This window comes from Streptomyces sp. NPDC048516, from assembly GCF_043199875.1.
GTDB lineage: Bacteria > Actinomycetota > Actinomycetes > Streptomycetales > Streptomycetaceae > Streptomyces.
Genome location: NZ_JBICWS010000014.1, coordinates 198037 through 244696, shown reverse-complemented (window position 1 = coordinate 244696; position 46660 = coordinate 198037). Strand labels below are relative to the sequence as shown.

Annotated in this window: 48 protein-coding genes and 1 rRNA gene (1 of these 49 cut by a window edge); 22 read left to right on the top strand and 27 right to left on the bottom strand. The window is 70.9% G+C overall.

Annotation, left to right across the window (positions count from 1 at the left end):
* The 4 genes from rrf to ACGFR7_RS26670 form a co-directional block, all read left to right on the top strand.
* A 5S ribosomal RNA gene (gene rrf / locus ACGFR7_RS26685) occupies positions 1-113 on the top strand; the annotation flags it as partial.
* A 108-nt stretch (positions 114-221) separates the two neighbouring features.
* Positions 222-752, top strand: coding sequence for a GNAT family N-acetyltransferase (locus ACGFR7_RS26680; protein WP_393324096.1), 531 nt, complete (start codon positions 222-224; stop codon positions 750-752).
* Between the two features lie 118 nt (positions 753-870).
* Positions 871-1932, top strand: a complete 1062-nt coding sequence (locus ACGFR7_RS26675; protein WP_393324094.1) for a saccharopine dehydrogenase — start codon at positions 871-873, stop codon at positions 1930-1932.
* A gap of 56 nt (positions 1933-1988) precedes the next feature.
* Positions 1989-2594, top strand: coding sequence for a TetR/AcrR family transcriptional regulator (locus ACGFR7_RS26670; protein ID WP_393324092.1), 606 nt, complete (start codon positions 1989-1991; stop codon positions 2592-2594).
* A 252-nt stretch (positions 2595-2846) separates the two neighbouring features.
* Here the strand turns inward: ACGFR7_RS26670 and ACGFR7_RS26665 are convergent, their stop codons facing one another.
* From ACGFR7_RS26665 to ACGFR7_RS26640, 6 genes are all read right to left on the bottom strand, one after another.
* A complete protein-coding gene (locus tag ACGFR7_RS26665; RefSeq protein ID WP_393324090.1) occupies positions 2847-4604 on the bottom strand; it encodes a TraM recognition domain-containing protein in 1758 nt (585 codons plus the stop codon).
* Positions 4601-6043: an ATP-binding protein gene (locus ACGFR7_RS26660; RefSeq protein WP_088802245.1), complete on the bottom strand. Its 1443-nt coding sequence runs from the start codon at positions 6041-6043 to the stop codon at positions 4601-4603. The genes ACGFR7_RS26665 and ACGFR7_RS26660 overlap by 4 nt, the downstream gene beginning before the upstream one ends.
* Before the next feature lie 29 nt (positions 6044-6072).
* Positions 6073-7635: an SCO6880 family protein gene (locus ACGFR7_RS26655; protein WP_393324087.1), complete on the bottom strand. Its 1563-nt coding sequence runs from the start codon at positions 7633-7635 to the stop codon at positions 6073-6075.
* Positions 7632-8954, bottom strand: coding sequence for a hypothetical protein (locus ACGFR7_RS26650; protein WP_393324084.1), 1323 nt, complete (start codon positions 8952-8954; stop codon positions 7632-7634). The genes ACGFR7_RS26655 and ACGFR7_RS26650 overlap by 4 nt, the downstream gene beginning before the upstream one ends.
* The gene (locus ACGFR7_RS26645) at positions 8944-9798 is read right to left on the bottom strand and encodes a hypothetical protein (protein WP_393324082.1); all 855 of its coding nucleotides are present in this window, start codon (positions 9796-9798) and stop codon (positions 8944-8946) included. The genes ACGFR7_RS26650 and ACGFR7_RS26645 overlap by 11 nt, the downstream gene beginning before the upstream one ends.
* A gap of 493 nt (positions 9799-10291) precedes the next feature.
* Positions 10292-10600 (bottom strand): hypothetical protein, encoded by a 309-nt coding sequence (locus tag ACGFR7_RS26640; protein WP_006603970.1) that lies wholly within the window; start codon positions 10598-10600, stop codon positions 10292-10294.
* Between the two features lie 497 nt (positions 10601-11097).
* Here ACGFR7_RS26640 and ACGFR7_RS26635 point away from each other — a divergent pair, with 497 nt between their 5' ends.
* Together ACGFR7_RS26635 and ACGFR7_RS26630 are read left to right on the top strand one after the other, a co-directional pair.
* A complete protein-coding gene (locus tag ACGFR7_RS26635; RefSeq protein ID WP_393324080.1) occupies positions 11098-12102 on the top strand; it encodes an NlpC/P60 family protein in 1005 nt (334 codons plus the stop codon).
* 205 nt (positions 12103-12307) lie between these two features.
* The gene (locus tag ACGFR7_RS26630) at positions 12308-13027 is read left to right on the top strand and encodes a phosphatase PAP2 family protein (protein WP_393324077.1); all 720 of its coding nucleotides are present in this window, start codon (positions 12308-12310) and stop codon (positions 13025-13027) included.
* A gap of 129 nt (positions 13028-13156) precedes the next feature.
* Here the strand turns inward: ACGFR7_RS26630 and ACGFR7_RS26625 are convergent, their stop codons facing one another.
* The gene (locus ACGFR7_RS26625) at positions 13157-14776 is read right to left on the bottom strand and encodes an FAD-binding oxidoreductase (protein WP_393324074.1); all 1620 of its coding nucleotides are present in this window, start codon (positions 14774-14776) and stop codon (positions 13157-13159) included.
* Between the two features lie 622 nt (positions 14777-15398).
* Here ACGFR7_RS26625 and ACGFR7_RS26620 point away from each other — a divergent pair.
* Complete coding sequence (locus ACGFR7_RS26620) at positions 15399-16259, top strand: hypothetical protein (RefSeq protein ID WP_393324071.1); 861 nt, start codon at positions 15399-15401, stop codon at positions 16257-16259.
* 138 nt (positions 16260-16397) lie between these two features.
* Positions 16398-16619: a hypothetical protein gene (locus tag ACGFR7_RS26615; protein ID WP_393324120.1), complete on the top strand. Its 222-nt coding sequence runs from the start codon at positions 16398-16400 to the stop codon at positions 16617-16619.
* 17 nt (positions 16620-16636) lie between these two features.
* Here the strand turns inward: ACGFR7_RS26615 and ACGFR7_RS26610 are convergent, their stop codons facing one another.
* Positions 16637-17053, bottom strand: coding sequence for a metal-sensitive transcriptional regulator (locus ACGFR7_RS26610; RefSeq protein ID WP_393324068.1), 417 nt, complete (start codon positions 17051-17053; stop codon positions 16637-16639).
* A 194-nt stretch (positions 17054-17247) separates the two neighbouring features.
* On the opposite strand from ACGFR7_RS26610, the gene ACGFR7_RS26605 reads away from it, so the two are divergent.
* Together ACGFR7_RS26605 and ACGFR7_RS26600 are read left to right on the top strand one after the other, a co-directional pair.
* Positions 17248-17868: a DUF47 family protein gene (locus ACGFR7_RS26605; RefSeq protein ID WP_350252810.1), complete on the top strand. Its 621-nt coding sequence runs from the start codon at positions 17248-17250 to the stop codon at positions 17866-17868.
* Positions 17869-17877: 9 nt separating this feature from the next.
* Complete coding sequence (locus ACGFR7_RS26600) at positions 17878-18876, top strand: inorganic phosphate transporter (protein ID WP_366421419.1); 999 nt, start codon at positions 17878-17880, stop codon at positions 18874-18876.
* Positions 18877-19112: 236 nt separating this feature from the next.
* Here ACGFR7_RS26600 and pstB read toward each other — a convergent pair whose 3' ends face one another.
* The 4 genes from pstB to pstS form a co-directional block, all read right to left on the bottom strand.
* Complete coding sequence (pstB, locus tag ACGFR7_RS26595) at positions 19113-19889, bottom strand: phosphate ABC transporter ATP-binding protein PstB (protein WP_393324066.1); 777 nt, start codon at positions 19887-19889, stop codon at positions 19113-19115.
* A 34-nt stretch (positions 19890-19923) separates the two neighbouring features.
* The gene (gene pstA, locus ACGFR7_RS26590) at positions 19924-21003 is read right to left on the bottom strand and encodes a phosphate ABC transporter permease PstA (protein WP_393324063.1); all 1080 of its coding nucleotides are present in this window, start codon (positions 21001-21003) and stop codon (positions 19924-19926) included.
* Positions 21000-21998 carry a phosphate ABC transporter permease subunit PstC gene (gene pstC / locus ACGFR7_RS26585; RefSeq protein WP_393324060.1) on the bottom strand — a complete coding sequence of 333 codons (999 nt, stop codon included), beginning with the start codon at positions 21996-21998 and terminating at the stop codon, positions 21000-21002. The genes pstA and pstC overlap by 4 nt, the downstream gene beginning before the upstream one ends.
* A gap of 129 nt (positions 21999-22127) precedes the next feature.
* Positions 22128-23240 (bottom strand): phosphate ABC transporter substrate-binding protein PstS, encoded by a 1113-nt coding sequence (pstS, locus tag ACGFR7_RS26580; protein ID WP_393324058.1) that lies wholly within the window; start codon positions 23238-23240, stop codon positions 22128-22130.
* A gap of 445 nt (positions 23241-23685) precedes the next feature.
* On the opposite strand from pstS, the gene ACGFR7_RS26575 reads away from it, so the two are divergent.
* On the top strand, positions 23686-24771 hold the full coding sequence (locus ACGFR7_RS26575) for an NlpC/P60 family protein (protein ID WP_393324055.1): 1086 nt from the start codon (positions 23686-23688) through the stop codon (positions 24769-24771).
* 328 nt (positions 24772-25099) lie between these two features.
* A complete protein-coding gene (locus ACGFR7_RS26570; protein ID WP_393324052.1) occupies positions 25100-26539 on the top strand; it encodes a PP2C family protein-serine/threonine phosphatase in 1440 nt (479 codons plus the stop codon).
* Positions 26540-26634: 95 nt separating this feature from the next.
* Here ACGFR7_RS26570 and ACGFR7_RS26565 read toward each other — a convergent pair whose 3' ends face one another.
* The 3 genes from ACGFR7_RS26565 to ACGFR7_RS26555 all read right to left on the bottom strand — a co-directional run bounded on the left by ACGFR7_RS26565 (position 26635) and on the right by ACGFR7_RS26555 (position 28322).
* On the bottom strand, positions 26635-26979 hold the full coding sequence (locus tag ACGFR7_RS26565; RefSeq protein ID WP_393324049.1) for a DUF2516 family protein: 345 nt from the start codon (positions 26977-26979) through the stop codon (positions 26635-26637).
* 188 nt (positions 26980-27167) lie between these two features.
* Positions 27168-27842 carry a hypothetical protein gene (locus ACGFR7_RS26560; RefSeq protein WP_393324046.1) on the bottom strand — a complete coding sequence of 225 codons (675 nt, stop codon included), beginning with the start codon at positions 27840-27842 and terminating at the stop codon, positions 27168-27170.
* A 33-nt stretch (positions 27843-27875) separates the two neighbouring features.
* Positions 27876-28322 (bottom strand): helix-turn-helix domain-containing protein, encoded by a 447-nt coding sequence (locus tag ACGFR7_RS26555; protein WP_393324043.1) that lies wholly within the window; start codon positions 28320-28322, stop codon positions 27876-27878.
* 164 nt (positions 28323-28486) lie between these two features.
* On the opposite strand from ACGFR7_RS26555, the gene ACGFR7_RS26550 reads away from it, so the two are divergent.
* Positions 28487-29227 (top strand): VOC family protein, encoded by a 741-nt coding sequence (locus ACGFR7_RS26550; RefSeq protein ID WP_393324040.1) that lies wholly within the window; start codon positions 28487-28489, stop codon positions 29225-29227.
* Between the two features lie 172 nt (positions 29228-29399).
* On the opposite strand, the gene ACGFR7_RS26545 is transcribed toward ACGFR7_RS26550, so the two are convergent.
* Together ACGFR7_RS26545 and ACGFR7_RS26540 are read right to left on the bottom strand one after the other, a co-directional pair.
* Positions 29400-30353: a phosphotransferase family protein gene (locus ACGFR7_RS26545; RefSeq protein WP_393324038.1), complete on the bottom strand. Its 954-nt coding sequence runs from the start codon at positions 30351-30353 to the stop codon at positions 29400-29402.
* Positions 30354-30439: 86 nt separating this feature from the next.
* A complete protein-coding gene (locus ACGFR7_RS26540) occupies positions 30440-31486 on the bottom strand; it encodes an ArsR/SmtB family transcription factor (protein WP_393324035.1) in 1047 nt (348 codons plus the stop codon).
* Between the two features lie 68 nt (positions 31487-31554).
* On the opposite strand from ACGFR7_RS26540, the gene ACGFR7_RS26535 reads away from it, so the two are divergent.
* On the top strand, positions 31555-32775 hold the full coding sequence (locus ACGFR7_RS26535; protein WP_393324032.1) for an MFS transporter: 1221 nt from the start codon (positions 31555-31557) through the stop codon (positions 32773-32775).
* Here the strand turns inward: ACGFR7_RS26535 and ACGFR7_RS26530 are convergent.
* Complete coding sequence (locus ACGFR7_RS26530) at positions 32772-33467, bottom strand: TetR/AcrR family transcriptional regulator (protein WP_393324029.1); 696 nt, start codon at positions 33465-33467, stop codon at positions 32772-32774. The two genes, ACGFR7_RS26535 and ACGFR7_RS26530, sit on opposite strands and share 4 nt — an antisense overlap.
* Before the next feature lie 292 nt (positions 33468-33759).
* Between ACGFR7_RS26530 and ACGFR7_RS26525 the strand changes: the two genes are divergently transcribed.
* The gene (locus tag ACGFR7_RS26525) at positions 33760-34713 is read left to right on the top strand and encodes an NAD(P)-dependent alcohol dehydrogenase (RefSeq protein ID WP_393324027.1); all 954 of its coding nucleotides are present in this window, start codon (positions 33760-33762) and stop codon (positions 34711-34713) included.
* Positions 34714-34724: 11 nt separating this feature from the next.
* Here ACGFR7_RS26525 and ACGFR7_RS26520 read toward each other — a convergent pair whose 3' ends face one another.
* Positions 34725-35633 (bottom strand): putative protein N(5)-glutamine methyltransferase, encoded by a 909-nt coding sequence (locus tag ACGFR7_RS26520; RefSeq protein ID WP_393324024.1) that lies wholly within the window; start codon positions 35631-35633, stop codon positions 34725-34727.
* A gap of 381 nt (positions 35634-36014) precedes the next feature.
* Between ACGFR7_RS26520 and ACGFR7_RS26515 the strand changes: the two genes are divergently transcribed.
* The 3 genes from ACGFR7_RS26515 (at position 36015) to ACGFR7_RS26505 (ending at position 38047) form a co-directional block, all read left to right on the top strand.
* Positions 36015-36434, top strand: a complete 420-nt coding sequence (locus ACGFR7_RS26515; protein WP_393324021.1) for a hypothetical protein — start codon at positions 36015-36017, stop codon at positions 36432-36434.
* Positions 36431-36748: a winged helix-turn-helix domain-containing protein gene (locus ACGFR7_RS26510; RefSeq protein ID WP_393324018.1), complete on the top strand. Its 318-nt coding sequence runs from the start codon at positions 36431-36433 to the stop codon at positions 36746-36748. Before ACGFR7_RS26515 ends, ACGFR7_RS26510 begins: the two co-directional genes overlap by 4 nt.
* A 306-nt stretch (positions 36749-37054) precedes the next feature.
* Positions 37055-38047 carry an aldo/keto reductase gene (locus ACGFR7_RS26505; RefSeq protein ID WP_393324015.1) on the top strand — a complete coding sequence of 331 codons (993 nt, stop codon included), beginning with the start codon at positions 37055-37057 and terminating at the stop codon, positions 38045-38047.
* A gap of 240 nt (positions 38048-38287) precedes the next feature.
* Here the strand turns inward: ACGFR7_RS26505 and ACGFR7_RS26500 are convergent, their stop codons facing one another.
* Positions 38288-38905 carry a LysE family translocator gene (locus ACGFR7_RS26500; protein ID WP_393324012.1) on the bottom strand — a complete coding sequence of 206 codons (618 nt, stop codon included), beginning with the start codon at positions 38903-38905 and terminating at the stop codon, positions 38288-38290.
* Positions 38906-39025: 120 nt separating this feature from the next.
* Between ACGFR7_RS26500 and ACGFR7_RS26495 the strand changes: the two genes are divergently transcribed.
* The 3 genes from ACGFR7_RS26495 (at position 39026) to ACGFR7_RS26485 (ending at position 40968) form a co-directional block, all read left to right on the top strand.
* Positions 39026-39478, top strand: coding sequence for an Lrp/AsnC family transcriptional regulator (locus tag ACGFR7_RS26495; protein ID WP_393324009.1), 453 nt, complete (start codon positions 39026-39028; stop codon positions 39476-39478).
* 111 nt (positions 39479-39589) lie between these two features.
* Positions 39590-40000: a VOC family protein gene (locus tag ACGFR7_RS26490; protein WP_393324006.1), complete on the top strand. Its 411-nt coding sequence runs from the start codon at positions 39590-39592 to the stop codon at positions 39998-40000.
* A 143-nt stretch (positions 40001-40143) separates the two neighbouring features.
* Positions 40144-40968 carry a class I SAM-dependent methyltransferase gene (locus ACGFR7_RS26485; protein WP_393324003.1) on the top strand — a complete coding sequence of 275 codons (825 nt, stop codon included), beginning with the start codon at positions 40144-40146 and terminating at the stop codon, positions 40966-40968.
* Positions 40969-40996: 28 nt separating this feature from the next.
* Here the strand turns inward: ACGFR7_RS26485 and ACGFR7_RS26480 are convergent, their stop codons facing one another.
* From ACGFR7_RS26480 to ACGFR7_RS26465, 4 genes are all read right to left on the bottom strand, one after another.
* Complete coding sequence (locus ACGFR7_RS26480) at positions 40997-41563, bottom strand: NADPH-dependent FMN reductase (protein WP_393324000.1); 567 nt, start codon at positions 41561-41563, stop codon at positions 40997-40999.
* 132 nt (positions 41564-41695) lie between these two features.
* Positions 41696-42127 carry an ankyrin repeat domain-containing protein gene (locus ACGFR7_RS26475; protein WP_393323997.1) on the bottom strand — a complete coding sequence of 144 codons (432 nt, stop codon included), beginning with the start codon at positions 42125-42127 and terminating at the stop codon, positions 41696-41698.
* Between the two features lie 284 nt (positions 42128-42411).
* Positions 42412-43419, bottom strand: a complete 1008-nt coding sequence (locus ACGFR7_RS26470) for an asparaginase (protein WP_393323994.1) — start codon at positions 43417-43419, stop codon at positions 42412-42414.
* 51 nt (positions 43420-43470) lie between these two features.
* Positions 43471-44208 (bottom strand): ABC transporter substrate-binding protein, encoded by a 738-nt coding sequence (locus ACGFR7_RS26465; protein ID WP_393323992.1) that lies wholly within the window; start codon positions 44206-44208, stop codon positions 43471-43473.
* 175 nt (positions 44209-44383) lie between these two features.
* On the opposite strand from ACGFR7_RS26465, the gene dtd reads away from it, so the two are divergent.
* On the top strand, positions 44384-44809 hold the full coding sequence (gene dtd / locus ACGFR7_RS26460; RefSeq protein ID WP_128509918.1) for a D-aminoacyl-tRNA deacylase: 426 nt from the start codon (positions 44384-44386) through the stop codon (positions 44807-44809).
* Between the two features lie 188 nt (positions 44810-44997).
* On the opposite strand, the gene ACGFR7_RS26455 is transcribed toward dtd, so the two are convergent.
* The 3 genes from ACGFR7_RS26455 to ACGFR7_RS26445 form a co-directional block, all read right to left on the bottom strand.
* A complete protein-coding gene (locus ACGFR7_RS26455; RefSeq protein WP_393323989.1) occupies positions 44998-45978 on the bottom strand; it encodes a YgfZ/GcvT domain-containing protein in 981 nt (326 codons plus the stop codon).
* A gap of 44 nt (positions 45979-46022) precedes the next feature.
* Entirely contained in the window at positions 46023-46460 is a 438-nt protein-coding gene (locus ACGFR7_RS26450; RefSeq protein WP_392377211.1) for a Fur family transcriptional regulator, read from the bottom strand.
* Between the two features lie 97 nt (positions 46461-46557).
* Positions 46558-46660, bottom strand: partial view of an ABC transporter substrate-binding protein gene (locus tag ACGFR7_RS26445; RefSeq protein WP_393323986.1) — the 3' end only. It continues 935 nt past the right edge of the window; only the last 103 of its 1038 coding nucleotides appear in the window; its start codon lies off the right edge, out of view; the stop codon is at positions 46558-46560.

Genomic DNA, 46660 nt, shown 5'->3' with positions numbered 1-46660 from the left:
GTGGTCATTGCGTTAGGGAAACGCCCGGTTACATTCCGAACCCGGAAGCTAAGCCTTTCAGCGCCGATGGTACTGCAGGGGGGACCCTGTGGGAGAGTAGGACGCCGCCGAACAATCATTGTGGGAAAGCCCCGCACCTTATGGTGCGGGGCTTTTCTGCGTTCCGGGGCCGGAAACGGAAATCTGGCCCGGCGGAACCGCGCGCTGGGATGCTGGGTCGCATGGGGTACGTGATCAGGCCGGTGACGGCGGATGAGTGGAAGAGGCTCAAGGAGCTGCGGCTGGCGGCGTTGGCCGATCCGGTGGCTCGGGTGGCGTTCCACGAGACTCTGGAGGCCGCGGCAGGCCGGCCGGATGCGTTCTGGCAGCGGCGGGCGTCGTCCCCCGACGAAGGCGGTGCGGCGCTGACGTTCGTCGGGGAAGCGGCGGACGGTACGTGGGGCGGCATGGTGGCGGTCCTGGTCGAGGAGGATGAGGAGGTGCCGCAGACGCATGTGGTGGGGGCGTATGTGCGGCCCGAACACCGAGGGACGGGGCTGGCGCGGGAGTTGTTCCAGGCGGCGATCGAGTGGTCGTGGGGGCTCGGCGAGCCGGTGGTGGAGCGCGTACGGCTGTGGGTGCACGAGGAGAACCTGCGAGCCGAGGCGTTCTATCGGGCGGTGGGGTTTGTGGCGACCGGGCGGACTCTTGCCGATCCGAAGGATCCCGGTGCCCTGGAGCGGGAGATGGCGCTGACCAGGGGCAGGGCGTAGGGCCGTCCCGTAGCGCTGCCCCGTAGCGAGCGGTGGGCCGGCTTCGGTGGCGGCGTGGGGGCTTGGGTGTCATCGAGTGTCATTGAGTTTCTAGGTCACGTGACCTAATCTCGGCGTCGTGGACGATGACATCCAGTTAGAGATGACGGGCCCGGTGCTTGTGGTGGGCGGATACGGCACCGTGGGGGGAGAGTTGGCCCGGCTTGCGGCGCCTTACTGGCCGCTGGTGTTGGCCGGGCGTAACCCGGAGCGCGGTCGGGCGCTCGCCGGGAAGGCCGGGGCCCGGGTGCGACGGTGGGACCTGAGCGACCCGGAGCCCTTCTCGATGAAGGCGCGGGCCGTGATCAGCACGGTGAACGACCCAGAGGACCGGGTGTTGTTGGCGGCGGTCCGGGGTGGTGTGCCGTATGTGGACCTCACGCGGTGGACGACGCGGCTCCAGCGGGCCGTCGCGGTGGCGGCCGTGGAGGTGCCCCGGGCGCCGGTGCTGCTGTCGTCCGGCTGGATGGGCGGGGTGAGCGGGCTGGTCTCCGCGGCGCTGGCGGTGGAGCTCGGCGGGGCCTCGGCGGTCGAGATCGCGATTCGCTACGACCTCAAGGACCGGGCGGGCGCCGACTCGGTGGAGTTCATGGACCGGCTCGGTCTCGATTACGAGGTGACCGAGGGCGGGCGGCGACGGATGATCATGCCGCTCAGTGGTGCGGGGCACGTCATGGTGGGCGGGCACCGGACCAAGGTGGCGCGGATCGATACGCCGGAGCAGTTCACGCTGCCCCTGGTGCTCGGCGTGGACACGGCCGTCACCCGGATCGGCTTCAGCGCCAGCTCCTCGACATCCGCGCTGCTGGCGCTCAAGCGGACCGGGTTCTTTCGGTGGGGGCGCGGCGACCGGTTCGCGAAGGTGCGGCGCTCGATGCTGTATGCGCCGGGTGAGGGCGGGAGCGCGCTGTTGCGGATCGATGTGCGCGGGCGGAGTGGTGAGCGGCGCACGGCGACGGTCGCCGATCCGGCCGGGCAGGCCCATCTGACGGCGCTGGGCGGGCTGTTGGGGCTGCGCCGGGTGATGGGAGAGGATGACGCTCCGGCGCCTCGTGGGGTGGCCTTTCCCGAAATGACGCCGGAGCCGCAGGACGTCATCCCCGCCCTGGAGAAGGCGGGCGTGCAGGTCGAGGTGTCGTGACAGAGGAGAGGAGAGGGATGGCGGGGCAGGGGCCGGGTGAGGGGAAGGCTTCGGGGTTGACGCGGCAGGGGAGCGTGCGGCGTACGCATCTTCTCGATGCGGCCGAGGCCGTACTGATGGCCAAGGGAGCGGATGCCTCGTTGCGGGCCATTGCCGGGGTGGCGGGGGTGCGGGTCGGGCATCTGCAGCACTACTTCCCGGCCCGGGCCGATTTGATCAAGGCGGTGCTGGAGCGGGCGCTGGACCGGTCCCTGGAGCGGCTGGCCGAGACGACGGGGCTGCGGACGGTGCGCGACGATCCGTCGGCCCTGGAGAGCACGGAGGGGCCGGCTGAGCCCGGCGAGGTGGTGGCGGTGCTCCTCGCCGAGCAGGAGGAACCGCAGCTGGTGCGGCTCTATGTCGAGGTCTGGGCGCTGGCGGCGCGGGACGAGGACATCGCCGCGGTGGTCCGGGAGTTCTACCGGAAGTACGTCGCACATGTGGAGGCGTTCGTCCGGCAGGGGCGGCCGGACTGGCCGGGTGAGTCCTGCCGGGCCCGGGCGGAGACCTTTGTCGCGCTGGTGGAAGGAGCGGCCTTGCTGCGGTCGGGTATCGCAGGCAGCCGGTCGGCCGCGATGGATGAGCAACTGATCCGGTGTGCGGTGCAGTTGCTGCGGGAGTGAGGTCTGGGCGGGGCTGAGGTCCGGGAGGGGAAGGGAGCCGGGCAGGGCTGGGGCCGGGCAGGGCTGGGGGCGGTGCGGGCACTTCCGCCTCGTCAGACACTTTCGCCCCCTCAGCGTTGACGTGCTACCGGGCACTTTCGCGGCACCGGGCGCTTCCGCACCGGCGTGTACTGGCCGGATCGTGCGCTGGCCGGATCCGGCGCAAGGCCTGGGGTGTCGGGCCGGGCCGGGGGTAAGGCCTCCGGGCGGGCGTCAGGCCGGCAGGGAGTGGTGGGGCCAGCGGGCGCGGGCCTGTTCGCGGGAGCGCATGGTGGCCAGGGTGAGCAGTCCGCGGCTGCGGCCCGTTTCGAGGAGGGCGGGGAGCGCGGGCAGCGGGGCGAGGGCCGCGATGTCGTCCAGGACGAGGGTGAGTGGTGGGTCGAGCCGACCGTCAGATGACCGTTCGGCCATGCGGCGGCCGTGCTCGACCACGTGCGAGAGGAGTGCGGTGAGCAAGGGCATCGCACCCGGGTCGGTACGCGGATCCTCGATGGGGTCGCCTACCACGTAAAGCGTTCCCCCCTCATCGATAAATGATTCGAGGATGGCCGAATCCGTTCGAAGTGGATTGCAGGCGTCCCGGATATGGATGGAGGAGAGGGAGGTCAGCGCCCTTCCCACCAACTGCTGGGCCGCTTCGCGGCGTTCGGGGTGGGCGGTGAGTACCGACTCCAGCTCGCCGGCCTGGCCTCCGGAGGCCTTGGCGCTGGTGCGCAGGATGCGTACGGGTTCCTGGGCGGCGCCGGCGGCGTGTGCCCAGCGGTGCAGCTGGCGGAACGGGCGGCCGTCCACCGCGGCGGCGTGCAGCCAGCAGCGCAGCAGGGTCTGGGCGGCGTCCGCGACGGCCGAGTCCAGCGCCCCGGCGGGCCGTACGGGGGCCAGCAGGGCCGTGGCGCGGGCGGTGGCGGTGGCGAGGTCCGTACAGCCGGAGGTCGGTGACCAGCGCAGCCGGGCCGGGGTGTCGAGGCGGTGCGTGGGGTCGTAGGTCAGCAGCGGGCCGAGCTTGGCGCGGGTGTCCTTGGTCTCGGACCAGAGGGCGGGGTCGGTCGTGGCGACGATCAGGGGGCCCGGGGCGGCGGCCGCGGTGGTGAGGGACGCCGCGAGGGCGACGGCGCGGTCGGTGGCGAACTGGAGCCGGGGGAGTGCGGGTTCGGTGCCCGGCTCGGTGCGCGGTTCGGGCGTATCGGTGCCCGGGAGGGACGGGGCGGGCGGGGGAGCGGTGCGTTGCTCGGGGACGGGGCCGGTGGCTGTGGCCGGGGCGTCGAGGGGAGGCGGGGACGACGGTGTGACGGGGATGGACGGGCCGGTCGAACCGTTCGGACCGGTCGGCGCGTGCTCGCTGTGCGACGGGGGCTGCGTGGTGGTGCGGGCCGTCTCGCGGACCTCCGCGCTCGCGCTGCGGGGGTCCGGTGCCTCCCCGGCCTGCCGCGTTCCCGTGGCCTGCCGCGGTTCACCGGCCCGCCGCGGGTTCCGTCCCGCCTCGCCGGCGCCGTCTGCCGTCTCCCGGGCATACCGGGCCTCCTGGACCTCCCGGGCCTTCGCCCGCCGTGCGGCCCGTACGGCGCGATAGCGGGTGATGGTCCCCAGCGTGAAGATCGTCAGGACCAGCAGCACCATCAGCTCGCCGATGAGGATGCCCCAGAACAGGCCGTAGCCGGAGAGCTGGCCCTTGGGGGTGTCGGGCCAGGCGGCGGCCATGTCGTGCGGCGCCGAGACCAGATGACGCAGCGCCATCGGCGTACCGGGGTAGGTGACGCCGTCGGGCCAGGCGCCGTGGGTGAACAGGCCGGCCAGGCCGGTCGCGGTCCACACCAGCAGGGTCAGGCCCAGCAGGAAGGCGAGCAGTCCGACCAGCAGGGAGTCGGGGATGCCGCGTCCCCGGCCACGGGGGGCATCGCGGTGGTAGCCCCGGTCGGCACCTCGTCCGGCACCTCGTCCGGCACCTCGTTCGTCGTCGTATCCGCGCGTCACGCCACCGTCTCGCTCGACTCGTCTCTCCACTGCCGCTCCATCGCCATGGCTTCGGCGCGCGCCTCGGCCTCGGCGTCCGCGGCCGCCTGGAGGGCGCGCGCCTCATCCGTCGGCATGGCGGACGCCTCGGACATCGCGGAGGCCTCGGTCATCGCCCGGTCGGTGTAGACGAGGGGGCGTTCGGCCTCGGTGATGAGGTGTTTGACGACCTGGACATTGCCGTTGACGTCCCAGACGGCGATGCCGGGGGTGAGGGTCGGGATGATCTCGACGGCCCAGCGTGGCAGGCCGAGCACGCGCCCGGTGGCCCGTGCCTCGTCGGCCTTCTGGGCGTAAATGGTGCGGGTCGAGGCCATCTTGAGGATCGCCGCGGCCTCCCGGGCGGCGGCGCCGTCGACCACATCGCTGAGGTGGTGGACGACGGCCACGAACGACAGGCCGAGCCGCCGGCCGAACTTCAGCAGCCGCTGGAAGAGCTGGGCGACGAAGGGGGAGTTGATGATGTGCCAGGCCTCCTCCACCAGGAAGATGCGCTTCTTGCGGTCGGGGCGGATCCAGGTGTGTTCCAGCCAGACGCCGACGATCGCCATCAGGATCGGCATCGCGATGGAGTTGCGGTCGATGTGCGAGAGGTCGAAGACGATCAGCGGTGCGTCGAGGTCGATGCCTGCCGAGGTCGGTCCGTCGAACATCCCGCGCAGGTCACCGTCGACGAGCCGGTCGAGGACCAGCGCCACGTCCAGGCCCCAGGCCCGGACGTCGTCTATGTCGACATTCATTGCCTCGGCCGACTCGGCCTCCGGGTGCCGCAGCTGCTCGACGATGTCGGTCAGGACGGGCTGCCGGTTGGTGATGGTGTCGTTCACGTAGGCGTGCGCGACCTTGAGGGCGAAGCCGGAGCGTTCGTCCAGGCCGTGGCCCATCGCGACCTCGATGATCGTGCGCAGCAGGGCCAGCTGGCCGGTGGTGGTGATCGACGGGTCGAGGGGGTTGAGGCGGATGCCGCCGTTGAGGGCGGCGGTCGGGTCCAGACGGATGGGGGTTATCCCCAGCTCCTGGGCGATGAGGTTCCACTCGCCGACACCGTCCTCGCCCTGGGCGTCGAGCACCACGACCTGACGGTCACGGAACCTCAGCTGCCGCAGGACGTAGGTCTTCTCCAGCGCGGATTTGCCGTTGCCGGACTCGCCGAGGACCAGCCAGTGCGGGGCCGGCAGCTGCTGGCCGTACAGCTGGAAGGGGTCGTAGATGTATCCCTTGCCGCTGTAGACCTCACGGCCGATGATCACGCCGGAGTCGCCGAGGCCGGGGGCCGCGGTGGGCAGATAGACCGCCTGTGCCTGGCCGGTGGAGGTGCGTACGGGCAGCCGGGTCGTCTCCACCTTCCCGAACAGGAAGCTGGTGAACGCGTCGGTGAGCGCTCCGAGCGGATCGAGCATGGCCATGACGTACGCGCCTCCCAGCGGCTTTAGCGGCGGATTCCGGTCGCGAACGGCAGGGTGTTGACGAACGCCCGGTGGTGCTCGCGGTCGCACCACTCCAGCTTGAGGTAGGACTTGCCGGCCGAGGCGCGGATGGTGCGCTTGTCGCGGGCGAGCGCCTCGGGCGAGCGGGAGGAGACCGTGAGGTAGCCGACGAGGTTGACGCCGGCGGCGCCGGAGGCCAGGTCCTCGCCCCGCTGGTCGACGCGGCCGTGGTGGGCGACATCCCGCGGGTCCACCACCCGGTTCATCTTCGCGGCGCGGCTGGCCTCGGCGTCGTCGTTCGTCTTCTCCGTGAGCATCCGCTCGATGGCGATCTCGGTGGGCTCCAGGTCCATGCAGACCGCGACCGTGCGGATCACGTCCGGGGTGTGCACGAGGAGGGGCGCGAGGAAGTTGACGCCCACCGGGGTCAGCGGCCACTCCTTGACCCAGGCGGTGGCGTGGCACCACGGCGCGCGGGTGGTCGACTCCCGCGTCTTGGCCTGCAGATACGTCGGCTCCATCGCGTCCAGCTCGGCCGGCCAGGCGTTGCGCTTGCTCATCGCCTGGATGTGGTCGATGGGGTGGTCCGGGTCGTACATGGAGTGCACGAGGGAGGCGAGACGGCCCTGCCCGAGGGGCTGGCGGACACGGATGTCGGCCTCGGCGAGCCGGGCGCAGATATCGGTCAGCTCACGGGCCATGACGACGGCGAGGCCGGCGTCGCGGTCCAGCTTCTTGCGCAGCAGCCCGCCCCGGTGCATGTGGGCGGCGCGCGCCATGGTGTGCGCCTCGGCGGCCAGCTCGCGGGTGTAGTGCATACAGGCGACGAGGTAGGCGCGGTGCTGCTCGGAGGAGGTGGAGACCATCGACTGGAGCTGGTCGTAGGACTCCTGCAGCCAGTCCGGGGAGGAACGGTCGCCGCGCTGGGCGACGTCCTTGGCGTGGGCGTCCGGATCGGCCGGCAGCGTCCGGGCCAGCATCTGCAGCCGGGTCACGAAGCCGTCGCCGTTGGCCACATGCTTGAGCAGCGTTCCGAAGCGGTCGACCAGCGCCTCCTGGTCCTCGCTGTCGCGCAGGCCGACGCCCGGGCCCTCGATCTCGATGGCCGCCGTCACCGTCTTGCGGTCGGCGTGCAGCAGCACCGCGATCTCGTCCGGGCCGAAGGGTGCGGAGAGCCAGTTGATCCGGCCGATGCCGGGCGGCGGGCCGACCTCGATCTCCCGGCCGTCCAGCCGGATGCCCGCCTCGGCGGCGCCGGAGCGGTAGGTGGCGCCGCGGCGGACCGTACGGCGGAAGCTGCGCCGGATCTCGAACCACTTGTAGAACGTCCGGCCCTTGTACGGCACGTAAACGAGGGCGAGCGCCAGCACCGGGAAGCCGGTGAGGGACACGATCCGCAGCGGCAGCATGGGCACCAGCAGCCCGCACATCATGCCGAGGAACGCCCCCGCGATGATCAGCGCGATCTCACCGGTCTCGCGGTTCTTGCCGACGATCGCGTTGGGCCGGGCGCGGCCGATCAGGTACGTGCGGCGTGGCGCGATCGGGTGGGACTGCGTGCTCAACGCCCCTCACCTCCTGCTGATTTGCCGGTGCGGGAGCTGCTGCCCGGGCCGGGGTTCGTACGGGGGGCGGGGGTGGCGGGGGCCGAGGAGCGGCCGCCGCCGGTGCGGGAGCTGTGCGCGGCGACACCGCCGGCCACCGCGTCGGCAGGCCGGGACTGGCCGCCCTGGGCGCCCTGCGGCTGCCCGCCGCCGTCCCCGCCCGACCGGCGGGAGCTGTGGGTCTTGATGCCCTGGGACACCAATGCGGCGGGCGAGGAGATCATCGCGGCGGCCTGGCTGCCATCGGTGGCCCGGCCCTTGTTCGTACGGGCCGAGACCATCTCGTCGCCGAAGCCGGGGACGAAGCGGTAGATCACCGCACTGGCGAAGATGGCGAGGACGATGATCGCGAGTCCGGAGACGACGGCGGAGAAGGCGTTCGGGCCCTTGTCGTGGGAGAGCGCACCGGCGATGCCGAGGACGATCACGATGACCGGCTTCACCATGATCACCGCGATCATGATGCCCGCCCAGCGGCGCACATGCCCCCACATGTTCTTGTCGACGAGTCCGGCGTAGACGACGGTGCCCAGCAGCGCCCCGACGTACAGCAGCGCGGCCCGGATCACCAGCTCCAGCCACAGCACACCGGCGGCGAGCACGGAGACCAGCGACACCACGATCAGCATGATCGGGCCGCCGCCGATGTCCGTGCCCTTGGTGAGCGCCTGCGAGAACGCCCCGAAGAAGGTGTCGGTCTGCGCCCCGGTGCCTTTCGCGATGATCTCGGTGACCCCGTCGGTCGCCGAGACGATCGTGTAGAGGATCAGCGGGGTGAACGCGGAGGCGAGCACGGTCAGCCAGAGGAAGCCGACCGCCTCACTGATCGCCTCCGTGAGCCGCACCCCGCGCACCGCGCGCTTGGCGACCGCCAGGAGCCACAGTACGAGGGTGAGGATGGTGGAGGCGGCGAAGACGACCGCGTACTGCCGCAGGAAGGCGGTGTTGGTGAAGTCCACCTGGGAGGTGGCCTTCACCGCGTCGGAGAGCTTGGTGACGATCCAGGCGGCGGCTTTGGCACAGCCCTTGGCGAGGGAGTCGAGGGGGTCGAGGGGGTTGTTGTCGGTGAGGCCGCCGGGGGACTTGGGGGCGCCGGCGCCGGGTTTGTCGCCGGATTGGCAGTAGTTCTTGGCGGGGCCGACGATCAGGTCGCAGTTGTCCTTGGGAGACGGGCTGGGATTGGGTGCCGCCAGGGCGCGTGTGGCCAGCAGGATCACAGTGGTCTGTACGGACGCCAGCGCAGCGGTGACGGTGAGGGCACGCCTTCGGTTACCGCGCATAGGTGAACCCTCCGTACTGCTCGACTGCCTTGGCGATCTGGTCGGCACCGGACGTCTTGTTGTCCCCGTTGACCGGAGCGGGGCCGTCCTGCTGGGAGAAGCCCTCGACCTTCCAGTCGCCACTTGCCCATGTCAGCTGGAGCCGCATGGTGAACCAGTCACTTGTCACCGGAGTGGTCGACTTTGCGCCGGCCGTACCGAACAGGCCCGTGCACCACACTTCGAGGTTCGCGGTGTCGCCCGTGCGTTTCACGAGCTTGGTGCCGACCGGAACCGTGCGTGAGATGTAGGTCATGCCCTGCGCTGCGTTGCCGTTCGCGTCGAGACCGAGCTTCTTGAGGAAGGCGGTCGAGTATGCGGCGTCGAGTTTGCCCTGCATCTCTTCGACCTTGGCGGGGGCGAAGGCCTGCTTGACGATCGAGTGGCGTTCGTTGGGCTTCAGGATGTTGGCGGAAACCAACGCCACCGCATAATTGGCCGCCGCCGACTGCGCCCCCTGTTCCGTCTTGGCGAAGCCCGACGCGATCGCGCCGTTCTTGCCGGTGACCGGCTTGGTGCCGGTGGGGGCGGTGGGCTGGGCTGCCTGGTCGGTGTCCTTGGCGGAGTCGCCGGTGGGGGTTTCGCTGTTGCCGCTTCCGCCGCGGTTGGCGAAGGCGATGGCCGCGAGCAGCAGGACGATCACCCCGACGATGGTGACGAGGTTGCGGCTGGACATGCCGGCGCGAGGCCGTCGTCCCGAGCCGTAGCTGTCACCGTCGCTGCCGGGAAGTCTGGTCCGTGTCTGGCCCGTCTCGGGACCGCGGTGGCCGTCGCCGCCGTAGCCGCCGTCGTCACTGAGACTCATCGCGCCTGTGCCCCCTCTGCCGCCGTCGCCGTGCGTGCCGTAGTTGTGCCGCCCTCATATGACCGTAGCCGCGCGGGCGCCAGCTCGGGTGCAGCGATACGAGTACATCTCACCGTGACGGGTCCTCAGATGCGGTACGGCAGCGGCGAATGGGGGACTCTGGGTCATTTGTGTTCATCGCCTGCTCCGCGGTCGCCATCGCCTTCTTGCGCCTTCTTGCTTCCGGGTCCACCTGTCCCCGCGCGGCGGCCCGCCCAATCGGTCCGCTGGTGGCGGGGGTGGCCGGGGCGCGGGAGGCGGGGCCGTCGGGCCGGGCGTGAGAGGGCGTCAGCATGGGGCCTCGGCAGGGAGGTGGGGCCGGTGGGAGCGAGTGGGGGCACGGGACGGCGGAGAGGTGGCGGGCGGGGGCGCAGGGGGAGCGGCCCGGGGACGGGTGCGGGGCGGGGTGTGCACCACTCGGCCGGCCCCGGCAGGCCCTGGGGGTGTGGCCGCGCTAGACCGCCATGCCGTAGACGATGGTGAACAGCGTCCCCAGGGAGCCGATGATGAAGACGCCGGTCAGGCCGGCCACGATCAGGCCCTTGCCCTGCTCGGCGCTGAAGGTGTCGCGCAGCGCGGTGGCGCCGATGCGCTGTTTTGCGGCGCCCCAGATCGCGATGCCGAGGCAGAGCAGGATCGCCACCGCCATGACCACCTCGATCATCACGCGGGCCTCGTTGCCCAGGCTCCCGAACGGTCCCCAGTCCGGGGCGATTCCGCCGATGATGGTGGTGATGTCGCCTTTTTCGGCCGCAATGAACATGTGTGAACTCACCGCCCCTTGGTGGGTAGTTGTGTGCCCGTGCCGGCACGGCGCGGGTCGCTCTCTATCTTCGCTGACGAACAGGCCGTCAGCTGTCGTCTTGGCGGCTTTCTTTGACGGATCCCGTGGGAGTGACGTGGACGTGTGGGCGCATGCCGTCCATGGGGCCGGCCGGTCTCACTGTGTGTATCACGGGGCCCTACCCTGAGCAATGATCATCGGAAGAGGTCATGGCCGGTCCGGCGCGCCGCTGCGGCCGGGGCCGTTCGGGTGGTGGCGCGGCCGGGTGCGGCGGATGCCGTCCGGTCCCGGGCTCGTGTGCAGTGTCGCTCATCCGGCGGTGCCCCGGACGTCGCGTCGAGGGGCATCTCACCCCGGGTCAGGAGCGCCCCTGCGCCGTGTCGTGCGCTGTCGTGTCGCACGGGGGGCGGCGCAACGCGCGCGGAGCGACCGGAAAAAGGCAGTGAACCGGGGCTGAATGGGGGAGGGTTGGGGGCGTGCGGAAATTCTGGGTGGCCGGTGGGCTCGGGGCAGGGCTGGTGCTCTGCTTGCTCGGGCTGCTTGTGATCGGTACGTACACGGTGGCGGCCCGGCTGGCCGGGGCCGGCGGGCGGGCGCTCGGGCTGGCGAAGGGCGCGGTGCCGGCCGAGTACCAGCCCCTGGTGCAGAAGTGGGGGACGCTCTGTCCGGCGATAAGCCCCGCGCTGCTGGCGGCGCAGCTCTACCAGGAGAGCGGGTGGAACCCGAGGGCGCAGAGCCCGGCGGCCGCCCAGGGCATGGCGCAGTTCATCCCGGGGACGTGGCAGACGCACGGCGTCGACGGGAACGGCGACGGCAAGAAGGACGTGTGGGACCCGCAGGACGCCATTGCGTCGGCGGCCTCGTACGACTGCGAGCTGGCCGGCTATGTGAAGAGCGCGCCGGGCAACGCCACGCACAACATGCTCGCGGCGTACAACGCGGGGGCGTACCGCGTGATCCAGTTCAACGGGGTGCCGCCGTACCGCGAGACCCGGAACTACGTGAAGACGATCACGACACTCGCGAAGAGCTTCGAGGCGCCGTCGGGTCCGGTGGCACCGTCGAAGCAGGCCGCGGGGGCGATCTACTTCGCACAGGAAAAGCTCGGCACGCGCTATCTGTGGGGTGGTACGGGAACGGCGTCGCAGGGCGGGCGGTTCGACTGTTCGGGGCTGACCCAGGCGGCATACCGTTCCGTGGGCATCGAACTGCCCCGGGTGGCGAACGACCAGTGGAACGCCGGGGCGCATCCGAAGCGGGACGAGCTGCTGCCGGGTGACCTGGTGTTCTTCGCGTACAACCTGAAGGATCCGCGGTCGATCCACCATGTGGGGCTCTATGTGGGTGGTGGGTACATGATCAATGCGCCGTACACCGGGGCCGTGATCCGGTTCGACAAGATCGATACGCCGGACTACATCGGTGCCACCCGCGTCACGTCCGATGGCGCAAAAGCACTGCCCGGTACGAACGCTGCGTGAACATAGGGCCCTGAACTGCAGTGATGAATCAAGCTTCGATAACGTCCTGGTGATCATCCGGTAGAGAGTGGAACGGCTGGGGTGGACATCGCGTTTCCTTGGCACGGGGACGTAGCAGAGCTCGACGCAGCACACGCTCGACGACCACGGGGGCAGGCAGCACACGACGGCGCTCGCGCGCGCGAAAGATAAGGGGCCGCGGCAGATGGCTGGACTCGCACTCGAGGGGCCGAACCCCGATGTCGACGTGCTCGACGGCATCAACGGTCTCGCGAAGGACGCCCCCCACTGGGCCAACAAGGCCATGGAGTACCTCGGCGAGTACGGCATCATCGCCGGCCTCGGGGTGCTGTGTCTGATCGCCTGGTGGTCCGCGCGCCGCCGGCCGGGCGCGCCGTCCGCCGTCGCGGGCCTGGTGTGGGCCCCGCTGGCCGCGGGCCTGGCGCTGCTGGCCAACATTCCGATCCGGAACTTCGTCGAGCGGCCCCGGCCGTTCAAGGACCACGCCGGGCTGGAAGTGCTGATCCCCGGCAAGAGCGACTTCTCGTTCGTGAGCGATCACGCGACGCTCACCATGGCGGTCGGCGTCGGCCTGTTCATCGCCCACCGCAAGTACGGCCTGATCGGGATCGCGCTGGCGCTCGCGGAGGGCTTCTGCCGCGTCTACATGGGCGTGCACTACCCGACCGATGTGATCGGCGGCTTCGCGCTGGGCACCGCCGTCGCGCTGCTGCTCGCGCCGCTCGCGCAGGCGCTGCTGGTGCCGCTGACGACGGCGATCGGCCGGTCGAAGCTGGCCTGGCTGGTGCGGGCACCGGGTGCGGACGACTCCGCGGGGCCGGACGCCGAGGGCGGCCGGGTGGTGGCCACCGGATCGGCGATGCCGCGGGGACACAAGGAGCGGGACAAGGACCTGGCGGCCTGAGGGATCGCCGGACCGGGTGGGGCGCACCGGTCCGGTGGTCCCCGGGAGCGATGACCTGGCGGATGCGGACGGCCCGGACCCCCTCGCGGGGCCGGGCCGTCCGTGTGTCCGCCGGTGTGCCGGGTGGTGTCAGAGCGCCTGCGGGAAGGTGCTGAACAGCCGCTGCGGGTCGTAGGTCCGCTTGACCTGGGCGAGCCGGGTGGCGGCGGCGCCGTAGTAGGCGGACTTCCAGTCGGTCAGGCCGGGGTCGGTGTAGTTCTGATAGGCGGCGCCCGAGGAGTAACGGCGCATCGCGTCATGGAAGGAATTCAGCCACGCTGTGCGGGTCGCGGACGAGCCGCTCGCCGGCCAGGACGTCAAGTACTGGGCCAGGAACCGCGAGCCGCGGTGGACGAAGGCGGTGTCGGTGCGCCCGACGCGGTTGACCGCGCCGCCCAGCGCAGTCAGCGCCACATTCCCGCTGACGCCCTTGCGGCCGCCCGCCTCGATCTGGTCCATCAGCGTGCGGATACCGGCAGTGGACAGCGAGCGGTCGAAGAAGTGCGAGCGGGCGGCGTAGGTCTCGCGGCCCAGCTGCCCGGAGCCGGTGTGGCCGGGCAGCGAACCCGGCATATGGCACTGGGCGGTGGACTTGGAGGAGCAGCCCGCGTAGGACTCCATGGCGTCCAGGTAGCCGGTCGGCGTGAGGTGGACGCTCTTGGCGGGGCCGGGGCCACCGGGCTGGTCGGCGAGCTTGTCGAGGGCGTTCTTCAGGTCGCCGTAGCTGCCAAGGGAGAAGGCCGCGACGGAGACGGACGGGGTGTTGCCGGGGCGGGCGTCGAGATGGCAGGCGGACCAGATCTCGTCGGCCTGCACCGGCCCCCACTTCTGCCAGGACGCCACGACCTTCGCCGCCTTGGACCACGGCCAGGTGAGGTACGCCATCACCGCGCGGGGCGCCGGATGCGTGCGGAAGCGGAGTTCGGTCACCACGCCGAAGTTGCCGTTGCCGGCGCCGCGCAGCGCCCAGAACAGGTCGGAGTGGCGGCTCTTGTCGCAGTCGACGGTCTTGCCGTCGGCCGTGACGAGGGTGGCGCCGACGAGGCTGTCGCAGGTCAGTCCGTACGCACGGGAGGCCACGCCGTGGCCGCCGCCGAGGGTGAGACCGGATATGCCGACGGTGGGGCAGGAGCCCCCGGGTATCGTCACGCCGTGCGCCCCGAGGCCCTCGTAGACGTCGATGAGCTTGGCGCCGGCGCCGATGGCGGTGGTGCCGCCGGACGGCGCGCCGACCTTGGAGAGCGCGGAGACGTCGATGACGAGCTTGCCGTTGCCGCTGGACCAGCCGGCGTAGGAGTGGCCGCCGCTGCGGATGGCGACCGGGGTGTCGTAGCGCCGGGCGAAGGCGAGGCATTCGGCGATGTCCGAGGGGTGCTCGACATAGGCGATGGCCGACGGCTTCAGCGTGTCGTAGCGGGTGTTGTACAGGCGGCGGGCGGTCGCGTAGGCGGCGTCGGAGGCCCGCACCAGCTTGCCGTCCAGGCTCTTGCCCAGTGCGGTCCAGGCGGTCCCGGAGGCCCGGCTGTGGGCCGCGACCCCCGCGGAGGAGGCCGCATTGCTCCGTGCCGCAGCGGTGCCGGTCGCGGCGCCGGTGTCCGAGGCGGCGGACGCCGCACCCGCCTTGCCGGTCTTGTCGTCGCAGCCGGTGGTCAAGGCGACCGAGGCCGCCGCCAGTCCGCCGCTCGCCTGCAGGAGTGTGCGCCGCTTCACTGGGATGAGTCCCCCTCGATGTTGTGGGTACGGTCCTGCCCCGCCTGCCGCCGGCCCGGCCGCAGGTCACGGGGCGCGTGCAGGGAAGGCCGCACCGGGCGGCCGCATCGGCGTGCTGCCCTCAGGTTCCGCTGTGCCCGGTAATGCTCCGCACTGTCCGGTGTCGTCCGTGCCGTCCGTTACCGGTGCGGGGCGCGTACTCCCCTTACTAGGCAGATGCGGTAAGGGCGTTGGGGGTTCCCGGAACGGACTCCCTCATTCCAGAGGGCGCCGGGGGCGGTGCTGCCCGTACCCGGTCCGGCGGCCACGTCGGCCAGATGGCGCTCCGCGTCCGTACGCGCCTGCGAACGGGCCCGGCGGGCCGGACCCCGCCACCCACAGGTGCAGCGGGCCGAGCAGAAGGAACCGCTCTCGGTGGTGGAGGTCGCATGGGGGGCTCGGTGGGGCACCCCGTCACGCTACGCGTCCCAGGTGCCCTTGCGTGACGAGCCCCCTTGACGGTCGTTGAACCGGGCGGTCGACGGAACGTCAGATGCGGCGGTGGCGGACCGTGTGACCCTCCCGAGCGGACCGGCCGGCCCAGGCCGTTCCCGAAGACAGCGGCCGAGGGGGCTCGTACGCGATGGTGGTGCAGGAGTGGCGAGGCGGCGGCGCGGTCGTCGTGGCCGTGGCGTGCGGGACGGGGCTGGCGGTCGGGCTGCTGACGACGGGCTGTTCACCGGACGGGGCCGCGGCCGACGACCAGGAGCCGTCCGGCCGGGCCGCTGCCGCCGCGGAGGTCCGCAACAGCGCCGCCGCCCTGCTGCGGGCCGGCTCCGCCAGGGTCCGTACGTCCATGGAGACGGTCAGTGGCGGCACCCGGGTCGCCATCCGGGGCACCGGCGGCTACGACTTCGCCACGAGCACCGGCCGGCTGCGGGTCGTCCTCCCCGATCCCGCGGGCCGGACCGGCGGCGGGCATCAGCCGGTCACCGAGATCCTTGCGCCCGGTGCGCTGTTCATGAAGAACCGCGGGGCCGGGGTGCCCGCCGACAAGTGGGTGCGGGTGTACACCGCCTCCTTGAGCGACGGGAATCTGGTCACCGGCGGGGCGACCGATCCGCTGGCCGCGGCGGAACTGCTGCGCGGCGCGCGGGAGGTGACGTACCAGGGCGAGGAGCGGCTGGACGGCGTGCGGGTGCGGCACTACCGCGGGACGACGGACATCCAGGCGGCCGCCCGGGAGGCCTCAGCGCGTACGAGGCCCGCGCTGGTCGCCGCGGAGCAGGGGTTCACCACCGATGCGGTGCCGTTCGAGGCATATCTGGACGAGGAGGGGCGGTTGCGCAAGGTGCGCCAGTGGTTCCGCTATGCCAACGGTGCTCCGAAGGGTGCCTCGGTGACGTCCACCACGGAACTTTCGGATTTCGGGACAAAGGTCGCGGTTCGCCTGCCGGACGAACGCGACATCTACGCAGGGAAGATCGCTTCACCCGCGCCGTAGGGCCGGGTGCGGCAGGGCACGTGACGGGGGCGCTTGCCGGATGGCGGAAATGGTCCATCCGTGCCATGCGCGGAGCGTGCGCCCGTCCTTACGCTGACGGTAACCACCCAAGGCGTGGGAAGGCGCTCGAAGGAGGAGGTGTTGTACGTGGCCGGACACCGCCCTACGACGGTCCAGGACCACGTAGCCCTCGTCGAGATCGACCTGACCGGTGAGTTGATGATCGCGGCCGCGGCCGCCAGCGAGGACCGGCTCAGCCCGGACCGCATCGACGAGGTGCTGGAGGTCGACGGGGAGGGCGGCGACGGAACGGACCGGGCGCGCCGTCGGACCGGGCCGGCGGAGTGCTCCCCCGGCTGATGCCGGCCGCGGCCGGCTCAGGTGCGCAGCATCCGCTCGATGGCCTTGGTGGCCTCCTGGACCTTGGCGTCGATGGCCTCGGGGCCCTTGACGGCCGCGTCGGCGACGCAGTGCCGCAGGTGCTCCTCCAGGAGCTGGAGGCCGAAGGACTGCAGGCCCTTCGTGCTCGCCGAGACCTGGGTGAGTATGTCGATGCAGTAGACATCCTCTTCGAGCATCCGCTGCAGTCCGCGGATCTGGCCCTCGATCCGGCGCAGTCGCTTGATGTGTGCGTCTTTCTGCTGTGCGTAGCCGTGGGGGCCGGATGCCGCCGAAGTCTCTGCGTTATCGGTCACGGTTTGAGCTGCGCCCCGGGGGTCGGTGTCCGGCTGCCGGGGGTGGCAGGCCGCGGCGGCTGCGGCGCTGCCGGTGCTGTCGGCGTCCGTGGTCGTCATGGCCGTCTCCCGTGGTATCTAGGCGATCTATATACCCCTGGTGGGTATATGGTACCGAACTTTGCGGGCACCTGTGGTACCCCGTGCAGAGCATGCTGCACGATGGGCGACACTGAAGGAATGCCGGTTAGCTGTGGCTGGATGATGCGCCTAGCATCAACTCGACCGAATCCGATGCACCCCGAGGATTTCACGTGCGCTTTCGTCTGACCCCCAGGGAGACGAGCTTCTACGACATGTTCGCCGCCTCCGCGGACAACATCGTCACGGGCTCCAAGCTCCTGATGGAACTGCTCGGGGCGGACTCCTCCGCTCGTGCAGAGATCGCCGAGCGTATGCGGGCGGCGGAGCACGCGGGTGATGACGCGACCCACGCGATCTTCCACCAGCTGAACTCCTCGTTCATCACGCCGTTCGACCGCGAGGACATCTACAACCTCGCCTCGTCGCTCGACGACATCATGGACTTCATGGAAGAGGCGGTCGACCTGGTCGTCCTCTACAAGGTCGAGGAGCTGCCCAAGGGCGTCGACCAGCAGATCGAGGTGCTGGCACGGGCGGCCGAGCTGACCGCCGAGGCCATGCCGCATCTGCGGACCATGACCAACCTCACCGAGTACTGGATCGAGGTCAACCGCCTGGAGAACCAGGCCGACCAGATCCACCGCAAGCTGCTTGCGCACCTCTTCAACGGCAAGTACGACGCCATCGAGGTCCTCAAGCTCAAGCAGATCGTGGACATCCTGGAAGAGGCGGCGGACGCGTTCGAGCATGTCGCCAACACGGTCGAGACCATCGCGGTCAAGGAGTCCTGAGCGCCGCCCATGGAGACCTTCGCGCTCGTCGTGACCATTGCGGTCGCGCTCGGATTCACCTATACCAACGGCTTCCACGACTCCGCGAACGCCATCGCGACCTCGGTCTCGACGCGGGCACTGACCCCGCGCGCGGCGCTGGCGATGGCCGCCGTGATGAACCTCGCCGGTGCGTTTCTCGGCAGCGGGGTCGCCAAGACGGTCAGCGAAGGGCTGATCGCCACTCCCCAGGGCAACCAGGGGATGGGCATTCTCTTTGCCGCGCTGCTCGGCGCGGTGGTCTGGAACCTCGTCACCTGGTACTTCGGCCTGCCGTCCTCGTCCTCGCACGCCCTGTTCGGCGGCATGGTCGGAGCGGCGCTCGCCGGTGGCACCAAGGTCATCTGGGGCGGCGTGGTCGAGAAGGTCGTCCTGCCGATGTTCATCTCGCCGGTCATCGGCCTGGTGCTCGGCTATCTCGTGATGGTCGTCATCCTCTGGATGTTCCGTAAGTCCAACCCGCACAAGGCCAAGCGCGGCTTCCGCATAGCGCAGACCGTCTCGGCCGCCGGTATGGCGCTCGGACACGGCCTGCAGGACGCCCAGAAGACCATGGGCGTCGTGGTGATGGCCCTGGTCATCGCCGATGTCGAGGACGCGAACGACGCCATCCCGATCTGGGTCAAGCTGGCCTGTGCGCTCACCCTCTCGCTGGGTACGTACGCGGGTGGCTGGCGCATCATGCGCACCCTGGGCCGCCGCATCATCGAGCTGGACCCGCCGCAGGGCTTCGCCGCGGAGACCACCGCGGCCTCGGTCATGTACACCGCGTCGTTCATGTTCCAGGCGCCGATCTCCACGACCCATGTCATCACCTCCGCGATCATGGGTGTCGGCTCGACGAAGGGCCCGCGCGCGGTGCGCTGGGGCGTCGCCAAGAACATCGTGATGGGCTGGTTCATCACCATGCCGGCGGCGGCGCTGGTCGCGGCGCTCGCGTTCTGGCTGATCCGGCTGGCCTTCGGCTGACGGACGCCGGTGCGCGGCCGGCAGGTTGCGGCCCGTGCCCGTGCCCGTGCCCGGGCCATCGGCCTCGGACCAGCGGCCGGATGGATACGCCGCGGAGGACACGGAAACAGAGCACACACAATGGGCCCGCCCCCGGGAAGAGGGGCGGGCCCTTCGCCTTGCGGTGGCACCGCCATGCAGCACCGCAGGACGTGGTGGGGGCGGCCCGGCCGGAGCGGCCGGGCCGCACTCGCCGCTCAGCCGAAGCGGCCGGAGATGTAGTCCTCCGTGGCCTGGACCGACGGGTTGGAGAAGATCCGCTCGGTCTCGTCGATCTCGACCAGCTTGCCGGGCTGCCCGACGGCGGCGAGGTTGAAGAACGCCGTACGGTCCGAGACGCGCGCGGCCTGCTGCATGTTGTGCGTGACGATGACGATCGTGAAGCGCTCCTTGAGCTCGCCGATCAGGTCCTCGATGGCGAGGGTGGAGATCGGGTCGAGCGCCGAGCACGGCTCGTCCATCAGCAGCACCTGCGGCTCGACGGCTATGGCGCGGGCGATGCACAGCCGCTGCTGCTGGCCGCCGGACAGGCCCGAGCCGGGCTTGTTGAGGCGGTCCTTGACCTCGTTCCAGAGGTTGGCGCCCTTGAGGGACTTCTCGACGATGTCCTTGAGCTCGCTCTTCTTGTACGAGCCGTTCAGCCGCAGACCGGCCGCGACATTGTCGAAGATCGACATGGTGGGGAACGGGTTGGGGCGCTGGAAGACCATGCCGACGGTGCGGCGGACGGCGACCGGGTCGACCCCGGAGCCGTAGAGGTTCTCGTCGTCCAGCATCACCTTGCCCTCGACGCGGCCGCCTGGGGTGACCTCGTGCATCCGGTTCAGGGTGCGCAGGAAGGTCGACTTGCCGCAGCCGGACGGGCCGATGAAGGCCGTCACCGAGCGCGGCTCGACGGTCATCGAGATGTCGTCGATGGCCTTGTGGTTGCTGTAGTACGCGGAGAGGCCGCTGACGTCGATTCGCTTGGCCATGGAAATCACTGCTTCTTTCTGTCGCCGGGCTGGGTCAGCGGCCGGTTTTGGGGGCCTTCCAGCGGGCGATGCCGCGGGCCACCAGGTTGAGGATCATGACGAAGGCGATGAGGACCAGTGCCGCGGCCCATGCGCGGTCGTACGAGGCCTCGGAGCCCTGCTGCCACTGCTGGAAAACGTAGAGCGGCAGCGACTGCTGGGCGTCTTCGAAGGGGTTGTTGTTGATCGTCTTCGCGCCCCACACCAGGAGCAGCACGGGTGCCGTCTCACCGGTGATACGGGCGATGGAGAGCATCACACCGGTGGTGATGCCGCCGATCGACGTCGGCAGGACGACCTTGAGGATGGTGCGCCACTTGGGCACGCCGAGGGCCAGCGAGGCCTCGCGCAGCTCGTTCGGGACGAGCTTGAGCATCTCCTCCGTGGAGCGGACCACGACCGGCATCATCAGGATCGCCAGCGCCATCGAGCCGGCGAAGCCGGACGGGCCGAAGCCGAGGATCAGGATCCACACGGAGAGGACGAACAGGCCGGCCACGATCGAGGGGATACCGGTCATGACGTCGACGAAGAAGGTGACGGCGCGGGCGAGCCGGCCGCGGCCGTATTCGACGAGGTAGATCGCGGTGAGCAGACCGATCGGCGCGGCGATCAGGGTGGCCAGGCCGACCTGCTCCAGGGTGCCGACGATCGCGTGGTTGATGCCGCCGCCGGGCAGCGCGTCCGGGGTGGTGCCCATGGAGTGGGACAGGAAGTAGCCGTTGAGGACCTTGGTGCCGCGGGCGACGGTCTCCCACAGGAGGGAGGCCAGCGGTACGACGGCGATCAGGAAGGCCATCCAGACCAGGCAGGTGGCCAGCCGGTCCTTGGCCTGCCGGGTGCCCTCGACGGCCGCGGCCAGCGCGAAGGTGCCGAGGGCGAAGAGCAGGGCGGCGATCAGGCCCCACTGGACGGTGCTGTCCAGGCCGGCGCCCAGCCCGATGCCGCAGCCCGCACCGGCCGCGGCCAGCGCGAGAGCCGGCGGGGTCCAGCGGGGGAGCCGGGCCTGCTTGAGCGAGACGGGCAGCGGGGTGCCGCCGTTGGAGACCGCGGGGCGGTCGGTCGTCATGCTCATGCGGCGGCTCCCGAGTACTCCTTGCGGCGGGCGATGATCAGGCGGGCCGCGCCGTTGACGAGCAGCGTGATCACGAAGAGGACGAGGCCGGACGCGATCAGGGCGTCCTGGCCGAAGGTGTCGGCCTCGCTGAACTTGCTGGCGATGTTCTGGGCGAAGGTGCCGCCGCCCGGGTCCAGCAGGCTGGTGCTGATGAGGAAACTGGGCGAGAGGACCGTGGCGACGGCCATCGTCTCGCCGAGCGCGCGGCCCAGGCCCAGCATGGAGGCGCTGATGATGCCGGAGCGGCCGAAGGGGAGCACCGACATCCGGATGACTTCCCAGCGGGTGGCGCCGAGCGCCAGCGCGGCCTCCTCGTGCATCTTCGGGACCTGCAGGAACACCTCGCGGCTGACGCTGGTCACGATCGGCAGGACCATGATCGCGAGCAGGATGCCGACGGTGAACAGCGAACGGGCCGCCCCGCCGCCGTACGAGAAGATGCCGGTCCAGCCGAGGTAGTCGTCCAGCCAGGTGTAGAGGCCGCTCAGCTGCGGGACGAGGAAGAGTGCGCCCCACAGGCCGTAGATGATGCTGGGCACCGCGGCGAGCAGGTCGATGACGTACCCGAGCGGTGAGGACAGCTTGCGCGGGGCGTAGTGCGAGATGAACAGCGCGATGCCGACCGCGACCGGGACCGCGATGACCATCGCGACCACCGAGCTGACGACGGTGCCGAAGGCGAGGACCGCGATGCCGAACTTCGGGTCCGCCCCGGTGGCGTTCCAGTCCCAGGTGGTGAAGAAGTCGGCCTTGTCGCCGGAGATGGCGAGCACGGAGCGGTAGGTGAGGAAGCCCGCGATGGCGGCCATGATCACCAGGAGGGCGATCCCGGAGCCCCGGGAGAGCCCGAGGAAGATCCGGTCACCGGGGCGGACCGCCTTGCCGGAGACGGCCGAGCGGCCGTCGTCCCCTGGCAGGGGCGGGATATCGGTTGGCGAGGTAGCTGAATTCATGGATTCTCCGGTCTGCGGAGCCCGGCGGGGCTCCTGGCGCGGCGGTGCACCGGACGGGCGGCGGCCCGAAAGGGGCCCTGGTGAAGGGGCCCCTTTGGCCTGGCGGTCTACGGGCCGCCGCCCGGTGGGTCAGGAGAGCGTGGTGACGGTCTTGCGGACCTTGTCGGCGATCTCGGGGGGCAGCGGGGCGTAGCCGAGCTGCTTGAGCGCGCTCTGGCCGTCCTTGCCGGCGATGTAGGTCAGGAAGGACTTGGTGGCGGCCAGCGTCTCGGGCTTGTTGCCCTTGTCGCAGGCGATCTCGTTGGTCACCAGGGTGATCGGGTAGGCGCCCTCCGCCTTGGTGGTGTAGTTGAGCTTCAGGGCCAGGTCGTTGCCCTTGCCGGCCTGCTTGGCCTCGGAGATCGCCTTGGAGGCGTTGTCGACGGTGGCGTCGACCGGGGTCTTGGCGCCGGTGTTCAGCTTGACCGTCGGGATCTTGCCGGCCGTGGCGTACGACAGCTCGAAGTACGAGATCGCGCCGGGGGTCTGCTTGACCTGCGAGGAGACGCCGGCCGAGCCGGAGGCCGCCTGGCCGCCCTCGCCCTCCCACTTCTTCGCCGGCTCGTGCTTCCAGCCACCGGCGGCCTTGAGGTACTTGGTGAAGTTGTCGGTGGTGCCCGAGTCGTCGGAGCGGTGGAACGGCTGGATCTTGAGGTCCGGGAGCTTCGCGCCCGGGTTCAGCTTCTTGATCGCGGGGTCGTTCCACTTCTTGATCTCCGAGTTGAAGATCTTCGACAGGGTCGGGGCGTCCAGCACCAGGTTGTCGGCGCCGGGGACGTTGTAACCGACCGCGATCGGGCCGCCGACCATCGGCAGGTCGATGGCCTGGCCGCCCTTGCAGACCTGCTTCGACTTCTCGACCTCGTCGGGCTTGAGGGGGGAGTCGGAGCCCGCGAAGGCGGTCTGGCCCTGCAGGAAGGTGGTGACGCCGGCGCCGGAGCCCGTCGGCTGGTAGTTGATCTCGGTGCCCTTGCAGGCGCCCGAGTAGGCCTGCACCCAGACGTCCATGGCGTTCTTCTGCGCGGAGGAGCCGGACGCGAGCAGCTTGCCCTTGCCCTCGCACTTGATGTTCGACGGCTTGGCGGCGCCGCCGCCGGCGCCGGAGGTGTCATCGGAGCCGCACGCCGTCAGGGCCAGGGCACCCGAGACGGCGAGAGCGCCAACGGCGAGGGCGCGAACCCGGTTCTTGCGCTGAAGCTTCACTGTCGAAAGTTCCTTCCTGGGGCGCGCCGCTTCGTCGGCGTGCGAGGCGAAGAGTGATCTGAGGGCTGTCGCGGTCTGCGATGCCAGGTGGCCGTGTCGCGCTTGCACATCAGGCGAGACGCGCACTCGGTACGGCTGAAATTAGGCAGATCAGGTGAAGCGGCCGATGGAGGGGAGTGAACGCACGGTGAACCTCGGCCATCGGATGGGTGCGGGGGGAGAACTGTTCGCCGGTGCGTGCGAAACGGCCCGTCGCCCTGTTGAATTACCGGCCGGTATGGCAGCATCCGCGCCTGTAGGAACACGCGAATCGGTGCGGAACGACCGGAGGTGGCTGGTGGGGAGCCAGGGGGCACGGCAGGGCGTTCGGGACGTACGGGGTGGGTGGGCCGGGCGGGGATCTTGGGGTGCGCGGGGGGCGTGGGGTGCACGGGGCAGCCGGCTCGTGGCGTGCACCGCCGTCGTCCTGTGCGCGATGGGGCTGCTCGGCGGTACGGCGACGGCCGCCTACGCGGATGACCCGAAGAACCCGTCCGCGGACGCGGGGCGGGCCGCCGGCGCGGGACCGGCCGCGGCCGCGGACGGCGACGCCCGCCGCCTCGACGAGGTGCGCAAGAAGATCGACGCCCTCTACCGCAAGGCCGAGCAGGCCACCGACGCCTATAACGCCGCCAAGGAACAGGTCGAGCTCCAGCAGAAGGAGATCGTCAAGCTGGCGCGCAGCATCGACAGCACCCAGCGCCGGCTGGCCACCCTCAAGCGGCGGGCGGGCGCGCTGGCCAGCGCCCAGTACCGCGGCGGCGGGATGCCCGCCGAGGCGAAGCTGATGCTCAACGTCGACCCCGGGGGCTTCCTCGACAATGCCACCCTGGCGCGCAAGGGGCAGCTGGCGGCCAAGCGAATGATCAGCCAACTGTCGCACCTGGAAGGCGACTTGGAGGACTATTCCGACTCGGCCACGGGCCGCTGGGAGAAGCTGGAGGCGAACCGCAAGAAGAAGGAAAGCGCCCAGCGGGACATCAAGAAAAAGATCGACGAGGCAAAGAAGCTGGAATCCCGGCTGGCCGCCAAGGAAAAGGACCGGCTGAAGAAGCTGGAGGACGAGCTGGCCTTCAAGCAACAGCAGAAGTGGCTGGACTCGGGCGTACTGAAGGACATCAGCAACAAAGCTTCGGCTCTCGGCAAGAAGGCGATTTCGTACGCCACCGCACAGATCGGCAAGGACTATGTGTGGGGTGCGGAAGGGCCGGACACCTTCGACTGCTCCGGGCTGACCCTGCGGGCGTGGCAGGCCGGTGGCCGTACCATTCCGCGGACCTCGCAGGAGCAGTGGCGCCAACTGCCCCGGGTCGCGCTCAAGGACATGCGGCCGGGCGATCTGATCATTTATTTCTCCGATGCCAGCCATGTCGGGATGTACCTCGGTGACGGCGCGATTGTGCATGCGCCGCGGCCCGGCCGGCAGGTCACGATCACCGGCGCCGGCTCGATGCCGATCCTCGGTGTCGTCCGCCCCGATGGTGACGGCTGACACGATGGCGCGGATCACACACGCGATAAATGACCGGATTGTTTCCTGTCCGAGAGTTGTCGTCGCGTAGCGGAAAGCATCCGAGCGGGGTGATGTTCGTCATTCCGCATTCCGCCCTCCCCAGGTCAAATGGCTTATCGGGTGCGGCATATGACGACGGCCGATTGCCGCCGGGCATTCCATCCCGCTCCGTACTGGCGCTATGGTCGCCTGGCAGTGCCCGGTGTGCCCCCGCTCCATTGACCGACGAGCGGCGGGAAGCCGGGCACGGTGGTGCGCCGGTCGGCGCTCCGCCGCACCCCTCGGGGGGAGGGAAGGAAGCAGACCAATGCCCGTACCCGTACCGCACCAGCGGGCGGTCGTGCTGCCGCACCAGGCAGGACCGGTGGACGGCGCCTGCGCGGATACCGCGCGGGTCGCCGACGCGCCGGGCGCGGGAGACACGACGGCCCAGGGCGCGAGCGCCCCGGCGACCGCCGTGGGCCGGCCGTCGGCCCCTGTGGCATCCCACGGCTTCCAGAAGTCCGAGCAGCCGCAGCCGGCCGCACCGCGAGTTCCGGCCGACCACGCGCCCGCCCACCAGGGTCTGACCCTGCTCCTCATCGGCGAGGACCCCAACAGCCATGTCCCCGATATGTGGGACTGGGCGGGCCGCAAGGTACGTCTGCGCACCGCCCGCAACCTCACCGAGGCCGGGCGGCTGCTCACCGACGATGTGCACTGCATCCTGCTCGACCTTCCCCCGCGGGCGTCCGGCGACCGCACGGACCGCGACCCGGGCCACGGCGGCACCCCCGACGACGAGCTGGGCATGCTGCGCGAGGTGCTGCGGATGGCCACCTCGCACGCCGTCCTCGTCCTCACCTACGAGACGGACGCCGAGCGCGCCGCCGATGCCGTACGCGTCGGCGCCCAGGACTACCTCTTCCGCGACGAGCTGGACGGCGCGGTGCTCAGCCGCGCGGTCCGCTACGCCGTCGAGCGCAAACGCGCCGACCTCGCGCAGCGCCAGCTCACCGAGTCGCGGATGCTCGCCCAGGAGAATGCCCGGCTGGAGCGCGGCCTGCTGCCCACGCCCCTGCTCGACGGCTCCGATCTGCGGTTCGCCGCCTGCTACCGCCCCGGCCGCAGCCGTGCGCTGCTCGGTGGCGACTTCTACGACACCGTCCGCACCCCGGACGGCACCGTCCACGCGATGATCGGCGACGTCTGCGGCCACGGCCCCGACGAGGCCGCCCTCGGCGTCGAGCTGCGCATCGCCTGGCGCGCGCTGACCTTTGCCGGGCTCTCCGGCGACGAACTGCTCGCCACGCTCCAGAAGGTCCTGGAGCACGAGCGGGCGGACGACGAGATCTTCGCGACGCTGTGCACCGTCGACATCTCCGCGGACGGCCGCCGCGCCGGTCTGTGCCTGGCCGGCCACCCCGCGCCGCTGCTGGCCCAGGCCGGCCAGCCTCCGCAGCTGCTGCCGTACGAATTCGGCGGCCCGGCGCTCGGCCTGCTGCCGCACGCCCGCTGGCCGCGCCGGCAGGTGGAGCTGGGCGGCTCGTGGAGCCTGATGATGTACACCGACGGCCTGATCGAGGGCCGGATCGGCCAGGGGAACCAGCGCCTCGGCCAGGAGGGCATGACCGAGCTGGTGAGCCGGCAGATGGCCGCCGGCCTCACGGGCGAGGAACTGCTGGAAGCCTCGGTCAGAGAGGTACGCGATCTGAACGGCGGCGAGCTGACGGACGACGTGGCCGTCCTGCTGCTGGACCGGCGGTAGGGCGTAGCCCGGGGGCCGGGCGGGGGCCGGCTAAACCGGCGTAGGCCGTAGCCCGGGGGCCGGAGGCCTGGGTGGGGGCCTGGGTGGGGGCTTTCTCAGCGTCCGCCGTTGTACGGCCCGTACGGCCCGTCCGAGCTGGAGCCCCCGCGCCGGGGCCCGCGGCCGCCGCCGGAGACCTCCCGGAGCGCCGGACGTACGTCGACGGTGTAGACGATCACCGCGATCACGCCGATGACCGGCAGGAACGACATGATCGGCAGAATGAACAGCAGCGCCGTGGCCAGGGCGAGAAAGATCAGCCACATGCCCTTGGTCTGCTTGCTCGCGGCGCGATAGGCGTCGTCACGGCGCACGGCCGCATCGATCAGCATCACGGCGGCATAGATGCCCAGGGCGAGCTGCACCCAGCTCAGAACGCTCTGGAACCCGTAAATCAGCACGCCTTGCACCGCCCGTTCGTCAGTCGTGTCGTCTCGGTCTGCGGCGGCCCGACTGCCGCCCGTGCGGCCCCACCGTACTCGGACAACGGGCCGGGCACCCGAAGTGTGCCCGGCCCGGCCCGCGAAACGGGGCCTTCAGCGAAAGGTGAGCGAGCTCACTTCGCCCTCGTCGTGTGCGCCCGGTGTCCTCACTTGGCGGACGGCGGGGTGCCCTTCTTCGCCGGCGCCGGCGCCGGCTTGCCCTGCGGCGGCGCGGGGGTCGGCTTGCGCTGCGCGACGGGCTTCTTCGTCGCGGCCGGCTTGGGCTGTGCCGAGGGGGTGGCCTTGGTCTCCGCCTTGGCGCCGTTCGTGGTCTGGTTCTTCGTCGCCGTGGCGGTCTGGGGCTTCGCCCCGCTCTTGCCCGCCTGCTTCGGCGCCGGCTCCGGCTCGATCGCCACCGCAAGGTCCTCGACCTGGTCGGCGGCCTCGCCGCGCCAGGTCGCCACCGCGCCGCGACCGCGCTCGGCCAGCTCCTCGTAACCCTCACGGGTCTTCACGACGGCCTCGGCCGCGCGGCCCACGCCCTGCAGTGCCAGCTCCTGCGCCTGGTCACGGACCTTCTTGATGTCGCCGTCCAGCGAGCCCAGCAGCTCGGTCAGCTTCTCCTTGGCGTCCTTGGCCTGCTTGGTGACCAGGGCCTGGACGTCCTTGGGGTCGGTGCTGCGGACGGACTCGAAGCGCTTGGGCGCCTCGGTCCGGATCTTCTCGACGAACTGCGGCACCTCGCCGAGCTTCTCGGCAGCCAGGTCGACGGTGCCGGCCAGGGCGTACAGCGGGGTCGCGTCGGTCAGGGCCTTGCGGAGGTCATCGGTGTTGATGGCCATGACGTTATTCCTCCTGGAAACGAAATCGGTTGCTCAGGTGGCGTGCGGGCCGCCGTCGGCCTCTGTCTCAAGGGAGTCCGTGTCGCGCCCGTCCTCAGGTCTGCTCGTAGCGGTGTCCTTGCCGCCGCTCCCGAGCCCGTTCTCCTTGCGGAAGGACTCGTAGATCTGCAGCAGGACCTGCTTCTGTCTCTCGTTCAGCGCCGGGTCGGTGAGTATCGCGGTCTGTACCTCGACCCCGTCCAGACCCTGCCGTTCGTCCAGAATCCCGGCCTGGACGTACAGCGTCTCGGCGGATATCCGCAGCGCCTTGGCGAGCTGCTGCAGAATCTCCGCGCTCGGCTTGCGCAGGCCGCGCTCGATCTGGCTGAGGTACGGGTTGGACACCCCGGCGGCATCCGCGAGCTGCCGCAGACTCAGCTGCGCCGTGCGCCGCTGCTCCCGCAGGAACTCGCCGAGATTGCCGACGTTGAGCGATGCCATACCTCGATGGTGCACGGAAGTGCTAACTATTGCAAGCACGGTGCTAGCAGGAGTGGTCCGGGTGGGTGCCGAGGGGGCTGTGACTTCCAGCGTTAGCTGTCACATTCCAGCGCTTGTTGTCACGTCACCTCTGACTTGCAGAGCGGGTGCATAGGATCGCCGGCATGACGCTGCGACCTGTCCTGGTGAACATGAAGGCTCTTGATGACTCGGCTGTTGGCCGGTTCTGGGCGGAGGCGCTTGGCTGGAGCGTTAGCGGCGAGGGATCGGGCGCGACCGCCGCCAAACCCGTCGGCTTCGACTGGCTGGACCCGGTCGGCGTGTGCATCGACGTCATTGCCGTCCCGGAACCCAAGGCGGCGACAAAGAATCGTGTGCACGTCGATCTCGCCACCACCTCTGCGGCCCATCAGACGGAGTTGGTCGCGCGTCTCAAAGCTCTCGGTGCGACGCCCGCCCACGTGGGCCAGGGTGACGTGCCGTGGACGGTCCTCGCTGACCCGGAGGGCAACGAGTTCTGTGTGTTGGAGCCTCGGGAGATGTACCGGGACACCGGGCCGATCGCCCGGGTGGTGGTCGACTGCGCGGATCCGCGAGCCATGGCTCGGTTCTGGGACGAGGCGATGGACTGGACCCTGCACGAGGTGACGGACGACCATGCGGTGTGGCGCTCGGCCAAGGAGGTCGGCCCGTATCTTGAGTTCCTCCGCTCGCCCGACGTGAAGACTGTGCCGGACCGCGTCCATCTTGACCTGGTGCCGGACCTTGGTGACGACAAAGCAGCGGAGGTCGCCCGGCTTCGGGCCCTCGGCGCCGCCGACCTCGACGTCGGCCAGGGCGACGTCCCGTGGACGTGTCTTACCGACCCTGAGGGTCACGAGTTCTGCGTCCTCGCCCGGTCCTAACACGGAGCCTTGACCCCGTGGGTGGTCGGTATCCAGGTCGATCCGGGGCGCCGAGAGGGCTGCTGCGTCGGGGCGCGTTCGGCGTGCTCGCCGACCATACCGCTCAGCTCAGTCACGGGACGAGCACGCTGGTTGGCGGACCCGGGCCGGTGCGTCCAGCAGAGCGGTGACATCAGGCCAGTGCGTCCATCACGGCGGTGACATAGGCATCCAGCCGCTCTTCCACGGCTCGCGTCGTCAGCTCTGTCCTCCCTGCCTCCCGCCATGACCGCGCCACCAACCGCACTTCTTCCGAGAGTGCCAGCCCGTCCCGCACCTGCCAGTACAGCCGCTCGCTCGCGGCCGCGGCCAGCACCCCGCCGGCCTCCTCATAGGCCTCGGCGAACCGCAGACCCCACGCCGGGCCGTGCAGCAGCGCGAGATTGGTGGAGCAGTGCGCCACATCGAGATCCGCCGGGCCCCAGGAGGCACCCGCCCAGTCGACGACGCCGGTGATCCGGGCGCCTTCCGGCCTGGCGGGCGGCGCGTCGAACAGCACGTTGCCGGGGTGGAAGTCCCGGTGCAGAAAACGCCCTTCATAGGGCGGAGCGGGCTTGCGGATCACGTCGATCGCCGCGGCCCATGCCACCGCGTCGGCGCCCTGCGGGACCACGACGGTGTCGGCGGTCGTCCACGCCACATACTCCCGGGGCCGCACGGCGGGCCGCACCGCGTGGATCGCCACGAGTTGACGGGCCAGCACAGGAACGCGCGTCGCACATCCCTCATCGCCGAGGACCGTCCGGCCCGCCAGATGCGTCATCAGGAGCGACGGATACTCGCAATGCGCGGCGGTCGGATCCACCGCGACCAGTCCGGGAGCCGGCACGCCGGTTCCCGTGAGCAGGGTCAGGGCGCCGGCCTCCCTGTGCAGCCAGTCCTCGGCGTGCTCCACGTTGACGAAGGTCCGCAGCACCAGGTCACGGGTGCCTCCTTCCCGCGTGCCGATGGTCAGCCTCCGCATTTCGGCAGTGATGCCGCCGTGCATCGCCTCGGTCCTGACGATCCGTTCGCCGACCTCCAGGTGCCGGCTCACCCAAGCCAGTGCCAACGGTCGGACAGCCGCCGCCTCATCGTGGTTGGTCACCGTGCCACCTCATCATCCGGACGGCGGCGCATCACCCGCACACGCGGTGAACGTCTGCACGCGGATCCGCCGGCTGAGAGTCGCGGTCACCACCGGACGCTTGCCCTCGTCGGGCTATCGGCATGCGCCGTTTCGCCGCCCGGGCCGGCCAGTGGATCCCCGGTACTGGCCCCCGACGCCTCCACGAGCACTTCCCCGGCCGCCGTCCGCACGTACAGCACCGACCGCCCGGCCCGCCGCCGCCCCACCAGCCCCGCGTCCAGCAGCACCCGCAGATGCCGCCCCACCGACCCCAGCCCCTGCCCGGTCACGGCGACCAGCTGGGTCGTACTCAGGGGAGTCCCGAGCAGTACCAGCAACCGGGCCCGGGCGGTTCCGAGGAGCGCCCCGAGGCCGGCCGGGACGGGCCGCCGGTCGTGATCCTCGGCGAGCACCCCGAGGCATGGGTAGACGACGGCGTACCGCTCCCGTCCCTCCCACGACACCCACCCGGCCCTCGGCGTCACCGGCATGAACAGCAGCTCGGCCCCGGCGGCGATCTCCCGCGGCGGATATGCGTTCAGGTTGACCTGGAACCGGCTCTCCCCGAGCCACCGCGTACCCGGCCGCAGCTCGTCCAGCACGGCCGCCCAGCCGCCCCGGCTCACCCGCGTGGTCCGCGCGACCATGTCGGCCTCCAGGACGCGCCGCCGACGCTCCCAGTACGGCCGTACGGTCTCTTCCCAGACGTACGTCAGGAGCGCGGTCGCCCGTTCGGGCAGGTCGTCCCGCTCCAGGGCGGAAGGGAGCGGGCCCCCGAGGGACACCCGGAGGTCGGCGCGCGCCTCCGAGGCCCCGGCCGACCGCACCCGGGCCACGCTCTCCTCGAAACTCTCCCCGGCGCACGAGGTGGGGCAGATGAAGTCGGCGATCCAGGACGTGCCGACGGCCGCCCGCACCAGCAGCGCGGTCACCGGGTCGGCCGCGAGGCGGGCGCGGTGGCCGGGGAGATGCGCGCGCAGCCAGGCCTCCTCGCCCGGGTGGGCGCCGGTCCCCGCGTACAGCAGTTTCAGGCTCGCGAACGTCTCGGCGAACGGCGAGAGCACGAACCGGCTGCGGGCGAGGGTGTCGGTGTCGATTTGCCATAAGCCCATGCGTACGACCTTTCGCGTGTCGGCGAAACAGTAAACACCGCCCCCGGGCCGCTCCGAGACTCCGACGCATGCGCAGCTACCGCACTCTGTTCCGCACCCCGGAGTTCACCCCGTTCCTGCTCTCCTTCGCCGCCCATGCCGCGGCCCAGACGATCGGCAGCCTGGCCCTGGGCACGCTGGTCTTCCGGGCCACCGGCTCCCCGCTCCTGTCGGCGGTGAGCATGTTCGGCCCGCAACTGGCGCAGTTGCTGGGAGCCACGTTCCTGCTCTCGGGCGCCGACCGCCTGCCCCCGCGTGCGGCCCTCACCGGCCTCGCCCTCGCCTTCGCGGCCGGTACGGCGGTGCTCGCACTGCCCGGCCTGGCGGTCGGGGCGGTCCTCGCCGTCGTACTGGCGCAGGGCCTGATCGCGTCCCTGGGCGGGGGCGTGCGCGCGGGGCTGCTGAACGACATCTTGCCGAAGGACGGCTATGTCCTGGGCCGTTCCGTGTTCAACATGCTCTGGGGCATGATGCAGGTGGCCGGTTTCGCGACGGGCGGGGCGCTGCTGGTGCTCCTGACCCCGAGGGCCTGCCTGCTGCTGGCGGCGGCGCTGTATGTGCTGGCGGCCCTCGGCACCCGCCTGGGCCTCACGGCCCGCCCGCCGCGCTCCGCCGGCCGCCCGTCCGTCGCGGCGACCTGGCGCACCAACGCCCTCCTGTGGTCCTCGCGCCCCCGTCGCCTGACGTACCTGGGCCTGTGGATCCCCAACGGCCTGGTGGTCGGCTGCGATTCGCTCTTCGTCTCCTACGCCCCCGGGGCGGCCGGGACGCTGTTCGCGTGCGGGGCGCTGGGCATGTTCGTGGGGGATGTGACGGTGGGCCGCCTGGTGCCGCCCACGTGGCGGCCCCGCCTCGCGGTCCCGCTGCGCCTGCTGCTGGCGGCGCCGTACCTGTTCTTCGTCCTACGGCCGGGAGTGGCGCTGTCGGCCGTGGCCGCCGCCGTCGCCGCCGTCGGCTTCGCCGCGAGCCTGGTCCTGCAGGAACGCCTGATGTCCCTCACTTCGGACGATCTCGCGGGCCAAGCCCTCGGCCTGCACTTCGTCGGTATGTCCACCCTGCAGGGCGTCGGCGCGGCCCTGGCGGGCACGCTGGCCCAACTGACCTCCCCGGCCACGGCGATGACGCTGCTGGCGGCAGGATCGGTCACCGTGACCCTGGCTCTGGCGGTGCTGGACCGGCCTGAGGACCGGCGGCCGGCTGTCCCCGGTACGCGTCCGGATGCCGTGCCGAAACCCGCCGCCATGGATTAGGGGGAGAAGCCCCCGGGGGATTTTGCAGACCGGTCCTGGTCTTGGCCCTGGCTCTGACCCTGGTCCCGGTCCTGGCCCTGACCCCGGCCCTGGTCCCTGTCGAGTTTCCGGCCGCGCAGTCTTTCGAGCGTGCTGAGCCATTGGGTGACGACGGTGTCGATGAACTCGTCGGTCACCTGGCCGCGGTCGAGGAAGAGCCTGGCGAGCACCGGCCCGTAGAGCAGGGTGTGCTCGGTGTCGTCGATCTGGATGCCTGAGGGCTCCAGGAGTGCGTTCAGGGCCGCACGGCGGTCCTGGCCGATGCGCACCAGGGCCTGGGCGCTGTCGGGGTCGTGGTCGGCTTGGGCGGTGATGGCCAGTACCGCGGTGCGGATGGCCGGTTCGCTGATGCCGTCGCGCAGGCTCTTCAGCCAGTCGACGGCAACGGTGCGTACGTCGCTGCCCCGCTCGGGGTAGTTGCCGAGGTCGGGGCCTTCCAGGATCAGGTCGAAGAGCAGCGCGGCCCGGTTGGGCCAGTGGCGGTAGAGGGTCTGGCGGGTGACGTCGGCGCGCTCGGCCAGCAGTGCGTACGTCAGCCCGGTCGGACCGACCTGGGGCAGCAGTTCACGAGCGACGGTCAGTACGCGGTTGCGGGTGCGCTGGACGCGCGGGTTGCCCGGGGTCGGCCGGCGGCGGTGGAGGGGCTGCTGCATGCGACCCATCCTACCCACGAATCATACGAACCGTGTGATTCAAGCCACAAAGGCCTCTCCGTAAGCCATCAATCATCCATCGCGTGTGATACAAAGAAATCACACGCGATGGATGATTGATGGTGTGTGCCGCTTCCCGATGTCGCTTCCCGATGTCGCTGCCCGCTGCCGCTGCCGTTCCCTGCTCTCTCGCCGGCCGAGGCCGCCCGGGCCTGCGCCCCCGCCGTCGAAGCTCGCCGCCGCCACCACTTCCACCGCCCTGACCAGCAACTACCTACCGATAGGAAATGAAATGAAGGCCGCTCAGATCACCGGCTACGGCGCCCCGGATGTCCTCAAGGTCAACGACGTTGACCGTCCCGCCCCCGGTGCGGGCGAGGTCCTGGTATCGGTCGAGGCGTCAAGCGTGAACGGACTCGACACGATCGTGCGCGCCGGGGGGCTGCGGATCGTGTCCGGACGCCGGTTCCCGATCGGTGTGGGACTGGACTTCGCCGGTGTCGTCGCCGCAACCGGTGCCGACGTCCCTCAGTACAAGGCGGGGGACCGGGTGTGGGGCACGGTGCCCCCGCTCAAGCGGAACGCCCTCGGTGGAGCTGCCGAATACGTCGTGGTCGCAGCAGGCCGCATCGGTCCCGCACCGGCAGACCTCTCGCCGGTGGAGGCGGCCTCCCTGGTCGTGGCGGGAACGACCGCGTTGGCCGCACTGCGGGACACCCTGCACCTCACGAGCGGTGAACGCCTCCTGGTGCGTGGCGCCGCCGGCGGAGTCGGTACGGCCGCCGTGCAACTCGCCCAGGCGATGGGTGGGCACGTCACCGCGCTGTCCCGCGGCCGCCACGCCGGGGCGCTGCGAGAGCTGGGAGCCGACGAGGTCTTCGACTACGGCACCACCACGCCGGACCGGATCGGACCGTTCGACGTCATCTTGGACACCGTCGGCTCGGAACTGAACTCCTACCGGAGCCGGCTGACCCGCCACGGCAGGATGGCCACCATCGCACTGTCGGCATCCTCCATGGCGGCCATCGCCGCGTCGAGCGTGCACGGCGCCCGCCGCATCCGCACGTTGAGCTCCAACCCCGAGACCGCTGTGCTGCGTGACCTGGCCGGTTACGTGACCTCCGGCGCGCTGCGGCCCGTCGTCGACAGCGTGTATCCGCTGGCGGACATCGCCTCGGCGCATCAGGCCTTCGAGCGAGGCGGCGTGGTGGGCAAGCAGGTGGTAGCGGTGTCCGGGAGGTAAGGGGCAGGAGGCTACGGCGGTCCGGCTGCCCGGCCCTCCCCGGCGGCGGGCTCCCGGGTCCCTATGACGACCGTGGCGTAGAGCTCGTCGGAATCGGCCACCCGGGGGAGCAGCCCGTTGCGGGTGAAGGCCGCGACGGCCCGAGGTGCCTGGTGTTCGCTTGTCTCGACCAGCAGGTGCCCCCCGGGCGCCAGCCACTGCGGGGCCGCCGCGGTCACCCGCCGCAGGACGTCGAGCCCGTCCGCGCCCCCGTCGAGCGCCACCAGCGGCTCGAACTGGCGGGCCTCGGGCGGCAGCAGCCCGACCTCCTCGGTCGGTACGTAGGGAACGTTGGCCACCAGGATGTCGATACGGCCCCGGAGGCCGGCGGGGAGCGCATCGAAGAGGTCACCCTCGTAGACCCGGCCCCCGGCGTCGGTGATGTTGCGGCGGGCGCAGTGCACCGCGGCGGGCTCGATATCGGCGGCGTACAGCTCGGCCCGGTGAAGGGCCGCGGCCAGTACCGCGCCCACCGCGCCCGATCCGCAGCACAGATCGACGACGACCGTGGGCCGCCCGGTGCGCTCGGCGGTCCGCAGACCGAGGCCGATGGCTTGGTCCACCAGGAACTCGGTGCGGCGGCGCGGTACGAAGACCCCGGGATCGACGATGATCCGTCGCCCGTGGAACTCCGCCCAGCCGACGACGTGTTCCAGCGGCAGCCCGAAGGTGCGCCGCTCCACCATGGCGGCGAGTTCGTCCGCCGTCCGGGCGGTGGACAGAAGCAGCTCCGCCTCGTCCTCGGCGAAGACACAGCCGGCGGCGCGCAGCGTGGTGACGACGGCGGAACGGGAGAGCGGCGCAGGAAGGGGGGCCGGGGAGGGGGGAGTGCAGGAGGAGGAGAGAGGTGACGGACGGGACGACATCTGAAACGACGACATGTGAGCCTTTCGGGGCGCCGACGGCGCTTCCCGGGTCACCTGCGTCGGACGGTCACCTGCTCCGAGGGGACCGCAGGGGCGCGTGAGCCGGGAGCACCTGCCTGGTCTGGCGGGGAATCGGTCTCACCTCCTGAGTCGGTCCACTACTGAGGGCGCAACATTACCCGACCTGGCCTCGGCGCACAGGCGGGCGGCCGCGGCAGGGCGATGGAGCGCCGAGGTGGAGCGGCGGAGAAGCGGATCAATGGAGCGCGGGCGGAGGGGCGTTCGCACCGTCGGCGAATGGCTGGAAAGTACTTGTCGTATCGGAAAGTACTTGTCACGCTGAATGCAGGGAGTCGAACAGAGAGCCGGAGCAGTACCAGTTGTCGGGGGGACGACATGTCGGAGTACGCCTCGCAGGAAGCGGCGGCCGCCCTGGACCGTGCGCAGAAGCTGAGCTCGAAGGTGCGGAAGGGTACGAGGTGGTACGTCTGGTACTACCTGATCTTCGGCTGCGCTACCGCGATCCAGGTGCTCTTCACCGGACTGCTGGCCCGGCCTCACGGCGTCGCGATCGGCGGCGGCTTGTGGTGCGCCACCATCGTCGGGTTGTCGCTCTACGTGGCCCGACAGCGCGTGGCCCGCCGCGGTTTCGGATGGCGCCTCGGCGTCGTGATCGCGTCCTGGGGGTTGCTCTACAGTGCGGTGCTGGTCCCGGGCCTCACGTGGTTCCAGGGGGACCCGGCGTGGTGGGGGCCCGGCGCACTGGTGGTTGCCCTTCCCGGACTGATGAGCGCTTACTTGGAGGCCCGGCGGTGACAGACCCCCATGACGAGGCACATCCGCGTCACGCGCTCGACGACGTGATACACGCGCCTGTCCGCTTCTCCATCGTGGCGACTCTCGCGGCTGCCGAGAAGGCCGAGTTCGCCTTCGTCCGCGACGCCGTCGAGGTGAGCGACTCGGTGCTGTCGCGGCAGGTGACCACCCTGGAGAAGGCCGGTTATGTCGCCGTCGCCAAGGGTTATGTCGGCAAGCGCCCGCGCACCTGGCTCGCCCTGACGCCCGCCGGCCGTACGGCCTTCGCCGCGCACTGTCAGGCCTTGCGGGCGATAGCGGGCTACGGCGGCTGACGGCGTCGCCGGTGCGCCCGGCGGCTCAGGGAGGACAGCCCCGCCAGAACGGGCGGGCCTCTCAGAGCGCGAAGGCTCGTCAGCGCAAACGGCCCCATGGCGATGCCGTGTTGACTTGAAGTGCGCTCCAACTCATACCGTCCGGAACGGAATTCCGATACAGGTCCCCACAAGGGCCCGGAGTTCAGCAATCAGGACGGGACCAGAGGCAGAGAGCCAGAGGCCGAGACTCAGAGGCAGGGCGAGCCAGAGGCCGAGACTCAGAGCCCCGGATCCGTCCGCCGTACTCCAGGAGGTAGCAGCAGCATGACCACGATGAACGTCCCGTCGCGTCGCCTCGGCGAGCTGGTGGTTTCCGCGCAGGGGCTCGGCTGCATGGGGATGAGTCATGGGTACGGGGAGTCGGACGACGCGCAGTCGATCGCGACCATCAACCGGGCGCTCGACCTCGGTGTCAGCCTGCTGGACACCTCTGACTTCTACGGGGCGGGGCACAACGAGGAGCTGATAGGCCGGGCCATCGCCGGCCGCCGGGACGAGGCGGTGCTGGCGACGAAGTTCGGGTTCGCCAACCGGCTCGGTGAGCCGACCGCGATCCGCGGTGATGCCGCCTACGTGCGGGAGGCCTGCGACGCTTCGCTGCGCCGGCTCGGGGTCGATCACATCGACCTTTACTACCAGCACCGCGTCGACCCCGGCGTACCGATCGAGGAGACCGTCGGCGCGATGGCCGAACTGGTCGCGGCGGGCAAGGTGCGGCACCTCGGGCTGTCCGAGGCGAGCGCGGCGACCCTGCGGCGGGCGCATGCGGTGCATCCGATCGCCGCGCTGCAGAGCGAGTGGTCGCTGTGGACCCGCGATCTGGAGCAGGAGATCGCGCCGGTGTGCCGTGAACTCGGCATCGGCCTGGTGCCGTTCTCGCCGCTCGGACGCGGCTTCCTGACCGGCCGCTACACCTCGGTGAAGGGCCTGCCGGAGTCCGATCTGCGCCGCAGCCAGCCGCGCTTCGCCGACGGCAACCTGGAGCAGAACCTGGCCATCGTCGAGCAGTTGGACGCGCTCGCCGCGCAGAAGGGCGTCAGCGCCGGACAGCTCGCGCTGGCCTGGGTGCAGCACCGCGGGGACGACGTGGTGCCGATCCCCGGAACCCGCCGGGTGAAGTACCTGGAGGAGAACCTTGGGGCGCTCGCCATCGAGCTGACCGCCGAAGAACTCGCCGCGATCGACGCCGCGGCGCCGGCCGCCCGGATCGCCGGTACGCGGTACGACGAGGCCAGCATGACCTTCGTCAACCGGTGACCGGCCCGGGAGCAGCCGCCGTCACGGTGCCCCAGCGGGGCTGTTCACGGAGCACGAGGTGCACGCGGCCCGGCGCAATGTGCGTGAGCCGTGCGCCGAGGTGGCCCATCAGCCCCTGGCGGCCGCAACTCTCCCGGATGCGCGCCGCTGTCTCGGGGCTCGTCCGCTCCTGTGGCGTCCGATCTTCCACGTGCTCTCCTCCTGCGGACAGCATGGTGGGGAACGGGGGAGGCGGGACCGTCAGCCGGCCAGGCGTTCCACCAGCAGGAGCCCGCCGATGGCGATCATCATGACACCGGAGCCCCGGGTGACCGCCCGGGCCGCCGACGGCCGGGTCTTGAGGACGGTCCGGGCGAGCACGGCGACGCCGAGGTAGACGACGGCGCAGGCGGTCATGTGGAGCGTGCCGAGCAATCCCGTCTGCGCGGCGACAGGCCAGCCCGTCGCCGGGTCGATGAACTGCGGGAACAGCGAGAAGTACAGCAGCAACGCCTTCGGGTTGAGGCCGCTGGTCCCGGCCCCCTTGAGCATGATCTGCAAGCGGGAGGAGCCCGCGGCCGCACCGGAGGCGGTCAACGTGGCCGGCTGCCTCAGCACGCCCCAGCCGAGCCACACCAGGTAGCCCGCCCCCGCGACGGTCAGCGCGGTGAGCAGGGTCGTCGAGCTCGCCACGATCACCACCAGACCCGCGACGGCAAGCAGCGTGTATCCCGCGTACCCGGCTATCAGTCCCGCGACCGCCGGAACGACCGACCGGTCCCGCAGTCCCGCCCCCATCGCAAAGGCCCAGTCCGCGCCAGGGGTGAACACCAGCAGGAGATCCACTGCCAGGAAAGCCGCCAGCGTCGTCGTGTCCATGGACCGGTCCTTCTCTCGCCTCTCGCGTTCTGCGTTACGAGGGGAAGGTTAGGCTCGATCTGCCCGAAAATGTTTCCACATTTACTCCATGATCGCCCTCCTGGAGGGAGAATCTTCTTCATGGATGCCTTGGATCGGAAGATTCTTACCGAGCTGCAGTTGGACGGCCGTCTCACGGTCACCGAGCTCGCCGCCCGCGTGCGGCTGAGCGTGTCTCCCTGCCACCGCCGCCTGCGCGACCTCGAACGAGGAGGCGCCATCCGCGGCTACCGCGCCGTGGTGGACCCGGCCGCCGTCGGCCTCGACTTCGAAGCCCTCGTCTTCGCCACGTTGCGCTGGGAGGACCGCGACACCGTCACCGCTTTCGAGGAGGCAGTGGCCGCCGTCCCGCACGTGCTCCAGGCCCAGCGCCTGTTCGGCGAACCCGACTACCTCCTGCGCATCGCCACCACCGACCTGGCCGCCTTCCAGCAGCTCTATGACCAGCGACTGGCCCGGCTGCCGGGCGTCCAGCGCCTGACCTCCACCCTCGTCATGAAGCACGTCGTCGACGACCGCCCGCTGCCCGAGTAGCCGCACCGCGAGAACTCCCCCATGAGGCGGCCTAGACTTTTCGCAGCGTGAGGGGGCCGGTGCCGGCGGTCGCTGTTCCGGGCCGTTGCCCGTACGGAAGGACGGCGCGCCATGGACTGGAAGCTCGAACTGGTGCCGGTTCCGGTTACCGATGTGGAGCGGGCCAAGCATTTCTACGGCGAGCAGATGGGCTTTGCCGTCGATCACGACATGTGCGTCGGCGACGCGGTGCGCATCGTGCAGCTGACGCCGCCGGGGTCGGGCTGCTCGATCGTGATCGGTGCGGGCGACGGGCTCACGGAGGGAGCGCCCGGTTCCCTGCAGGGGCTCCAGCTGGTGGTCTCCGATATCGCCGCGGCCCGTGCGCAACTGGTCGAACGGGGCGTGGCGGCCGGCCCCGTGCAGCACGTGGAGGACGGGGTGATGGCCGACGGCCCCGGCGGCGCGTGGAACTCGTTCGTCTACTTCAGCGACCCGGACGGCAACGGCTGGGCACTGCAGGAGCGACCATCCGAGGGCTGACGGGGCTGACGGGGCTGACGGGGCTGACGGGGCTGACGGGGCTGACGGGGCTGACGGGTCCGCCAGGTCCGCCAGATCTGGCAGGTCCGCCAGGTGCGGCAGGTCTGGCAGATCACGGGGCCGCCGGCTCCTAGGGTCGGTGGATGGCGATGGACCGGGAAGACTTTCTGCGTGCCTTTCATGCCGCGTATCCCGCGGCAACCGTGCGGGCGATGGCTCACGGGCGGGCCGGGGACGGCCGCTCCAGTTACGGCATCCTGCGGGACCGGGTGGCGGCGTGCGGCCGGGTGCTGGATCTCGGCTGCGGCGACGGGCTGTTGCTGGAACTTCTCGCCACCGGGGAGGCGGGCGCCCGGCGCCGGCTTGCCGGGATCGACCTGTCCGCCGAGGAGTTGGCGCTGGCCCGCCGCCGCCCCGGCGTCGAGCGGGCGGACCTCCGCGTCGGCAGGGCGCAGCAACTGCCCTTTGACTCATCACACTTCGACGGCTGCGTCTCCCATATGGCGCTGATGCTGATGAGCGATGCGGAACAGGTGGCGACGGAGCTGGCGCGGGTGCTGGAGCCGGGCGGGACGCTGGCCGTCGTCGTGGGCGGCGGGGCGGCCGGCGGCGAGGCGTACGAGAGGTTTGTGCGGCTGGCGAAGCCGCTGTTCAAGGCGGCGCCGCCGGAGCAGCGGACCCCGCCGCTCGGGGACCCGCGGCTGCGCAGCCACGAGGGCTTCGACGAGGTGTTCGGGGCGGCCGGATTCGGTCCCGTGGAGTGGGAGACCGTACGGATCGATCTGTCCGGGCCGCCCGAGCGGATCTGGCGCACCGTCGGCTCCTTCTACGATCTCGGACCGCTCGACGCCGCGGTCACCGCGGACCTGCGGGCCCGCTTCGAGGCGGAGTCGGCGGCGGCAGCGCTGCCGGACGGCAGCATTCCGTGCGCGATGAATGTGCATCTGGCGACGGCGGTGCGGCGGTAATCCGGCAGCGGCTCCGTGGCTGTTGGCCTCAGCCGCCGTACGGGCGGGTCGCGCGGGCCTCGCGGAGGGTCACCGCCCACCAGGTCAGCTGGTTGAGCAGGGTGTCGGCGGCCTGCGTGGCGGGTGCCGGGTCATGCAGGCCGCCCGCCTCGTCGAAGAGGTTGTTGGAGAGCGCGAAGCTCACCGTTTCGCGGACCGTGGTGGCGTGCAACTCGGCGAAAACCAGTCGCAGTTGCTCGACGGCGCGCAGGCCGCCGGAGATCCCGCCGTACGAGACGAAGCCGACCGGCTTGGCCTGCCACTGGCGGTGCAGCAGGTCGATGGCGTGCTTGAGCGGGGCCGGGAACGAGTGGTTGTACTCCGGAGTGATCACGACGAATGCGTCGGCCTCGTCGACGCGCTTGGCGAACGACTCGTACTCCTCGCTGCCGTAGCGGAGTTCGTACGGGCGGACGGTGTCGAGGTCGATGACGTCCAGGTCGATATGCGCGTGGGTTTCGGCGTGCCGGGAGAACCAGTTCGCGATGACGGGAGCGAACCGGCCCTCCCGGGTGCTGGCGATGATCACTGCAAGGCGGTAGGGGTGCTCGGACATGCGGGGCCCTTCGTGGCGTGACACGTGAGCGGCGGAAGCGCCGCCGATCACCGAAGCTAGGACCTCAAGTGAGCTTGAGGTCAAGCGTGCAGGTCACGCCCGGGCCTCGTCCACGGGCGAGCAGCCCTCGGGTCACTCCGCCCCGAACAACTTCAGCAGCTCCGACTTCTCGAACATCCGCGCCGTCTCGATGGCCGAGGGGGTGCCCGCGGACGGGTCCGCGCCGTGTGCCATCAGGACCTTGATGACCTCGTCCTCGGCCTTGAAGACCGCGCCGGCGAGCGGGGTCTGGCCGCGGTCGTTGGGGCGGTCGGCGTCGGCGCCGCGCTGCAACAGGGCCTCCACGGTGGCGGGGTGACCGTGGTACGCCGCCAGCATCACCAGCGAGTCGCCCTTGTCGTTCGTCAGGTTGGCGGGGACACCCGCGTCCACGTATGCGGCGACGGTATCGGTGTCGCCGTGCCGTGCCAGGTCGAACACCTTCGCCGCGAGCTGCAGCACCTCGGGGTCGTGCGCGTGCTCGATCGCCTCGGGCCCCTGCGGCTCGGGATTCGCGTCGCTCATGGTCGCCGGCCTCCTGCTCTGGTAGGTGGTGCGTGGCCTGCACTGTGTCATCGCCACCTTATGCAGGCCACTGCTGTCGGGGCAGCGGGCGCGAGGAGGGGACGGGCCGGGGGATGTACCGGGACCCGCCCGAGGCCGGACGGGGCAAACGAGCCCGCAGCCAAGCGCCGGCCCACCCGAGCCAACCCCACCCGAGCCAACCCCACCCGAGCCAACCCCAGCTGAGCCAACCCCAGCTGAGCCAACCCCACCCGAGCCAACCCCACCCGAGCCAACCCCACCCCTCAGAACGCGGCCCGGATCTCCCCCACCCGTACCCCTCCGCCGAGGAGCGGGGCGTCCTCCAGCCGGGACAGCACGGCGGCGTCGATCCCCATGAGGCGCAGGGTCCGGGCGAGAACCGGGCCCAGCGTGCGGCCCGCACCATCGTCGATCTTGAACGCGAGGGCGCGGCCGTCGGGGAGGGCCAGAGCCTGGACCGCCTCGGCCCCCATCTTGGCGAGCGTGCCCGGGAGGGCTTGCATCAGCCAGGTGTCCGGCCGCCGCGTGCCCGCGACGTACTCCGGGTGGGCCCGCATCGCATCCGCGACCCGTCGCTCAGGACTGCCGGGCTCGGCCAGGACGAAGTACCGGAAGGCGCGGGCCAGGCCGGTCAGGGAGAGCGAGAGCAGCGGCGCGCCGCAGCCGTCAGTGCCGATGTGGGCGACGTCCTCGCCGCTCGCGCCACGCACCCCCTCGGCCACCAGCTGCTGCAGCGGGTGAGCCTGGTCGAGGTACGAGCCGAGCGGCCATCCGTTGCGCGCACAGGCGGCCAGCATCGCGGTGTGCTTGCCCGAGCAGTTCATCGTGAGGCGGTCGCGGACCCGGCCGGCGGCGAGGTAGGCCTCCGCCTCCTCGGGGTCCAGGGGCAGGTCCGCCGGCGTCTGCAGCTGCCCGGCGGTCAGACCGTGCTCGGCCAGCATGGTCCGCACGAGGTCGAGGTGGAAGGGCTCGCCGGAATGGCTCGCGGCGGCCAGCGCCAGCCGCTCGCCGGAGAGGTCCAGCCCCGCCCGCAGGACCGCCGCGGCCTGCATCGGCTTGTTGGTGGAGCGGGGGAAGACGGGAGTGGTCACCTCGCCCAGCGACCACTCCACACTGCCGTCCGCCGCGAGCACCACCAGGGACCCGCGGTGCCGGCCCTCGACGAAGCCGGAGCGGACGACCTCGGCGAGGACGGGGGACACCGGCGAAGAGGCGCCGGCTTCTGCGCCGGCTTCCGGCGTCGGTGCGGATATCGGAGTGGGCGAGGTCATCGGCGGCCTTCCGGGGAGTGACCCGTCGCCCCCCGAAGGCTTGTGGCCCGGTCAGGACAGCAGGTCGTCTACTTGCGCTTCGCCTTCACGGTACCTGCGGGCAATTTCGGCGCTGCAATCGTCGGCGGTGCGCTGCAGTGACTGACGGCGACGCGAAATCTGCTGTTCGTAGCGGATCAGCCGGCCCATGGCGTCCTGCAGCTCCTGGTCGGTGCGCGCGGTGAGGTCGGACAGCTCCACCTCGCCGAGGATTTCCTCGGCGAGCCTGCGGTACTCCTCGCTGTGCGGCGTGCCGACCGTCACATGCCGTGCCGACGAGCGGTGCCGGGACGGCAGGTCCGTCAGGATCTCCGGCAGCCGGTCGAGCAGCGGGGAGTGCTGCGCGGACCGGCGGGCGATCTCGGCGCGCAGAATGTCGATCCGGCCCTGCAACAGCCGTCGCAGATAGCTGAGATCGGCCTCCTCCTGCTGTGAGTCGCGCCGCACCACCCGCAGCTCGGGCAGCCCCAGGCCGGACAGCTCGGGCGCCGTGGCCGGTCGGCAGCGGTCGCGCTGCTGCGGGGGGCGGGGGTGCTGCGCCTGGCCTGCCTTGGGCATGGGACCGTCCTCGGTGCCGGGGGGCTCGACGCGAGCCGATGCCGTGGTCGTCGTCAGGGCGGTGGGGGGTGGTGGGGTGCCGGCCGGACGTGCGGTGTCTGGCGTGGGGGCGGTGGAGGTCGTCCGGCCGGTCGGTGTCGTACGGGCGGTTGGTACGGGACCGGGTGTCTGTCCGGCGCCGAGAGTGCTCATGGGTCGTTCCGTCCCCTCGTCCGGTGCCGCTTCCTGGGCATGTTGTCCATGAAACGCACCACGTGCACGCATCGTGCCACTCTGGGCGGTCCTTCTGCAGGGCCATGGCACCCGAACGGCCCCCGGAGGGGCACGGCTGTCCGAAGGCGGTGGGCCGCCCGGCATGATGGCGGGTATGCGAGCTGTGGTGCAAAGGGTTGACGGCGCACGCGTCGAGGTGGCGGGCGAGACGGTCGGGGAGATCGTCGGTGAGGGGCTGTGCGTGCTGGTGGGGGTCACGCACGAGGACACCCCGGAGAAGGCGGCGCAGTTGGCCCGCAAGCTGTGGTCGGTGCGGATTCTGCAGGGTGAGAAGTCCTGCTCGGACACCGCCGCGCCGCTGTTGGTGATCAGCCAGTTCACTCTCTACGGTGACGCCCGCAAGGGGCGCCGCCCCACCTGGAACGCCGCGGCCCCGGGGCCGGTCGCCGAGCCGCTGGTCGACGAGGTCGTGGCGCAGCTGAGGGCGCTGGGCGCCCATGTGGAGACCGGCCGCTTCGGCGCGGACATGAAGGTGTCGCTGACCAACGACGGGCCGTTCACGGTGCTCGTGGAGGTGTAGCCCCCGGCAGCCGGAGCCGGAGCCGGAGCCGGGAGCCGGAGCCGGAGGCACGGGCGTCCGCGGGCGCCCCCGGCGCAAAGGGCACCCCCCGGATCCGGCCGCCGGAGTGCCGCCGTGCACCCATGGCAGGCCCTGCGGTCGCAGCGCACGCCCTGCGGTCGGGGCGCGCCCTGCGGTCGGGGCGCGCCCTACGGTTCGACGACCGCCTCCTGCGCCGCCGCCGTGCCGCCCGCCGTCAACTGCGCGTCCAGCGGCACATTCCGCTTGACCAGGGCGAGCGCGATCGGGCCGAGCTCGTGGTGGCGGGCCGAGGTGGTGACGAAACCGAGCTGCCGGCCCTCCTCGCCGTCCGAGGCGAGACGGACGGGGGCGCCGTGCGGCGGCAGATGGACCTCGCTGCCGTCCAGGTGCAAGAAGACCAGCCGGCGCGGCGGCTTCCCCAGGTTGTGGACCCGGGCCACGGTCTCCTGGCCGCGGTAGCAGCCCTTCTGGAGGTGTACGGCGGTGCCGATCCAGCCCAGCTCGTGCGGGATGGTGCGGTGGTCGGTCTCCAGGCCCAGCCGGGGGCGGTGGGCCTCGACGCGCAGCGCCTCCAGCGCCAGGACGCCGACCGCGGGCCCGTGGGCAGCGGCGAACGCCTCCAGCTCGGCGCGCGGCAGGAACAGATCGCGGCCGTGCGCGGTCTCGCGCACGACAGCGCTGCCGGGCGCCTCGGTGATGGAGCCGGCCGGCAGATGGACGACGGCGATCTCGTCCGTGCGGTCGGCGACCTCGACCCGGTAGAAGAACTTCATGCTCTCCAGGTAGGCGATCAGCGCCTCCTGGTGGCCGGGTTCGGTGTGCATCCAGGTCGTCTCGCCGTCGTCGACGAGGTAGACCGCATGCTCGATGTGGCCGTGCGCGGACAGGATCAGCGCCTCGGTGGCATGGCCGGGCGCGAGTTCGCTGACGTGCTGGGTGAGCAGCAGATGCAGCCAGCTCAGCCGTTCGGTGCCGGCGACGGTGACCACGCCGCGGTGGGAGAGGTCCACGAAGCCGGAGCCGTCGGCGAGGGCGCGCTGCTCACGGAAGAGGTCTCCGTAGTGCGCGGCGACGCCTTCGTCCGGAGCCTCGGCGGGGACGGCGCCGGGCAGCGACAGCAGGGGGCTGGCGGGTGATGGTCGCAGCATGAGGCCAGCCTACGACCCGCTCGCGACGGTCTCAGCCGTCGCCCTCAGCCGTCGCCCTCGGCGGCCTTCTCACGGCAGGCCGCACAGCGTCCGAAGATCGCGAAGTGCTTCATGTCCGTCTCGAAGCCGAACTGTCCGCGCAGCTGCGCCGTGAACGGCCCGGCCACCGACAGATCCGCCTCGATGACGTCCGAGCAGTCCCGGCAGACCAGGTGGATGTGGTGGTGGCGGTCGGCGAGGTGGTAGGTGGGGGCGCCGTGTCCGAGGTGGGCATGGCTGACCAGGCCCAGCTCTTCGAGGAGTTCCAGGGTCCGGTAGACGGTGGAGATGTTCACCCCGCCCGCGGTCTTGCGTACCTCGGTGAGGATGTCGTCAGGGGTGGCGTGCTCCAGCCTGTCCACAGCCTCCAGTACGAGCTGACGCTGTGGGGTCAGGCGGTATCCGCGCCTGCGGAGGTCGCTCTGCCAGTCGGTGGTCACCACACAGCCAGTGTAGGAGGACGGGCGGCGGGCGGGGGTGGGCTGTGGCGTCAGCCTGCCGCCCGTACGCCGCCGCATCGGCCGGCCTCCGTACGCCAGGTCAGCCGCGCGCCCGCACGCCGCGCAGGTAGCGGGCCAGGTCGCCGACGGCGGCGGGGTTGCGGGGGCTTTCGACGAGTTCGGCGTAATCCATGACGTAAATC

Excerpts from the sequence above, each read along its gene's own strand:
- ACGFR7_RS26680 (WP_393324096.1), top strand. The coding sequence starts at position 222 with ATGGGGTACGTGATCAGGCCGGTGACGGCGGATGAGTGGAAGAGGCTC.
- ACGFR7_RS26660 (WP_088802245.1), bottom strand. The coding sequence starts at position 6,043 with ATGCTCGATCCGCTCGGAGCGCTCACCGACGCGTTCACCAGCTTCCTG.
- ACGFR7_RS26650 (WP_393324084.1), bottom strand. The coding sequence starts at position 8,954 with ATGCGCGGTAACCGAAGGCGTGCCCTCACCGTCACCGCTGCGCTGGCG.
- ACGFR7_RS26645 (WP_393324082.1), bottom strand. The coding sequence starts at position 9,798 with ATGAGTCTCAGTGACGACGGCGGCTACGGCGGCGACGGCCACCGCGGT.
- ACGFR7_RS26640 (WP_006603970.1), bottom strand. The coding sequence starts at position 10,600 with ATGTTCATTGCGGCCGAAAAAGGCGACATCACCACCATCATCGGCGGA.
- ACGFR7_RS26630 (WP_393324077.1), top strand. The coding sequence starts at position 12,308 with ATGGCTGGACTCGCACTCGAGGGGCCGAACCCCGATGTCGACGTGCTC.
- ACGFR7_RS26620 (WP_393324071.1), top strand. The coding sequence starts at position 15,399 with ATGGTGGTGCAGGAGTGGCGAGGCGGCGGCGCGGTCGTCGTGGCCGTG.
- ACGFR7_RS26610 (WP_393324068.1), bottom strand. The coding sequence starts at position 17,053 with ATGACGACCACGGACGCCGACAGCACCGGCAGCGCCGCAGCCGCCGCG.
- ACGFR7_RS26600 (WP_366421419.1), top strand. The coding sequence starts at position 17,878 with ATGGAGACCTTCGCGCTCGTCGTGACCATTGCGGTCGCGCTCGGATTC.
- pstB (WP_393324066.1), bottom strand. The coding sequence starts at position 19,889 with ATGGCCAAGCGAATCGACGTCAGCGGCCTCTCCGCGTACTACAGCAAC.
- pstA (WP_393324063.1), bottom strand. The coding sequence starts at position 21,003 with ATGAGCATGACGACCGACCGCCCCGCGGTCTCCAACGGCGGCACCCCG.
- pstC (WP_393324060.1), bottom strand. The coding sequence starts at position 21,998 with ATGAATTCAGCTACCTCGCCAACCGATATCCCGCCCCTGCCAGGGGAC.
- ACGFR7_RS26570 (WP_393324052.1), top strand. The coding sequence starts at position 25,100 with ATGCCCGTACCCGTACCGCACCAGCGGGCGGTCGTGCTGCCGCACCAG.
- ACGFR7_RS26560 (WP_393324046.1), bottom strand. The coding sequence starts at position 27,842 with ATGGCCATCAACACCGATGACCTCCGCAAGGCCCTGACCGACGCGACC.
- ACGFR7_RS26555 (WP_393324043.1), bottom strand. The coding sequence starts at position 28,322 with ATGGCATCGCTCAACGTCGGCAATCTCGGCGAGTTCCTGCGGGAGCAG.
- ACGFR7_RS26550 (WP_393324040.1), top strand. The coding sequence starts at position 28,487 with ATGACGCTGCGACCTGTCCTGGTGAACATGAAGGCTCTTGATGACTCG.
- ACGFR7_RS26540 (WP_393324035.1), bottom strand. The coding sequence starts at position 31,486 with ATGGGCTTATGGCAAATCGACACCGACACCCTCGCCCGCAGCCGGTTC.
- ACGFR7_RS26535 (WP_393324032.1), top strand. The coding sequence starts at position 31,555 with ATGCGCAGCTACCGCACTCTGTTCCGCACCCCGGAGTTCACCCCGTTC.
- ACGFR7_RS26530 (WP_393324029.1), bottom strand. The coding sequence starts at position 33,467 with ATGCAGCAGCCCCTCCACCGCCGCCGGCCGACCCCGGGCAACCCGCGC.
- ACGFR7_RS26525 (WP_393324027.1), top strand. The coding sequence starts at position 33,760 with ATGAAGGCCGCTCAGATCACCGGCTACGGCGCCCCGGATGTCCTCAAG.
- ACGFR7_RS26520 (WP_393324024.1), bottom strand. The coding sequence starts at position 35,633 with ATGTCGTCGTTTCAGATGTCGTCCCGTCCGTCACCTCTCTCCTCCTCC.
- ACGFR7_RS26515 (WP_393324021.1), top strand. The coding sequence starts at position 36,015 with ATGTCGGAGTACGCCTCGCAGGAAGCGGCGGCCGCCCTGGACCGTGCG.
- ACGFR7_RS26505 (WP_393324015.1), top strand. The coding sequence starts at position 37,055 with ATGACCACGATGAACGTCCCGTCGCGTCGCCTCGGCGAGCTGGTGGTT.
- ACGFR7_RS26500 (WP_393324012.1), bottom strand. The coding sequence starts at position 38,905 with ATGGACACGACGACGCTGGCGGCTTTCCTGGCAGTGGATCTCCTGCTG.
- ACGFR7_RS26495 (WP_393324009.1), top strand. The coding sequence starts at position 39,026 with ATGGATGCCTTGGATCGGAAGATTCTTACCGAGCTGCAGTTGGACGGC.
- ACGFR7_RS26490 (WP_393324006.1), top strand. The coding sequence starts at position 39,590 with ATGGACTGGAAGCTCGAACTGGTGCCGGTTCCGGTTACCGATGTGGAG.
- ACGFR7_RS26485 (WP_393324003.1), top strand. The coding sequence starts at position 40,144 with ATGGCGATGGACCGGGAAGACTTTCTGCGTGCCTTTCATGCCGCGTAT.
- ACGFR7_RS26480 (WP_393324000.1), bottom strand. The coding sequence starts at position 41,563 with ATGTCCGAGCACCCCTACCGCCTTGCAGTGATCATCGCCAGCACCCGG.
- ACGFR7_RS26475 (WP_393323997.1), bottom strand. The coding sequence starts at position 42,127 with ATGAGCGACGCGAATCCCGAGCCGCAGGGGCCCGAGGCGATCGAGCAC.
- ACGFR7_RS26470 (WP_393323994.1), bottom strand. The coding sequence starts at position 43,419 with ATGACCTCGCCCACTCCGATATCCGCACCGACGCCGGAAGCCGGCGCA.
- ACGFR7_RS26465 (WP_393323992.1), bottom strand. The coding sequence starts at position 44,208 with ATGAGCACTCTCGGCGCCGGACAGACACCCGGTCCCGTACCAACCGCC.
- dtd (WP_128509918.1), top strand. The coding sequence starts at position 44,384 with ATGCGAGCTGTGGTGCAAAGGGTTGACGGCGCACGCGTCGAGGTGGCG.
- ACGFR7_RS26455 (WP_393323989.1), bottom strand. The coding sequence starts at position 45,978 with ATGCTGCGACCATCACCCGCCAGCCCCCTGCTGTCGCTGCCCGGCGCC.